33 protein-coding genes and 2 pseudogenes are annotated in these 47,195 nt (G+C 62.7%); 18 read left to right on the top strand and 17 right to left on the bottom strand.

The genetic code is table 11. The annotated features are described in order from the left end of the window. From FPT15_RS27440 to FPT15_RS27410, 7 genes are all read left to right on the top strand, one after another. On the top strand, positions 1-644 hold a 644-nt coding region (locus FPT15_RS27440; protein WP_145165920.1), incomplete at its 5' end, for a type II secretion system protein GspD. Between the two features lie 849 nt (positions 645-1,493). Beyond that, on the top strand, positions 1,494-3,887 hold the full coding sequence (locus FPT15_RS27435; protein WP_145165919.1) for a TonB-dependent siderophore receptor: 2,394 nt from the start codon (positions 1,494-1,496) through the stop codon (positions 3,885-3,887). A 25-nt stretch (positions 3,888-3,912) separates the two neighbouring features. After that, the gene (locus FPT15_RS27430) at positions 3,913-4,884 is read left to right on the top strand and encodes an amino acid ABC transporter permease (RefSeq protein WP_106578952.1); all 972 of its coding nucleotides are present in this window, start codon (positions 3,913-3,915) and stop codon (positions 4,882-4,884) included. Continuing rightward, the gene (locus tag FPT15_RS27425; protein ID WP_145165918.1) at positions 4,877-5,650 is read left to right on the top strand and encodes an amino acid ABC transporter ATP-binding protein; all 774 of its coding nucleotides are present in this window, start codon (positions 4,877-4,879) and stop codon (positions 5,648-5,650) included. The genes FPT15_RS27430 and FPT15_RS27425 overlap by 8 nt, the downstream gene beginning before the upstream one ends. Positions 5,651-5,667: 17 nt before the next feature. After that, positions 5,668-6,591, top strand: a complete 924-nt coding sequence (locus FPT15_RS27420; protein ID WP_145165917.1) for an ABC transporter substrate-binding protein — start codon at positions 5,668-5,670, stop codon at positions 6,589-6,591. Positions 6,592-6,602: 11 nt separating this feature from the next. Next, a complete protein-coding gene (locus FPT15_RS27415) occupies positions 6,603-8,186 on the top strand; it encodes an FAD-dependent oxidoreductase (protein ID WP_145165916.1) in 1,584 nt (527 codons plus the stop codon). Between the two features lie 11 nt (positions 8,187-8,197). Further along, complete coding sequence (locus tag FPT15_RS27410) at positions 8,198-8,632, top strand: RidA family protein (protein ID WP_145165915.1); 435 nt, start codon at positions 8,198-8,200, stop codon at positions 8,630-8,632. 268 nt (positions 8,633-8,900) lie between these two features. On the opposite strand, the gene FPT15_RS27405 is transcribed toward FPT15_RS27410, so the two are convergent. The 11 genes from FPT15_RS27405 to FPT15_RS27355 all read right to left on the bottom strand — a co-directional run bounded on the left by FPT15_RS27405 (position 8,901) and on the right by FPT15_RS27355 (position 25,093). Further along, positions 8,901-10,040: a hypothetical protein gene (locus FPT15_RS27405; protein WP_145165914.1), complete on the bottom strand. Its 1,140-nt coding sequence runs from the start codon at positions 10,038-10,040 to the stop codon at positions 8,901-8,903. Positions 10,041-10,200: 160 nt separating this feature from the next. After that, a complete protein-coding gene (locus tag FPT15_RS27400) occupies positions 10,201-11,037 on the bottom strand; it encodes a 5'-nucleotidase, lipoprotein e(P4) family (protein WP_145165921.1) in 837 nt (278 codons plus the stop codon). A 211-nt stretch (positions 11,038-11,248) separates the two neighbouring features. After that, entirely contained in the window at positions 11,249-13,759 is a 2,511-nt protein-coding gene (locus FPT15_RS27395; protein WP_145165913.1) for a fimbria/pilus outer membrane usher protein, read from the bottom strand. A gap of 85 nt (positions 13,760-13,844) precedes the next feature. Beyond that, positions 13,845-14,576: a molecular chaperone gene (locus tag FPT15_RS27390; protein ID WP_145165912.1), complete on the bottom strand. Its 732-nt coding sequence runs from the start codon at positions 14,574-14,576 to the stop codon at positions 13,845-13,847. Positions 14,577-14,653: 77 nt separating this feature from the next. After that, positions 14,654-15,256: a fimbrial protein gene (locus FPT15_RS27385; RefSeq protein WP_145165911.1), complete on the bottom strand. Its 603-nt coding sequence runs from the start codon at positions 15,254-15,256 to the stop codon at positions 14,654-14,656. Between the two features lie 194 nt (positions 15,257-15,450). After that, entirely contained in the window at positions 15,451-16,098 is a 648-nt protein-coding gene (locus FPT15_RS27380) for a response regulator (RefSeq protein ID WP_053257033.1), read from the bottom strand. Positions 16,099-16,121: 23 nt separating this feature from the next. Continuing rightward, positions 16,122-19,295, bottom strand: a complete 3,174-nt coding sequence (locus FPT15_RS27375) for a hybrid sensor histidine kinase/response regulator (RefSeq protein WP_145165910.1) — start codon at positions 19,293-19,295, stop codon at positions 16,122-16,124. Positions 19,296-19,378: 83 nt separating this feature from the next. Continuing rightward, on the bottom strand, positions 19,379-20,572 hold the full coding sequence (locus FPT15_RS27370) for an EAL domain-containing protein (protein ID WP_106578938.1): 1,194 nt from the start codon (positions 20,570-20,572) through the stop codon (positions 19,379-19,381). Beyond that, complete coding sequence (locus tag FPT15_RS27365; protein WP_145165909.1) at positions 20,559-23,357, bottom strand: ATP-binding protein; 2,799 nt, start codon at positions 23,355-23,357, stop codon at positions 20,559-20,561. The genes FPT15_RS27370 and FPT15_RS27365 overlap by 14 nt, the downstream gene beginning before the upstream one ends. Before the next feature lie 57 nt (positions 23,358-23,414). Further along, complete coding sequence (locus FPT15_RS27360) at positions 23,415-24,371, bottom strand: fimbrial protein (RefSeq protein WP_256676528.1); 957 nt, start codon at positions 24,369-24,371, stop codon at positions 23,415-23,417. A 50-nt stretch (positions 24,372-24,421) separates the two neighbouring features. Next, positions 24,422-25,093 carry a molecular chaperone gene (locus FPT15_RS27355; protein WP_256676527.1) on the bottom strand — a complete coding sequence of 224 codons (672 nt, stop codon included), beginning with the start codon at positions 25,091-25,093 and terminating at the stop codon, positions 24,422-24,424. Positions 25,094-25,313: 220 nt separating this feature from the next. On the opposite strand from FPT15_RS27355, the gene FPT15_RS27350 reads away from it, so the two are divergent. Next, positions 25,314-25,835, top strand: a complete 522-nt coding sequence (locus tag FPT15_RS27350) for a chemotaxis protein CheY (protein ID WP_145165906.1) — start codon at positions 25,314-25,316, stop codon at positions 25,833-25,835. On the opposite strand, the gene FPT15_RS27345 is transcribed toward FPT15_RS27350, so the two are convergent. Continuing rightward, the gene (locus FPT15_RS27345; protein ID WP_145165905.1) at positions 25,778-28,135 is read right to left on the bottom strand and encodes an FdhF/YdeP family oxidoreductase; all 2,358 of its coding nucleotides are present in this window, start codon (positions 28,133-28,135) and stop codon (positions 25,778-25,780) included. The two genes, FPT15_RS27350 and FPT15_RS27345, sit on opposite strands and share 58 nt — an antisense overlap. Positions 28,136-28,367: 232 nt before the next feature. On the opposite strand from FPT15_RS27345, the gene FPT15_RS27340 reads away from it, so the two are divergent. Continuing rightward, on the top strand, positions 28,368-29,483 hold the full coding sequence (locus tag FPT15_RS27340) for a catalase family protein (protein ID WP_372241502.1): 1,116 nt from the start codon (positions 28,368-28,370) through the stop codon (positions 29,481-29,483). Here FPT15_RS27340 and FPT15_RS27335 read toward each other — a convergent pair. Then, entirely contained in the window at positions 29,469-30,674 is a 1,206-nt protein-coding gene (locus tag FPT15_RS27335) for a DUF1835 domain-containing protein (protein ID WP_145165903.1), read from the bottom strand. The genes FPT15_RS27340 and FPT15_RS27335 overlap by 15 nt on opposite strands. A 266-nt stretch (positions 30,675-30,940) precedes the next feature. Continuing rightward, a complete protein-coding gene (locus FPT15_RS27330; RefSeq protein WP_145165902.1) occupies positions 30,941-32,017 on the bottom strand; it encodes an aldo/keto reductase in 1,077 nt (358 codons plus the stop codon). A gap of 131 nt (positions 32,018-32,148) precedes the next feature. Between FPT15_RS27330 and FPT15_RS27325 the strand changes: the two genes are divergently transcribed. Together FPT15_RS27325 and fetB are read left to right on the top strand one after the other, a co-directional pair. Then, positions 32,149-32,826, top strand: coding sequence for an ATP-binding cassette domain-containing protein (locus FPT15_RS27325; RefSeq protein WP_145165901.1), 678 nt, complete (start codon positions 32,149-32,151; stop codon positions 32,824-32,826). Beyond that, complete coding sequence (fetB, locus tag FPT15_RS27320) at positions 32,823-33,614, top strand: iron export ABC transporter permease subunit FetB (RefSeq protein ID WP_145165900.1); 792 nt, start codon at positions 32,823-32,825, stop codon at positions 33,612-33,614. The genes FPT15_RS27325 and fetB overlap by 4 nt, the downstream gene beginning before the upstream one ends. A 141-nt stretch (positions 33,615-33,755) precedes the next feature. Here fetB and FPT15_RS30195 read toward each other — a convergent pair whose 3' ends face one another. Beyond that, the gene (locus FPT15_RS30195; RefSeq protein WP_256676529.1) at positions 33,756-33,947 is read right to left on the bottom strand and encodes a hypothetical protein; all 192 of its coding nucleotides are present in this window, start codon (positions 33,945-33,947) and stop codon (positions 33,756-33,758) included. Here FPT15_RS30195 and FPT15_RS30190 point away from each other — a divergent pair. The 6 genes and pseudogenes from FPT15_RS30190 to FPT15_RS30185 all read left to right on the top strand — a co-directional run. Then, positions 33,868-34,069, top strand: a pseudogene (locus FPT15_RS30190) (LysR family transcriptional regulator); the annotation flags it as partial. The gene FPT15_RS30195 and the pseudogene FPT15_RS30190 sit on opposite strands and share 80 nt — an antisense overlap. A gap of 103 nt (positions 34,070-34,172) precedes the next feature. Beyond that, positions 34,173-34,805 carry a glutathione S-transferase family protein gene (locus tag FPT15_RS27305; protein WP_145165899.1) on the top strand — a complete coding sequence of 211 codons (633 nt, stop codon included), beginning with the start codon at positions 34,173-34,175 and terminating at the stop codon, positions 34,803-34,805. Between the two features lie 29 nt (positions 34,806-34,834). Continuing rightward, positions 34,835-35,755: a LysR family transcriptional regulator gene (locus tag FPT15_RS27300; RefSeq protein ID WP_145165898.1), complete on the top strand. Its 921-nt coding sequence runs from the start codon at positions 34,835-34,837 to the stop codon at positions 35,753-35,755. After that, positions 35,755-36,639 (top strand): LysR family transcriptional regulator, encoded by an 885-nt coding sequence (locus tag FPT15_RS27295; RefSeq protein ID WP_145165897.1) that lies wholly within the window; start codon positions 35,755-35,757, stop codon positions 36,637-36,639. Before FPT15_RS27300 ends, FPT15_RS27295 begins: the two co-directional genes overlap by 1 nt. Positions 36,640-36,719: 80 nt before the next feature. Next, positions 36,720-37,655, top strand: a complete 936-nt coding sequence (locus FPT15_RS27290) for a pyridoxamine 5'-phosphate oxidase family protein (RefSeq protein ID WP_145165896.1) — start codon at positions 36,720-36,722, stop codon at positions 37,653-37,655. A 47-nt stretch (positions 37,656-37,702) separates the two neighbouring features. Further along, a pseudogene (locus FPT15_RS30185) lies at positions 37,703-38,172 on the top strand (sorbosone dehydrogenase family protein); the annotation flags it as partial. A gap of 42 nt (positions 38,173-38,214) precedes the next feature. Here the strand turns inward: FPT15_RS30185 and adeC are convergent. Next, positions 38,215-39,639, bottom strand: a complete 1,425-nt coding sequence (gene adeC / locus FPT15_RS27280; protein WP_145165895.1) for an AdeC/AdeK/OprM family multidrug efflux complex outer membrane factor — start codon at positions 39,637-39,639, stop codon at positions 38,215-38,217. After that, positions 39,639-40,433 carry a helix-turn-helix transcriptional regulator gene (locus tag FPT15_RS27275; protein WP_106578919.1) on the bottom strand — a complete coding sequence of 265 codons (795 nt, stop codon included), beginning with the start codon at positions 40,431-40,433 and terminating at the stop codon, positions 39,639-39,641. Before FPT15_RS27275 ends, adeC begins: the two co-directional genes overlap by 1 nt. A gap of 490 nt (positions 40,434-40,923) precedes the next feature. Between FPT15_RS27275 and FPT15_RS27270 the strand changes: the two genes are divergently transcribed. Then, positions 40,924-47,195: non-ribosomal peptide synthetase (locus FPT15_RS27270; protein ID WP_145165894.1), on the top strand; the 6,272-nt coding region annotated here is incomplete at its 3' end.

Here is a 47,195-nt window from a genome sequence, read left to right as displayed (position 1 = left end):
GGGCAGGGCTGGGGGCGTCGGATTCGTTGTTTTATTCGTTTGTCAGCACCAATTTGCAGGTGGCGTTGCATGCGTTGGAGACCAATGGGCGCACTCAGGTGCTGTCGGCGCCGTCGTTGGTGGTGATGAATAACCAGCCGGCGCAGATTCAGGTGGGGGATAACATTCCTATCAGTCAGACCACGGTGAATACCGGCAACGCCGATTCCACCTTGAGCAGCGTCGAGTACGTGCAGACCGGGGTGATTCTGGATGTGGTGCCGCGCATTAATCCGGGCGGGTTGGTGTACATGGATATTCAGCAGCAGGTCAGTGATGCCGAAACTCAGAGTGGTACCAGTGATACGCCGGTGAATCCGCGGATATCGACGCGGTCGGTGTCGACGCAGGTCGCGGTGCAAAGTGGGCAGACGGTGTTGCTGGGCGGGTTGATCAAGCAGGACAACGCGCAGAGTGTCAGTGCTGTGCCGTATCTGGGCAAAATTCCCGGGTTGCGGTGGTTGTTTGGTAACACCAGCAAGTCCAAGGATCGCACGGAGTTGATTGTGTTGATTACGCCTCGGGTGATTACCAGCAGCAGCCAGGCGCGGCAGGTGACGGATGATTATCGCCAGCAGATGCAGTTGCTGCGGCCGGCGAGATGAAGTGAAGCAATGGGGTGGAAAATGTGGGGGCTGGGTTGCCTGGGATGGTGGTAGCTCGTGTAGATATCCGTTGCTGCGGTAACGGCCGCTATGGGTTCCGCTCTTACAGCGGGTCACTTTTGGAAGGACCTGTACGGACCCAAAAGTAACCAAAAGGTCCTCGCCCCACCACTCGGCACCTCGCCTGGGCTCTGTGTGCCCTCACGCAGGCTTTGGAAAAGCAGAGCACGGCGGCCTGGTAGCCGACCTGAGTGGTAGAGGCAAAAGCACAGCAACACATCTATCTGATGCACAGAGATCCAAATGTGGGAGCGGGCTTGCCCGCAATGGCATCAACCGGGTATGCCTGATACACCGAGTTGTCTGCATCGCAGGCAAGCCAGCTCCCACATTTGATTGAGTGCAGCCTCCAGGATCAGGTCGGCTGTCAGCCTGCCGAGCTGTAGATTTTGATCCTGGGTGCTCAGTTACACCACGCTGGCAACCCGCGCCTGATCTCAATAAAACATTACCAATGCGAATAAAATTATTAATAAATAATGAAATTGGAGAATATTAGCTTATGCCCAAATAGCATTATATTTTTAAAATCCATTCCGTTATGTTTGATCGCAACAGCCTACCCCTGACCTCGGATGGTACCCAGCGTGATTCAGATTCTGCGCGCCATAACCGGGTAAAGACCCTGCGGCAGAATCGTTGGAACGGAGTTCAACGTATGTTGCCCATTCAAACCCCTCGCTCGCCCCACACCTAGTTTCCAATCGCCGAAACACCCTCGAAAAATCCGAGCACCGCGCACGACCGCGCGAGCGCCCGACTTCGCGATCTGGAAAGTCTGGAGTGGCCATGAAGCACGTTTTACACCCCACCACCGCCCTGGCGCTGGCCCTGCTGGCGAGTGCAGCTCAGGCCCAGGACGACAGCACCCTGTCCACCGTGGTGGTCACCGGCAACCGTGGCGCCGAGCAGCGCACCGTCACCAGCAGCCCGGTGCCAATCGATGTCGTCAGCGCCAAGCAACTGCAAAGCACCGGCAAGCCCGGTTTGATGGAAGCCTTGAGCGCGGTGATCCCGTCGCTGACCCTGCCGGAAAAAACCGGTTGGGACGCCAGCGGTATTGCCCGCGCCCCGAACCTGCGCGGCCTGAGTGCCGCCGAAGTGCTGGTGCTGGTCAACGGCAAGCGCCGTCACACCAGCGCCACCCTGAACATCAACGGCATCAACACCGGCGCGGCACCGGCCGACCTCGACCTGATCCCGATCAGCGCCATCGACCACGTTGAAGTGCTGCGCGACGGCGCTGCCGCCCAATACGGCTCGGACGCCATTGCCGGGGTGATCAACGTGATCCTCAAGGCCGACACCAGCGGCACCGCTGTGACCAATATCGGCCAGGGCTACGACGGCAAGAAACAGACCGTGCAGCAAAGCCTCAACAAGGGTTTCGAAATCGGCAACGGCGGCATCGTGCAGTTGGCCCTGGACGCACGCAGCCAGAATGACGACAACAAGGCCAGCGCCAACGGTTATACCTACGAGCAAGCCTATGGCCTGGCGGGCAAGTCCACTTATGGCGGTTACGGCACGCCCAAGACCAACCTGCTGACCCTGGGCTACAACGCCGAACTGCCGATTGATGACAGTTTGAGCCTGTATTCCTTCACCACCTACTCGCGGCGCAAGGCCGAGCAAGGCCAGAACTTCCGCCTGCCGACCATCACCAACACCATCACCACCGGGCCCAATGGTTACCCGGCCGGCTACACGCCGACCTGGTACATCGACGAGGATGATTTCCAGGCCGCGTTCGGCGGCAAGGGCACGGTCGGCGCGTGGGACTGGGATCTGTCCACCACCTACGGGCGCAACGAAGCGGAGCAGGGCACCACCCACAACCAGAACCCGTCGCTGGGCGAGTACACGCCCAACAGCTTCACCTCCGGCACCTGGATTTCCACCGAGCTGACCACCAACCTCGACTTCAAGCGCGGCTTCGACATTGGCCTGCAAAAGCCGCTGGACCTGTCTTACGGCTTCGAGCATCGGCGCGACACCTATGAGGTGCAGGCCGGTGACTACGCGTCCTATGCCAATGGCGGTTACTGCGTGGCGCCGGGCAATTGCGCGTCGTCCGGGGCGCAGGTCACCAACGGCATTTCACCGGCGGAAGAGAGCAGCGCCTCGCGCAACAGCCTCGCCAGCTATGTCGATGTGGGCTTCAACCCGCTGCCGGACTGGTACGTGGGCACCGCGTTGCGCTATGAGCATTACAACGAAGGCGTCGGCGCGACCCGCAGCGGCAAACTGACCACGCGCTACGATTTCACCCCGCAGTTCGCCGTGCGCGCCACGGTCAGCAATGGTTTTCGCGCGCCGTCCCTGGCCAACAGCCTGTTCAGCGCGCGCTCCACGACCTATGGCGTGGTCGACGGCGTGTATCAATCGATCAACTACGGCGTGTTGCCCGTGGGGTCGGCGGCGGCCAAGGCCTTGGGCGCCGAGGGCTTGAAACCCGAGCGTTCGACCAACTTCAGCCTCGGTTTCACCCTCACGCCCACCGACCGCTTGAACTTCACCGCCGACGCCTACGTGATCAACCTGCGTGACCGCATCACCCTGACCGGCACCCTGCTCGGCCCGGAAGTCACCCAGGTCTTGCAGAACAACGGCATCAACTCCACTTCCGGCGGCCAGTACTTCATCAACGGCGCCGACACCCGCACCAAAGGCCTGGACCTGGTCAGCAACTACAACCAGGACATCGGCCCGTACGGCTCGCTGAAGTGGACGGCGGCGTTCAACTGGAACCAGACCAAGATCCTCAACTACAAGGCGTCCACCGACATCCTTGGCACCTCCTATGACCTGATGGACCGCCAGGCCCGCGGCCTGATCACCGATGTGCAGCCCAAGACCAAGCTGATCCTGGGCGGTGACTGGAGCATCGACCGCTTCAACCTCAACCTGGCCTTGACCCGTTACGGCGCTTACAAAGAGGTCAACGTTTCCGCCGACCGCAGCCTCGACCGGGTCTACAGCGCCAAGTGGATTACCGACCTCGACCTTGGCTACAACCTCACCAAAGACCTGAACGTCGCCGTCGGCGCCAAGAACCTGTTCGACCAATACCCCAAAAAACAAGGCGTGCCGAGCAGCACCATGCTCGCCAGCTACGGCACGTATTCGCCCTACGGTTTTACCGGCGGGTACTACTACACCCGGCTGACTTACGCCTTCTAAGGCCGCAACTCGCGAGGAATAGACCATGCCCATTGTCGCCAAAACCTATGACCTGATCGATGAGGTCACCGACTACCCGGTTCGCCAGGCGCGTGTCGCAACGCCGATCAAAGCCTTGCACGTGGTGCCGGCCCGGCACCCGTGGCGCTGGGCCGGGTCGATTTTCGCCGCGCTGGTGCTGCTGGCCATCGTGCATTCGCTGGCCACCAACCCGCGCTGGGAGTGGGGCGTGTTCGGCCAGTGGTTCTTCTCGCCGTCGGTGCTGCGTGGCCTGGGCCAGACGCTGTTGCTGACATTGCTCAGCACCGTGTTCAGCATCATCCTCGGCACTGCATTGGCCCTGGCGCGGCTGTCGGGCTCGCCGCTGCTGGCGGCGTTGGCCTGGGGCTACATCTGGTTTTTCCGCTCGATGCCGGCGCTGCTGGTGCTGATCATCCTCTACAACTTTGCCTACCTGTATGACCACATCGTACTCGGCGTGCCGTTCACCGGCGTGGTGTTCGCTGAATGGTCGACGGTGGATGTGCTCAGTCAATTCACCGTGGCGGTGTTGGGCCTGAGCCTGATGCAAGCGGCCTACGCGGCAGAGATCATTCGCGGCGGCCTGATCGGCGTGGACGCCGGCCAGCATGAAGCGGCGGCGGCCTTGGGCTTGCCGGCCTCGCGGCGTATCTTCCGCATCATTCTGCCCCAGGCCTTACGCTCGATTCTGCCCTCGGGTTTCAACGAAATCATCGGCCTGGTCAAGGGCACGTCCATCGTCTACGTGCTGGCCTTGCCGGAGCTGTTCTACACCGTGCAGGTCATCTACAACCGCACCCAGGCAGTGATCCCGCTGCTGATCGTGGCCACCGTGTGGTACCTGATCATCACCACCGTGCTGACCAGCGCCCAGTATTACGTCGAGCGCCACTTTGCGCGTGGCACCGCACGCGTGCTGCCGCCGACGCCGCTGCAACGCATCCGCCGCTGGCTCAAGGAGAAAACCCATGAGTGAAGCACGCGCCGGGCGCATCCAGATCCAGGGCGTGGGCAAGCGCTTTGGCAACCAGCAGGTGCTCAAAGACATCGACCTGACCATTGACCCGGGCAAGGTCACGGTGATTCTCGGGCCGTCCGGCTCGGGCAAATCCACCTTGCTGCGCACCATCAACCACCTGGAGAAGATCGACAGCGGGCACATCACCATCGACGGTGAATACGTCGGCTACCGGCGCAAGGGTGACCTGCTTTACGAATTAAAAGAGCGCGAGATTCTCAAGCGGCGCATCGACGTGGGTTTCGTGTTCCAGAACTTCAACCTGTTCCCGCACCTCACCGCCTGGGAAAACATCGCCGAAGCGCCGCTGGCCCACAAACGCTGGCGTAAGACCGAAGCCCACTTCAAGGCCGCCGAGTTGCTGGCCAAGGTTGGCCTGGCGGACAAGGTCGATGCCTACCCGCGCCAGCTCTCCGGTGGTCAGCAACAGCGCGTGGCCATCGCCCGTGCCCTGGCGCTGGACCCCAAGGTGCTGCTGTTTGACGAACCTACTTCAGCCCTCGACCCGGAACTGGTGGGCGAGGTGCTCGATGTGATCAAGGGTCTGACCCAACTGGGCGTGACCCTGGTGATCGTCACCCACGAGATCGGGTTCGCCCGTGAGGTGGCCGACCACGTGGTGTTCCTATGCGACGGCCAACTGATCGAAGAGGGCCCGCCCGAGCAGATTTTCCGCCAACCCCGACATCCCCGCACCGTGGCCTTTCTCGGCAAGGTGCTTTAGTTCAAGGAGTGACTGCCATGTTCATCCATACCGCCCGCGTGGCTTTGCTGGCGCTTGCCGTCAGCACCGCGCAAAGCGCTTTTGCCGTGCAACAGGTCGACCTCAGCCCCAACCGCGTGCGCATTCATGTGCCGCGCAACGAAGCAGCCATTGCGCAGATTCCGCCGGGCTTCAAGTTTGCCCAGCCGGGCAAGTTCACCGTGGCTGTGTCCGGCGTGGCCGGGCCACCGCTGGCGCTGCTGGCCAATGACGACAAGACCACCATCGGCAGCGAGGCCGACACCGCGCAGCTGATCGCCGACAGCCTTGGCCTGCAACTCAACGTGGTGCAGACCAGTTGGGAGGATTGGCCGCTGGGCGTCAGCTCAGGCAAATACGACGCGGTGATCAGCAACGTCACCGTGACCGAAGCGCGCAAGAAGCGTTTTGACTTCGCCACGTATCGCCAGGATGTGCTGGGGTTTTACGTCAAGAGCACCAGCAAGATCACCGCGATCAAGCAGGCCGCGGACATTGCCGGGCTGAAGATCATTGTCGGCTCTGGCACCAACCAGGAAAAAGTCCTGCTGGCGTGGAACGAGGCGAATGAAAAGGCCGGCATCAAGCCTGCGCTGTTGCAGTACTTCGACGACCAGGCCGCCGCGCAGCTGGCGGTGCAATCGGGGCGCAGCGATGCGCTGTTCGGGCCTAACTCGGTGTACGCCTATTCGGCGGCCATCACCGGTGGCATCAAGCTTGTCGGCACGGTCAATGGTGGCTGGCCGCTGAAAGCGGATATCGCCGTGACCACGCGCAAGGACAACGGCCTGGTCCAGCCGATTCACACGGCGCTTGAAGGCGCGATTGCCGGCGGCCAATACGAACAGGTGCTGCAGCGTTGGGGCCTGGACATCGAGCGCGTCGATAAGTCGCTGATCAACCCACCGGGCCTGCCGGACTAGGAGCATCGATAATGGGACTGACACGACGTGAAGCGCTGTCGAGCATTGCCGCGGTAGGCGGTGAGCAGGCAGTCAAGGATGCACTGGCGGTATTGGGCCTGGGGCCGTCGTCGCACCGGCGCCCACAGCCGCTGGAACTCAAGCCCGGCCTGGGGCAGGGCACCCGCGTGCTGGTGCTGGGCGCGGGGATTGCCGGGCTGGTCACTGCGTTGGAACTGACCCGCGCCGGGTTCAGTGTGCAAGTGCTGGAAGCGCGCGATCGCGTCGGCGGGCGCACCTGGACCCTGCGCCATGGCGACCGCGTGGACTACAAGGACGGCCGCACGCAAACCGTGGCATTTGATCAGGGCCTGTATTTCAACGCCGGCCCGGCCAGGATTCCCAGCCAGCACCGTACGATTCTGGATTACTGCAGCGAGCTGGGCGTGCCGCTGGAAGTGCTGGTCAACAGCAGCCATGGCGCGCAGGTGCGCCCGGACCTGCAACAGCCGGCATTCACCGTTGGACAGGCGATCAATGATGCGCGTGGGCACTTGTCCGGCTTGCTGGCCAAGGCCGTGCAGCGTGATGCACTCGATGATGTGTTGAGCAGCGAAGAGCGCACGCGCTTGCTGGCCTTCTTGCAGGTCTACGGCGATCTGTCGCAAGAACTGGCCTATGAGGGCAGCCTGCGCGCCGGTCACCTGGAATCGCCCGCGCATCCCGGCGCATTGCCCGCCAGCCGCAGCCCGCTGGCGCTGGACCGCTTGCTGCACCCCGAACTGTGGGGCGCGTTATTGCACACCGAGTTCCCTGAGTTCTCGGCAACCATGTTCCAGCCGGTCGGCGGCATGGACCGCATCACCGACGCTTTCTACCAACGCGTCAGCGAACACGTGCAGTTGGGCGCGCAGGTCAGGCAGGTCCGTCAGCTGGAAGACGGCGTGGCGGTGACCTACCACGATAAACACAGTGGCCGCGAACAGGTGGTGCGCGCTGATTACCTGGTCTCGACCTTACCGCTGCCGCTGCTGGCCAAACTCGACACCGATTTCAGCGACCCGATCAAAGCCGCGTTGCTCAGCACCCGCAGCGACCAGGCCACCAAAGTGGCGTGGCAATCGCCGCGCTTCTGGGAAACCGACTACCGCACCTACGGCGGCCTGTCCTGGATCGAACACCCGGCGCGCCTGCTCTGGTACCCGAGCAACGACCTCAACACCCGCGAAGGCTTGCTGGTGGCCGGATACGTGACCGGGGAGGGCGCCGACGTGTTTGGCGCGCAGCCGTTCGATAAGCAGTACGCCACCTCCAGGGAGGCCGTGGAGCTGTTGCATCCGGGTTACGCCAAACACCTGCGCAACCCGCTGGCCGTGTCCTGGGAACAGATTCCCTACAGCGAAGGCCCGTGGCTGCAACGCGAACACTTCCCCGCCGACGCCAGTGCCTTGCTCGAACAGGCCCATGGCCGCGTGTATTTCGCCGGGGATGGTCTGGTGCAAAGCGGCGTGGGCATCTGGCAGGAATCGGCGGCCAACTCGGCGCGCCATGTGGTTGCGCAACTGGCTGACCGCGTGACGCAACAAACACAGCGTGCGGCATTGGCCGCGTCTTAAGGAGCATCCTCATGAGCGACAGCATTCAACGTACCAGCGTCGGTGATTTTCCGATCTCGCAAACCGTGACTGTGCCGGCGTCTGCCAGCCTGATTTTCGTCAGCGGCACCTTACCGGATCTTGCCGACGCGCAGGCACCGGCAGGCACGCCAGCCGCGTACGGCAGCACCGAAGTGCAGACGGTGTCGGTGTTCAACAAGCTGCGCAAGATCCTTCAACAACAAGACCTGGACCTGGGCGATATCGTGCAGTTGCGGGTGTTTCTGGTCGGTGCTGAAGAAACCGGTGGCAAGCTGGACTTTGCCGGGTTGCAGCGTGGTTATACGCAGTTCTTCGGCACGCCTGAACAGCCGAACAAACCGGCGCGTACGGCGTTGCAAGTGGTGGCGTTGCCCTTGCCGGGGGCGTTGGTGGAAGTTGAAGCTATCGCGGCCCGTACCCTTTGATTTGAAGTGAGCTGGCTTGTTGTGGCGCGCGGGGCTGTTGTGGCAAGCGGGCTTACTGTGGCGAGCGGGCTCGCCCCGCGTTGGAGTGCGAAGCGCTCCCAATCCAACCGCCGCGGTATAACGGGTAAACCGCGTCGTCAGGTTCTGGGGCTGCTGCGCAGCCCAACGCGGGGCAAGCCCGCTCGCCACAACAGCCCCGCTCGCCACAACACGTCCGGCAGACACAACAAGTCCGTTTGCTACAGGAGCATCATTTGTTGGCAGGTACCTAGGCACCCTTGCCGGGCAGTGGCCAGATCTGTTCGCGCACCGACTCGCCCATCCACACCATGCCATGCATGAAGGTGTCGCGCTCCTGGGGCGTAGTCAGGGGGAAACTCGCGTAGTGCGTGTGCGCCATGACCCGCAGTTCTTCAGCCCAGGCTTGCTTTTGCTGCTCGGTGTCGAGGTTGCAGCCCTCAAGGACGTCGGCCGGCATGAAGGTGTTCAATGCCATGGGCAGCGCGTCGCTGGTGCCCAGTCGGGCATTGAGCGTGGCGCTGCAGATCTCTACGGTCAGCCCGGTGATGCCCTTGGCGAGCAGTTTTTTCAGCGGTTTGATCTTGTTGCTGGCGGCGAAATTCGTGGCCTTGAGCAACGTGTTGTAATGCGGCTTGAAGTGATTGATCAGCGCCGCTTCCGCCAGCGTGATGACCTCATCGCGATTCAAACGCACGCTGCGCAGGCGGTCGAAATGCGCCGAGTCCTGTTGTTCGCTGGCCGTCGGTTCAGCGTTGAAGTCACCGCCGTTGCTGATCATCGTCCGGCCGTGCTCGAACCGGTAGAGCAGAATGGAAACCTCCAGCTCCGGGCTGTTGGTCGAAGTTTCTGCCAGGATGCGTTGCAAGGTGGTGTGGTTCAACAACCGGTCCACCGCCGTACGCGCGTGAATCTTGCCGATGCCCTGGCCGACATAGAGCACGTTCATGTCCCGATGGTCTGCTTGCAGGGCACTGGTGGCGTTGGCCACCACGATATGCGCGGCGGTGGTCATTTGCCGTGAGGTCGACAGGATGGTCAGGTGCGTGCCGTTGGGCGCGACGAACACCTGTTCAATCTCATCCTGATCCTCAGGCCCGATCCGTGGGATGTCATAACGGAAGGGGATGGACTGCACGCCCTGTTCATCCATCACGATAAAACTGCCGTGCGCCGATCGCCCGAGCAGGTAGATGTCATGAGGGTTGATCAGCACCCGCCGCCGCGCGGTGATCAGGTAAATATTGCTGCCGGCGATGGCCTCTCGGAAAGGCCCATCGCTCTTGGCACGGTACAGGTCGGCGGGTGTCAACACCGAGGGCGGGCTGGAGTAGAGATGGGTGGCGCCTTCGGCAGAAAATTGTCGAATGATCGAGTCCATGCCAGTCATTGTTCCATCCTTGTTGGGCTGCACGCAGCGGCAGCGTCGCGCCGTAGTTTGCCAAAGTTGCGCGGCCATGGGCACTGACTGAACGGACAGGTAGGTGCACATGCATGCGGCAGGCGCTTACTGCCTTTTTTCCTGCGCGAGCGGCCAGCGTTCCAGCGTCTTACTCCTGCAGCTGCAACGCCTGCTGCTTGAGTTTGCGTTTCTGCTCGAACGGCAATTGCTCATCATCCCCGTACGGCGCGCTGTACCAGTTACCGTAACTCGGGTTGGGCAGCAGGAACCAACGCTGCCCCAGCCATTTCACATAGGGCGCGACGGCCTTGCGCTGGTCCGCGAGGGTGTTGTGCTCGGCCTGCACGAAGTCCCCTAGCGAATCACCCGCCATCAGCAGCACGCGGGCATTGTTTGCGACCCATTGGCGGCGGCAGTTCTTGCCATAGCCCGCGCTTTCGCAGTGGCCGGTCGGCGTACTGGCGGCCAGCACTTGCTCGTCGCTGTCCACCGGGAAGCCGCGCAGGCGCAGGTTGGCGACCGTGGCTGCGACCTGGCTGTGTTCGCGGTTGGTGAGGTAGTAAACCTTGATGCCTTTTTGCTCGGCCGCTTGCAGAAACGCCACTGCGCCCGGCAACGCCTGGGCCTTGGCCTGGTCGACCCAGGTGTTCCAGCGTGCGTATGAATAGACTTGGTTGTTGATGATGTCGCGGGCATTGAGCGGCACGTTGTCGAGCAGGGTTTCGTCGATATCGACCACCACGGCCGGGGGCAGGCCGTTGAGGTTGCGTGGCGGCAAGGGCAGGGCGTCCCAGGTCGGTTCGGCCAGGGCCGCGCCGAGCTGGCGGGTAGCGTTGGCGAACAGTTGGCGGTAGATCAACTCGTGCTCGATGGAGGTCTGGGTCCAGAGCACGGCGTCGAGTTGATCGTTGGCGGGTGGGGTTTGCTGGCAGCCTGCGAGGGCTGTGGCCAGCAGGCAGGCACCGGCGAAAATCAGGTTACGCATGGGCAAGTCTCGAAGAGGAGGGCGCATCGGCAGCACCTTAGCCTAAACGCTGACCTTAAGCTGTACCTCAACCTAAATGTGGGAGCGGGCTTGCTCGCGAAGGTGGAGTGTCAGTTGATGTATCTGGTGACTGACACACTGCGTTCGCGAGCAAGCCCGCTCCCACATTTGGATCTTCGAGAATCAGACAGCAAGGATGTGGATTGCCCCTTCAAGGCCCACACACCAACGCCTGGCGCTCATAGTTCAGCGCCTTGTTCTGCGGCGCCAACGCATAGCTTGCGCTGCACTGCTGATCACCCCACTTGATGATCAATGTGCCCTGATCCTCTTCCACCAACGCCAGCGCATTGCCATTCGGGTCTGCAATCGCCAGTTGCTTGCCGGTCGAGTCTTCCAGCGAAGCCCCGAACGACAGAGGCTTGTGCTGCGCATCAAACAACTCGAACAACACCCGGCGCCCGGTGGTGCCGCTGTAGTGCGCCACCACGATCGCGCCACGGCGCGGCACCACTTGTTGGGTGGCGTTGCTGATTTCCACATTGCCGCCCAGGTCGCGGGTGTCCAGGCTGACCCAGTTCACCCGGTAAGGCTGGGCATTGGGGATCACTGCATAGCCGTTATAGCCGGTCTCTACGCCGCTGTAGCTGCTGATCTTCGCGCCGGAAATGCCTGGCACTTCGGCCAGTGCGAAGGTCTCACTGACCGTCTGCCCCAGGTTGATACCGCCTGCGTGAGCGACCACCGAGCCGGCGAGGTTGAGGTTCTGCGAGTTGTAACCCTGGCCCTGGCTGTAGCCCAGGCTCACATCCGCCACGGACGTCCGGCTGTTGATGTTCACCGAACCGGAATCCCCGCTGGTGTCGCTGTGGCCGGCCTGCACCGAATAAAACGTGTCGCTGGTATCGGCGACGTAGCCATTGATGCCCGCCTGCGTGGTGGTGTCGCCGTGCTGCCGGCTGGTGGTGACAAACGCGCGCGGCGCGCGGGCCTGGCTGCCCAGCGGGAACGAAATCGACAGGTTCAATTGCGTGTCGCTGCTCGGCTGGCCCCAGGTGACGATCTGCTTGGTGCGCGTTACGCCGAGGTTGTAGCTTAGGTCGCCCCAGTTGCTGGTGTAGCCGGCCGAAAAGCTCTGCGAGCCGCCGCGGTTCCAGTAGCGCTGGTCGCTGGCATTCACGTACACGCTGCCAAATTCGTTGTTGCGCCCGATGCTCTGGTTGATGGTCAGGTCGGTGCGGGTTTTAGAGTGGCCGGTGCGCACACGCACGTCCTGGCTGTTGTCTTCGACATGGTCGCTGAGGGTGCGGTAGCCCTCGGTGGAGTAGCGGTAGGCGGCCAGGGTGAAGTTGGTGTCGGTACCGGTGAAGGTTTTTGCATACAGCGCCCGCACGCTGCTGCCCTGGGTGGTTTTGCCCTGCGCCTTGCTGGAGGAGTGCGTCGTGTCCAGCGAGAAGGCGCCGAACGAGGTGTTCTTGCCGGCGCCAATGGACAGTGCGTTGTAGTCCTCGCTGGCCTGCAACCCGACAATTCCGCTGAGGTTGCTGGTCAGGCCGTACGCCAGGGTGCCGCTGAGAAAACGCGGGCTCGCCAGGCCGTCGGCGTTGCTCTTGAAGGTACCCGCCGAGAGGCTGTACTTGACCTGGCCTTCACGCACCATGATCGGCAAGCTGGAAAACGCCTGCATCGTCACGCGGCGCGTGCCGTCGGCTTCGATCACGGTGATTTGCAGGTCGCCGTTGGAGCCGCTGGGGTAGATATCGTTGATCTCGAACGGCCCCGGCGCGACGTTGGCGGTGTAGAGGATGTAGTCGTTCTGGCGGATTTCCACCGTCGCGTTGGTCTGCGCCACGCCACGGATCACCGGCGCATAACCGCGTTCGCTGTCGGCGCGCATGCCGTCATCGGAGGCCAGTTTGAGGCCGCGATAACGCACGCTGTCGAACAGGTCGGTGTCGGAGAAAATCTCACCGGCGCTGAACTGGCCCTTGATCGCCGTCACGTCGTGCTGCAGGTAAGTACGGTTGCTGGTGTAAGTGTTCGAGCGCCCGGTGCCGCCGCTCAAGTTCGATTCATTGCGCAGGCGCCACGCGCCCAGGTTGATGCCGTTGCGCAGGCCGAGGTTATTGGAGAGGCGCGTTTTGTAGTCGCCGGCGGTGCGGCTGCTGTTGAGCTGGTAGTTGATAAACGCTGCGGGCACGCCGTCATCCCATAGTTGCGGGTCGACGTAACCGCGCATGCCGCGCTGCATGGCCACCTGCGGAATGCTCGCCATCAGGCGCAGGCGGCTGCTGTCGTAACGCACGCTGGCCTCCTCGATCATCTCGGCGAGGGCATAGCATTCCTGCGGCTGCTGCGGGTCGATTTTGCCTTCGGCCTGGAGGCGGTGCATGTCGATGCCCAGCTGCTTGAGCAGATCGAGGGTCAGGCAGGCTTCGACCCGGTCGTTTTTCGGGTTGCGCTTGAAGTCGATATCGCGCCGGCCCACCAGCACTTCGTTGCTGTACAGGTCGACGCGGTAATTGCCCGGCAGCACGCTGTTGGCCGAGAGCAATTGCTGCAGGTCGACCGTTGACTGCGAGCCTTGCAGGAACGTGGTGTTGAAGGTTTGCGCAGTGTCCTCGGCCATCGCCCAGGCCGGCAGGCCGGCGGCAATCGCGAAAGACAGCGTCTTCAACTTCAGTGCGCCACGCGCGGGCCTGTTACTGGAAAGAAAAGACATGCGAAGACCTGTGACATCCCTGATTGGCGAACAGGCGGGCACGCGAACACGCACGCAACGTGAGCCTGTGGGTTAGAGAAAGTGCTTAGGGGTTGAGGCGTGCTTCGGTGGCGTGTGCAGCGATGCCCGAAAGTGGCGCGGTGTAATGGTTCTGTGCGCCGTAGTCATTGATGCTGGAAAACGACAGTTGCACCGGGCCGGGCGCTGGCGCCGTCTTGAGCGCAAACTGTCTTTGCTCGCAGGGCGCGATCATGGTCGAGTCGCTCGCCAGTTGTGCCTGCACCTTAACGTCGGCCATGGACACGTGGTACAGCGTCGGGTTTTTCACCTGCAACAGCGTTTGCGCGCCGTGCTTGACCAATGCCCACTCCAGCTGTGCAGGCGCCTGCAACGCACTGCCGGTCAGGCCGGCAGGGCGGAAAAAAATCTTGATGCGTTGGCGAATGGCCAACTGCAAGGTGTTCTCGGTCTCGCTGGCCTTGGGGATTTCCTGCACGTTCAACCACACCACCGACTCGCGGTCCGTGGGCATGCCCGTGCCTTCATACAAGATGCGCAGCAGTTGCTGTTCCTTGGCGAACACCCGGGCCAGTGGCGGGGTGACGGCAAACGGAGCACGGCTGCCGCTGGAGTCATTCATGTCGACCCAGGACTGAATCAACACATCCTGGTTACCGTTGCGCACGGTGATATTGGCTTCTTTGTGGTCGCCATCGAACACGATGCGGGTGGCATTCAATGAAATGCTTGCGGCGGCCTGGGTAGCCAGAAGCATGCCCAGCAGCCCCAGGCATGCGGCAATAGAACGAGGCAGCATGAGGGTTATCCGGTGTAATCAAAAAAAGAATGGCGAGGCCGTGTGGCCTCGCGCGTTCGGTGCACGGGGCGCCGGGGTTACTCGTATTGCAGGATGAACGGCAGGGTGGCATCACCGCGACCGGCGGTGGATGCACCGGCAGCGCCGGTGGTGACGTAGGCAGCCGCAAAGCTCAGGGTGGCGTCGCCGCCGGCAGTGCCGGTGCCGTGCATGGTGCTTTCGATGCGCGCAGTGGCCTGCGAGCTGAGGTCGATCAAGCTGCCATTGCTGTCGAGCAGGGCGATACCGACGTTTTTAGCCGAAGCGGAACCGGCGTTCAGCGCCAGTACGTTCTTGCCGGTCACCAGGCCCGAACCGCCGTTGTTGGCGTCAAAGATCATCGCGACTTTGGTGCCCTGGTTGCAGTTGACGTTCAGGTTGAAGTCTTTGGCAGTTACACGGCCGGCGGTTGGGTTTTCCGCGGTGCCCATGTCTTTGATCGAAACGTTGCCCATGTCCACCGAAATACTGCGATCGGAGTTGGCGCCGTCTACCGAGCAGGCGTCGTTGTTGATCACGCCGGTGAAGGTAATTTTACCGCTGCCGCCCAGGGTAGGCGTCGGTGCCGGATCATCGGCAAATGCACTGCCGGAGGCGGCGATAATGGCCGAGGCGATAACAGCCAGGGAAAACTTCTTCATGATGATGTCCGTAAGTGTTAGTTGGAAAATGCGGTTGTTGAACTGCGAGGAAAGAATAAGAGGGCAGGCGCTGCGAGCGAATAAGACGATTCTTATAAGCCGCGCAATAGACGGGTTAGTTGCACCGCAAGGCAGTTTTGGAGCCCGCAAACAGGGGGCCAAGCCATTGCCCGGGAATGGCTTGCACGGTGTGCTTAGTTGAAGATATTGCGCGCCAGGCAATAGGCGAGAAGGTCCTGGTCGCTGCTCACTTCAAGTTTGCGCATGGCCGATATTTTTTGTGCGCTGATGGTCTTTGAACTGCGGTTCTGGCTGCGCGCAATATCACTCACGCTCATGCCGGAAATAAACAAACGCAAGATCTCGAACTCTTTGGGCGACAAGCTGGTAAAGCGCTCGTCGATGGCCGTGAGGGTCTCGATCACCGAGGTCTTGGGCGGCTCCAGGCTGCGGTAGGCGCTCTGTTGCGCAATCGCCTTGAGCGCCAGTTGAATCTCGGTGTGCAACTGGCTTTTCTGGATGATGCCGACCACGCCCAACTCTTGCAGACGCGTGAGGATCAGGTGGTTGGAAATCATGGTCAGGATCAAAATCTGCACCTGCGGAAAATGCCGTTTCAGGTACTCCACCAGCTTCAGCCCATCGCCGTAGGGTGAGTCGCCGGGCATGTTGTAATCGGTGATCACGATGTCGGCGCCCTGGCGCTGCAACAGCTCGATCAGGCCCGCCGAACACACCGCTTCGCCCACGACTTGAAAGCGCGTGTCGCGCTCCACCAGTTCGCGTACCCCGAGCAGCACGATCGGGTGATCGTCCGCGATAACCACGTTGAATTTTTTCATAAAGGGCCGTCCGTAGTGCCAGTTCAAGTGAGGGAAGTGTGCCCGGGCTGGAGAGTGTCCAGGACGGCCGACAGTCGTTGCATCACCGCCTTCACCTTGAGCTCAAGCGTGGTGTCGAGGCTGCCGCGGTTCAGTGCGTTTTCCAGCTCGATGCAGGCCTGGGCCAGAGGGAGCGCCTGCACGGCGCCCAGTGCGCCGGCGGCCGAATGCAGCAGTTGGGCGAGCGCGCGCGCATCACGCTGCGCCAGTGCCGCGCCGAGTCGCTGCAAATCTTGCTGCACGCTGCTGATGAACAGCGGGCGCATCTTGTCCGACAGCTGCACGTGGTCGTCGAATGGCGCGGGCGGCGGTTCGACCGGCGCCTTGACCTGGCACAGCTTGACCAACTGCGCGCGCAGGGTTTGCAGGCTCAGGGGTTTGACGATCCAGGCGTTCATGCCGACCGCCAGGCAACGCACACCTTCCTCGCGCATGGCGTTGGCGGTCACGCCGATGATCGGCAATTGCGGGTCATGCGCCCTGAGCGTGCGGGCCAGCTCATAACCATTCATCAAGGGCATGTTCACATCGGTCAACACCAGGTCGAAGGCTTGCGGTTGCCACAACTGCAGCGCCTGCTCGCCGTTGGCGGCCAGGGTCACCGAGCAGCCGAGCGCCTCCAGTTGTTCCTTGATGATCGCCTGATTGATCGGGTTGTCCTCGGCCACCAGGATGCGCAACCCAAGCTGCCCGGCGCTTTGTGGCAGGGCCGCCGGCGGTTGCTCATGCTTGCCGTGCTGGGCCAGCGACACGGTGGTGGCGATAGCCCGTACGTCGTGCACGTCCACGACCCAGCCCTGTGCCGTGTGCAGCGGCGGGCTGTGCGCGCCGGGCAGGCACAGCACGCGTCGCCCGGCCCAGTAGCGGGCGGGCTCGCTGGGCAGCAGATCGACCAGCACCGCCTGGCGGCTGTCCTGTTCCGGCGTGGGCGCCGCCAGGGCCGCGGCAATGCCCAGGCGATTGAGCCAGTCACACAGCGACTGCGCCAGCTCGCGCACCGGCGCCTGCACATACACAGGCGTCGCGCTGGGTTCGATCAGCGGCGGGTTGGTCAGCGCACCGCTGCTCAGCGGCAGGCGTATTTTCAGGGTGAAGCTGCTACCCAGGCCGGGCTCGCTGACCACTTTGATCTCGCCGTCCATCATTTGCGCCAGCCAGCGGCAAATCGGCAGCCCCAGCCCGGCGCCGCCTTCGCCGGCGGTGTCGGGAGCCTGGTAAAACACATCGAACAGCTTGGCCTGCTGCGCCTCGGGGATGCCCACGCCAGAGTCGGTGACCTGCCATTCCAGATTGACGTACTCGGCGTCGCACGCCGTGACCCGGGCGCGGATCACCACGCGTCCGATGTCGGTGAACTTGAGCGCGTTGCTCACCAGGTTGTTGAGAATCTGGCGAATGCGCATCGGGTCGCCCAGTACGCTGTCGGGCAGCTGCGGGTCGATGCAACTGTAAAGCTGCAACCCCTTGCGCTGGGCGAAGGCGGCGTAGGTGTGCAGGGTGTCCTCGAGCATGTCCAGCGGGCAGAACTCCACGGCTTCAATCGCCATTTGCCCGGACTCGATTTTCGACACGTCGAGCACGTCGCTGATCAGCTGGAACAGCGTCGCGGACGAACGCTGTATGGTCTGCAGGTAGGTTTTCTGGTGCGGGTCCAGGTCGGTCAGGCCGAGCAGTTCCAGAGTGCCGAGCACGCCATACAACGGCGTGCGAATTTCATGGCTCATGGTCGCCAGGAACAGCGTCTTGGCCTCGTTGGCGGCATCGGCGGCGTGGCGGGCGTCCTCTAACGACTGGGCATCTTCGATATGCCGGGTGATGTCGTTGAATGCATACAGGCGCACGTCTTCGGCCTGGTAACGGGTGGAGACGAAGCCAATCTGCAGGTGGCGGCCTTCGATCTCCAGGTGCGTCTCGCCGCTGTCGGCGCTGTCATGCACACCGGTCAATGCGGAGACCAGCCGCGCGGTGCCTGGCCATTGCTGGGCCCGCTGGTTCTCGATCAACACCTTGCCGTCACTGCGCCGCACCACGCACAGGCCCGTGGGCGCGGTGTCGATGATCACGCGGCTGAACGCCACGCTTTCGGCGATGCGTTCGTGCGCCAGGCGTGCGGGGTTGATCACCTGGCGCCGGTACCAGCGGCTACCGCCCCAGCACAGCGTAATCAGGATGCCCAGCAACAGGGCCAGGCTGCTCAGCGGCCACAAGGCCGAATGGAAAAAGTGCGAGTAGTTCAGCCCATAGATTGCGCTCCAGGGCTGGTCGCCGCGTTGGGTAATCTTGAATTCGAAGCCGTCGGCCCTGAAGTGCACGCCATCGCTGAGCGGCACACCGACGTCTGGCCCGACCAGCCGGCTGCCGTCGGGGGCAATCAGGGTGAAGCGGTCAAAGGCCGAGTGGTCCAGGGCGCGCTGCACATCGTCAACCTGAGCCACGTCGAGCAAGGTGCCGACCACCGCCTGGCCCTGGCCGTCGAGGGGCAGGCCGATATAGGCCAGCAGGTGCGCAGGTGCGGGACCGGCCTGCCAGTACACGCGGTTCTGTTCCAGCGGCTGCGGCGTCTGCTCGAGGGTCTGTTGCACCGCGTTGACCAGCGCCACCAGGTTGCCGGTTTCTTCGGCGCTTTCTCGACGCTGGTAGCCCACCGACGGAACGGTGATGGCGTAAGGCGTCTGGCGATTGAGCAGAAAGGTTTGTGGCGCTTCATAGGGCGATGACGACCAGAAGGCGCTGTAATAGCTGGTGAGGTGCGCGCCCAGGGCAAAAATCTGCGACCGGGCGGCAGCGCTGATCTGCTGCTCGTCAAACTTGACGCTGAACGGTACCGAAAACGAATATTTCTGGCCTTCGTACAGCGTGCGGTGGTTGTCGACCATGCGGCTTTTGAGGCTGACCTGAACGTTGGTGGCGCGCAACAGTTCGGCCTGGATGCCCGGGTGCGTCAGACTCTTGAGGTACGACTCCTGCTCCGCCAGGTTCTCCATCAGGCGCGCAAAATGAAAACGCGTGGCGCCGTAACGGGTTTCGACCCCGCGTTGCAGTGACCAGTAGTTGGTCAGCACCAACAGCAACGCGATCCCGAGCAGCACCATCAGGCCTTTGTTCAGGCGCGACGAGCTGCGGGTGAAGGCTTCGAGGACCGCGTTGTTGTGCTTCATCAGGGGTTTCCGCAGGCGCAGGATAAATCGGCACAGGATGGAGCTGACTCCTTACTATCGAACAGATAATCCGCGGCCGCCAGCTAGTGAGATGTCGCGGGGCCATCATTGTTCAGAAGTTGTTGAAATTGTTCTGAAGAGACCGCGTGTGAAATCAGGAAACCCTGCACCTGATTGCAGTCAACCTTGCGCAGCAGAGCCAGTTGCTGCGGGGTTTCCACCCCTTCGGCCACCACCGTGAGGCCAAGTTTGCGGCCCAGCGCGATGATGCTTGCCAGGGCCTGCGCCATGCCCTCGTTGTCGTGGCAGCCCTGCACCAGTGCCTGGTCGATCTTCAATTCCGTAAACGGCGTGGAGACCAGGTTCAAGTACGAGCTGTAGCCCTTGCCGAAATCATCCTGGGACAGGCCGAAGCCCTTGATGCGCAGGCGGCAGGCGCCGGCGTAGAAGTTGCTGATGTCCTGGGGCACCGAGCATTCCATCAGTTCGAAGCAGATCATTCCCGGAATGCCGTCGTGGTGCAGCACGAATTCCAGCAAGCGGTCGGCCAGGTCATGGCTGTTGAGCAGGTGCGTGGGCAAGTTGATCGACACCGGTATTTCGTAGCCACGCTGGCGCCAGCGTTCCTGGGCGTGGATCGCCTGTTTGAGCACCACCCACAACAATCGCTCCTCCAGCTCGAATGCCTTGATCGCCGGCAGGAACGCGGCGGGCAGCATCACGCCTTGCTCGGGATGCATCCAGCGCACCAGGGCTTCGGCGGCGACGATACGGCCGTTGGCGAGGGACTTTTTCGGTTGGAACCAGGCCTGCAGTTGGCCGCTGCTCATGGCGTGCACCAGGGTGTGGCGGTCGATGTCCAGGTGCTCGGGCAATTCGGGAGAGGGTTTGCGCACTGTGTTCCTGAGTTGGTCGACGAGGCTGCGCAGGGCGTCGGCGGCGACCGGTTTGGAGATCAGCCCGATCACTTCCACATCGAGGTTTTTCGCCACCAGGCTGGCCGCCATCAGCATGCGCCGCGACGCCGCGCTCATGATCGCCAGCGCCGGCTTGCAGCGCAGGCTGGCCAGGCACTGGATAAACTGCACGCCGTCCATGCCGGGCATCAGCAGGTCGGTCAGTACCAGGTCAAAATCGCGCTGGCGCAGACGCTCCAGCGCTTCTTTACCGTCCTCGGCGGTTTCGAGCATGAAATCCCCCAACTCACTGAGCAGGTGCTGCAGGTAGATGTGCTGCAGGGGATGGTCCTCAACAATCAAAATACTAAGGGGCTTCATGGGTGATCCGTGCATAAGGCGCCAGGGAGTTGAATAGAGCCCGCAACGCAAAGGGTTTGACCAGGCAATGGTTCATGCCGGCGGCCAGGCACAGGTCGGCCTCGCCGCGCATGGCGTTGGCGGTGGCCCCGATAATCGGCAACGGGCAGCCCTGACGACGCAGTTCGCGCGCCAGTTCATAGCCGTTGATGTGGGGCATGTTCACGTCCGTCAGCACCACGTCGAAGTTGCCGGCGGTGTACAGCTGCAACGCTTCCTGACCATCGGCCGCCAGCTCCACGGTGCAGCCGAGTTCTTCGAGTTGGTCACGCAAAATCAGCTGGTTGATGATGTTGTCCTCGGCCACCAGCAGGTGCAGGTTGAGTTTGTTCAAGTCACGCTGACGCGTCTGCTCACCGGCGCGGGCCACCCACAGCCCCTGGGCCTGGCTCACGGCCTGATGAACAGCGCCCAAGTGGTTGAGGTTGACGTGCCAGGCGCCGGCCTCGGCCTCCAGCGCGGTGCAGGCATGGCTGCTGACGTGAATCACCGGGCCCGGCCACTCGGGCGCCAGCGATGGATCGACGCTGCCGGGATGCACTTGCAGCAGCAGATGGCTTTCCGGCAGCGTCGGCAGTCCGGTCTGAGCGCGTGCACCCCAGCGGCGCAGCCAGCCGCTGATCGAATGCGCCAGTTCCGGGATGGGCGACACCACGTAGATCGTCTCGGCCAGCAGCGGTGTCATCGGTGGCGTCGGCGCTTCTTCCAGCGGCAGGATCAGGCTGAAGCTGCTGCCCAGTCCCAGTTCGCTGACCATGCGGATATTGCCGTTCATCAATTCGGTGAGGCGCTGGCAGATCGGCAGGCCCAGGCCGGTGCCGGCAACTACGTTAGTGTTGCCTTCGCTCTGGTAGAAGGGCTCGAAAATCATCGCCTGGTCTTCCTGGGCGATGCCTTTGCCGGTGTCCGAGACTTGCCACAACACACTGGAGCGCTCGCCATCGCGGCCAAGCACTTTGACGCGCAGCACCACGCGCCCGTAGTCGGTGAACTTCACGGCGTTGTTGAGCAGGTTGTTGAGGATCTGGCGGATGCGTGTCACGTCGCCGATCAGCCGTTCCGGCAGCTTCGGGTCGAAGCAGGCATACAGCTGCAAACCTTTGCCCTGGGCGGCCGCGGCGTAGCCCTGAATGATTTCGTGGACGAGGTCCAGCGGCGAAAACTCGCTCATTTCAAGAGCCAGCTGCCCGGCTTCGATCTTCGACACATCGAGCACGTCGCAGATCAGTTGCAGCAAGGTCGAGGAAGACCCTTCGATGGCCTGCAGATAGTCTTTCTGCTGGGCGTCCAGTTGTGTGCGCGCCAGCAATTCCAGAGTGCCGAGCACGCCGTACAGCGGCGTGCGGATTTCATGGCTCATGGTCGCCAGGAACAAGGTCTTGGCGGCGTTGGCGGCGTCTGCCGACTGCCGCGCTTCTTCCAGCGCCGCTTCCACTTGTTTGCGTGCGCTGATATCGCTGAAGGCGCAAAACAGCACGTCTTCGCCTCTGTAACGGGTCGGCGCGCTGCTCAGGTACAGGTGACGGCCGTCGATGGTTTCAAAGTAATCGCTGCGTTCGGACGGCTCGCCGGCGTAGGCCTGCGCGATCCAACCGGCGCGCAACGCCTCGCGCTCCGGGCCGTGGCCCAGCCATTGCTGGGCGAGGGTGTTTTCCAGCACCACCTGGCCGTCGGTACGGCGCAGTACGCACAGGGCGACAGGCGCGGTCTGGATCACATCGCGGCCGAACGCCTCGCTTTCGATCAGCGCCTGGATGCGATGGATCGAGGGAATGATGAAGCGCTGATCGACGCGGCGCATCACCAGCCAGATCAGCGTCAGGCTGAACAGGCAGAACAGCAGCGAACCCAGTAGCTGTTTCCACAAGCCGGTGACCACCGCGCGCAGGTCGATGGAATACATCAACTGCCAGTCCGAGGATTTCAGGTGCTTGCGGATCACCAGGTGATCGGGCAGCAAGCCGTTGCCGACAAAGCCGAAGAAGCTTTCTTCCTTGGGCCTGAGGTGTTGCTGGCGCATCTGCGTGTCGTCGCTGTTGGTAAATACCAGCATGCCCTGGGAGTTGAGCATCATGAACTCGCCGGCGCTCTGGTCGCTGAGGGTCGAGGACACTTCACGGCTTTCCATTTCCAGACCCAGCCAGCCGGAAGTGGGGTCTTGGCGATCCAGACGGATGAATATGTACAGGTGCGAATGGTGTTCGGTGCGGTCGCTCAGCCACAACTCGTTGAGGGTGGACGGATCGCTGTGCTGCAAGGCCTTGAGGCGGTTGAGCATGCACTTGGAAATCGGCAGGACTTGCGCGGTCGCGTCATACACCCGTGTCACCTGCGGGGTAGGGCCGGCGTTCACGTACAGCAGGTTGAGTTGCCTGGCCTTGAGGTAGTCGCGCAGGCGTGCCGTCAGCCAGATGCTCCACTGGTTACCCGGCGTGTCGCCCAGCTGCACATGCTCTTCTTCGGGAGAGGAGGGGTAAATCCTCGACTGCTTGCGCACCGCCGAGAGGCTGAGGCTTTCAAGCAGCGCCTCGCGGTTGGTGAAAAACGTATGGGCTTCGGCGATGGCGCTGCTCATGTAGCCACGGCGTTGGGAAATATCGTTGTTGAAGGTGGACAGCAGAAAGGTGTAAACGCCGCTGAGGATGCCGATGAGCAGCACGGTCGCGAAAATACGAAGCAGCCTTCTGGCTGCTTCGGGTCGGGAGAGGACGGGGTTGATCTGGAGCAGATAACTTTTCAATCGCATCGGCGGACTTTAAGCGTCGGCCGTGTCGCGTGGCATAAGACGATCCTTAAAAATCAGCTATTTGTAATACATATCCACCACCACCGCGGCCTCGAATGCGCCGGGAATCGGCAGGGTGCGCCATTTCAAATCGGCGCGGAATTCGTCGTGGCTCTGGCCCAGGCCCATGAGGTTCTGCAGCGTGAACCAATTGTCGAACGGCAATTGCTGTTGGCTCTCGGCGCGGGACAGGGCGATGCCCACCGATTTATTGTTGTCCGGTACCAGCAATCCATTGATCACACTGCCGCCACCTGGCGTGGTGGCGAAGCGCGCGCTGACGGTATAAGGCGTGTCGCAGCCTTTGCGCAGGTTCAAGCTGAAGTTTGCGGTGCTGGCGACTTCGCCGATTGCAAACTTGCGCGAGGGCATCGGGAAGCTGACCACGCTGGGGCTGATCGTCAGCTCGGGGGTACAGGGCACGAAGCGGATGCCGTTCATGCCGGTGACCACGTAGTTGAAGTTGCTGTTGGGCCTTGAGTTCAGCCCGCGCACGCCGTCCAGCTGGAACACCCGATACTCGGTCAGGGTACTGGCCTGGCCACTGGGAGGCGTCGGGTCGTATTTCTCGATGAATACGCTGAAGTTGAGGGTGAAGCGCGCCTTTTCCCAGCCTTTGCAGTTGGTCAGGTTGCAGCCGCGGTCGGAAAAGAACCCGGTGCCGACCTTGCCGGTACTTTGGGTGATCGGCTGGTTGTTATAGCGAATACCCACGCGGATACCCGTGCCGATGCTGACGTTGGCCGGGTTGACGTAGAAGTAGATTTCCTCGCGGCCGTAGTAGTAGTCATCTTTGCAAATCACATTGGTGGAGCGTGGGCCGGACTCCCAGATAATGCTGCCGTTTGGCGCATCGGCCGCCACCGCCAGGGCGGTGCCCAGGGCTTCCTTGGTAATGATCGAGTCGCTGCCGTCCTCACGGCAGGCCAGCGCATGGCTGGTGGCGGGCAGGACTGCGCAGGCCCACAGCAGCATGGGTAGCATTCGTTTGGTGAGTGACATTGGTGCAAATACCCCGCGAACCATCAGTTGAGCGCCGCGCTGTGGCGGGCTTGCAAACCGATATCGGTGATTTCGGTGAAGTGGAGGGTGGTGCCTTTGGGCAACGGGCCTGGCGCGGTCAGGGTTTTGCGCTCGAAAGGCTTGAGCAGCAGGTAATCACTGAGCACCTGGCCGTCGGTTTGCAGGTTCACCAGCGACAGGTGAAAGGCGCTGGGATTGCTGACCGTGACGGTGCGCCCATCGTTGCTGCGCCATTGCAGCTGCTGCACCGCGTCGGCCGAACCGCCTTTGAGCGCGGGTGGCCGATAGAACAGCTTGAGCCGCTGGCGTATCGCAAACTGCACGCTGTTGGGGTCTTCCGGCTTGAGCGGGATCTCCATGATGTTCAGCCAGAACAGCGATTCACGGTCGCTGGGCAACCCTTCACCGGCATACAGGATGCGTAACTGATGATGCTCGCCGGCGCCCAGTTGCACCAACGGCTCGGTGGCGGCAAACGGCACGCTGTGGCTGCTGGCTTCGTCCTCGCCGCTGATCCAGGTTTGCACCACCACCTCCCGTGCAGCCTGGTTGACCACGCCGATGTTGGCTTCGCGGTCATGGCCGAAATAGATCAGGCGTGTGCCTTCGACCTTCAGCGCGGCGCTGGCAGGCGGCGGTGCAAGGGCCAGCAATCCGCAGGTTAAAATCATCATTCTGAGTAAAAACATGAGCACAGATGAATCCATGGGAGCGTGGGGGAACGCGGCCCATGGTAGGGGCAGGGCGCAGCGGGGGCTTTCAGGCGATTCTTAAAAGTGCGCGGCTGTACCCGGTTACCGTTTCAGAATCGCCTTAAAGTCAGGTTTCACCCCTGACAGGTAACGTGGTCAGCGTTGAATGATCGACGCGGATGCCCAACTGTCAGGTTTACCTATGTCCAATAAAGCGTTACGCCTTCTGATTGCCGATGCAGACATTCTGCAACGGATCAAGATCGAGAAAATGCTCAACCAGCTGGGCTATCACCGTATCGTCCCCTTGAGCTCGTTCGACGAACTGCAGGTACTGACTCGTTCGGGCGTCGTGGCGTTCGACCTGTTGATCATCAACACCGCGCTGGTGCACTCGCGGCAGGTCAACCTGTTGAAGTATTGCCATGACAACCCGCTGATTCGCCACACGCTGATCTACGACGGGCAATGTGCGCAAAGCTCGGTGGTGTCGGTATCGGTCAGCCAGACCCTGCACTTGTCGCTGTCGCAATCGCCGGATTTCAACTCGCTGCGTCGCTGCATGGAAGTGGTCGATCCTGACCATAGCCTGCCAACCGTCGAACGCCCGGTGCTGCGCGCCGTTGACAGCCGGACCAGCGTGCCGTCAGCGGTGCCACGCGCGATCTACCAGGGCGATCCGGCGGTGGTGGCCTGCGCCGTCGGGCTCTCGCCCAAGCGTTGATCAACCGGCAGACTCAAGCGTATCGGCACCGATTTGGCCGCCGGCACCTTGCTGCGTTCGGCGTGGTGCCAGAGCGGCACCAGTGGGTTGCATTCGGGGTAATACGCCGCGGCGCAGCCTTCGGGGATGTCATACGCAACGATTTCCAGCGGGCCGACCTGGCGCTTGACCTCAGGCTCTATGGCGGTGGTCAACATCACCCCCTGACCGTTCTCGAAACCCAGCCGCGCGATATCGTTGCGGTGCATGAAGATCACCTCGCGCGTGCCACTGATGCCGCGAAAGCGATCCTCGTAGCCATAGATCGTGGTGTTGAACTGGTCGTTGCTGCGCAGCGTCATCAGTTGCAGCACGTCACGCGCCAGCACATCGGTGTTGACGTCATCGTCTTCATTGAGCGTGGCGGGCAGCACGAACTGTGCCTTGCCGCTTTCAGTCAGCCATTCGCGCTGCGCAACGGCGATGGGGCGGTGAAAACCTCCCGGTTCGGCCATGCGAGTTTCCATGTCGTGGAAGATTTGCGGGTAGATGAGGCTGATGGCGCTGCGCACTTTTGAGTAGTCCGCGCTCCAGCGCTGCCAGTCAATCGAGCCGCCCGCTGGCAACGTGGCCTGGGCCAGGCCGGCGACGATGCTGGCCTCGGCGCGCACGTGGGCGCTGACCGGTTCGGCGCTGCCATGCCAGCCGTGGATGCAGCCGGTGCTGTCCTCGGTGGCCCAGGTTTGCTCGACACCCTGCTGCCGGTCGATTTCTATACGCCCCAGGCACGGCAGCAGCCACTGGTGTTGCGCGGGCAGCAAGTGCGTGCGATTGAGTTTGGTCGCGATCTGCACATTGAGTTGCAAGGTTTGCCAGGCCGGCTCCATGCGCGACGTGTCGGGAATCGCGCGCAGGAAGTTGCCGCCCAGGCCGATGAAGCCGCGCACACGCCCGGCCAGAATGCCTTCGCAGGCGTCCACCGTGCACAGGCCCATTTGCTCCGGCACCTTGAAGCCGAACTGCTGCTCGATCAGCTCGACCGGGACTTTTTTCGGGTCTTCGGTAATGCCCACCGTGCGCTGGCCCTGCACATTGGAGTGGCCGCGCACCGGGCAGATGCCTGCGCCCGGCTTGCCGAAATTGCCGCGCATCAGCAACAGGTTCACCAGCATCTGCACGTTTTGCACCCCGTGCCGATGCTGGGTCAGGCCCATGCCGTAGATCATCATGACCCGGTTACTGCGCGCGTACACCTGCGCGGCCGCTTCCAGGGCGCCGCGGCTCAGGCCGGAGCGGCGCTCGATGGTCGGCCACTGCGCGGCGCGAACCATCGCCGCAAACGCCTCGAAGCCTTCGGTGTGTTCGGCGATAAAGGCGTAGTCGAGTACCGGCGCACGCCCGTCGCGCTGCGCCTGGTCGTCCAGCTCCAGCAGCACTTTAGCCAGGCCGAGCAGGGCGGCCGTGTCGCCACCGATCGCCACCTGGTGATACTGGGTACTGATCACGGTGGATTCGGGGGTGAGCATTTCTACCGGTGATTGCGGATTGACGAAGCGTTCCAGTCCGCGTTCGCGCAAGGGGTTGAAGGTGATGATCGGCACGTCGCGTTTGCGCGCATCCTGCAACTGGTGAAGCATGCGCGGGGCATTGCTGCCGACATTCTGGCCGAAGAAAAACAGGCAGTCGGTGTGCTCGAAATCTTCCAGCGTCACGCTGCCGACGGGGATGCCGATACTTTCCTGCAGGCCGACCGAGGTGCTTTCGTGGCACATGTTCGAACTGTCGGGCAGGTTGTTGGTGCCATAGGCCCGGGCGAACAGCTGGTACATGAACGAGGTTTCCAGCGAGGCGCGGCCCGAGGCGTAAAACACCACGCTGTCGGGTTGCAGCGTTTGCAATTGCGCGCCGATCTCGCGGTAAGCCTCCTCCCATGACGTTTCGCGGTAGCGGTCGGTGGCCGCGTCGTAGCGCATCGGATGGGTCAGTCGACCGTGTTGCTCCAGTGCGTAGTCAGACCATTGGCGCAGTTCACTGAGCGAGTGTTCGGCGAAGAACGCAGGTGAGGTCTTGAGCGAGGTCAGTTCCCAGGCCGTGGCCTTGGCGCCGTTTTCGCAGAACTCCAGGGCATGCGGCTTGCCGGGTTTGGCCCAGGCGCAACTGACGCAGGCGAAGCCATCGGGCTTGTTCTGTTTGAGCAGCGCTTTGGTGGCCTTGGCAAAGGCTTGCTCGCGCCAGAGGATTTTCATCACCGACTGTGCCGAGCCCCAGCCGCCGCTCGCGTGGGTGTAGGGGTGAAAGTGGGCTTTTGGATAGATGAGCATGGGCTGCACCTGAGGGCTTTATCGGTGAGGGATAACGTTACGACGAGTACGCTTGGCAAAAGGTTCGAGTGGGCTTCCCGGCGGCAGGCTAACCGCTCGTCCGACGCCGTGCGGATTTGTTGAACATCCGTTTCTCTGCCTCGGCCCTATCAATCAAGACGGCCGCATTTATTCAGTCGTCGCTGCCTATTAAAAAAGCCTGCCGTGAATACCTTGCCGAGCGGAGAGACGCCTGATGAACGACCTACCTGCAGTCAACCCAGCAATTCAGCCTTTGGCTTTTGAGCCGTCATTCGAACAGATTCCCGATGATGAAGCGCAGACCAGCAAGGAGCTGGCCGAAGCGCTGCACGGCATCATGGAAACGACCTTTCGCGACAGTGGCCACGCCACTCGCAGTGTCCACGCCAAGGCCCATGGCCTGCTGCGCGGGCACATCAGCGTGCTGGAGAACCTGCCCGCCACACTGGCCCAGGGCGCGTTTGCCAAACCGGTGAGGTTGCCGGTGTACCTGCGCTTTTCGACCAACCCTGGCGATATTCTCGATGACAAGGTGTCCACGCCCCGCGGGCTGGCAATCAAGATCGTCGGCGTGGACGGCCCGCGATTGCCGGGCAGTGATGGCGAGGTCACCCAGGATTTCGTCATGCAAAACGCCAAGGCCTTCACGGCCGCAACGCCCAAGGCTTTTTTGAAAACCCTGAAATTGTTGGCCAAGACCACTGACAAAGCGCCGGGCATGAAAAAAGCCTTCTCGGCGCTGCTGCGAGGCGTGGAAGCCACCCTTGAATCCATGGGCGGCGAAAGCGGCACGCTGAAAAGCCTTGGTGGCCATCCGCAGACCCATATTCTTGGCGAGAGCTTTTCCAGCGTGGTGCCGATGCTCTATGGCCCTTACTACGCCAAAATCGCTGTGGTGCCGGTGTCGTCCAACCTGACGGCATTGACCGACTTGCACGTGGACTTTGGCGACAACCCCGACGGCCTGCGCGCAGCCGTTGAGGCTTATTTTGCCCAGAGCGGCGGCACCTGGGAGGTGCGCGTGCAATTGGCCACTGACCTGGAAAAAATGCCCATCGAGGATGCTTCCGTGCAATGGCCCGAGGACCTCAGCCCATACGTGACCGTGGCGCGCATCGACCTCGAACCCCAGGCGGCCTGGAGCCCTGAAAACGTCCAGAAAATCGACGACGGCATGGCCTTCAGCCCGTGGCACGGGCTGGCGGCGCATCGCCCGTTGGGCGGAGTAATGCGCGTGCGTAAACCGGCTTACGAGATGTCGTCCGGGTTCAGGGCCGAGCACAACGGGTGCCCGATCCACGAACCGCGGCCGTCAATCACGCCATAAAGGTTGGTGGTCGTCATCCAGCGTCCAGTGGGGTTGGCGGGGTTCCAGACACACCCCGCCAACCCAACGCGTATGGCTGGCATGGTCCAGCCAATAGGCGTCGGCGTTCACCACCGCTTGCCCCAGTGGGGTCAGTGCGAGTGGGCGACGCGGCCAATCGTGCTCGGTCGCAGTTTCGACCAGTAACGGCGCGTCACCATCGATCAACGGGCGCAACAACGCATGGAACATCATGTCGCCCAGAAACGGCAGCGGCTCACGCTTGCCCATCAGTTCTGCGAACACCCGGCCAAAGGGCACGGGCCCGGCTTCGGCGATGTACTGCAGGGACAAGCGTTCGGTGAGTGACAAACCATCGCGTGTGCCTGGCAGCTCCTGCAATTGGCGCGTCAGCGCGGGCGCGAGCAAGGGCAGGGCGCGGTGGTTGCCGTGAGCCAGCTGCGCCCAGTCGACCGGCGAGGGATTGCAATAAGCCGACCAGGCTTGCTTGGCCAGTTGCACGGCCTCATCGTCGATCAACCGGCGCTGTGGCCATAACCACGCGAGGACGTCGGGTGCCAGTTGGCCAATGCCGATAAACCGCTCGACGCCGGGAATGCGGTGCACTTCGATCAGCTCAAGCTTGCGCGGTGCCTGCTCAAGCCCGGCCAACGCACGGATCAGGAACAGCTGGTCATAGGCATCTGCCTCGCACCACAGCACGCTGTGATCGGCGTCGGCCAAGGCCTCAAGCTGGTGGTATTCATCACTGATGCGCCGCGCGACTTCGGTGGGGTCCAGGGCGAAGGCCTGGCTGATAAACGCGCTGCGCATCGCACGGAACGCGTCGCCGGGGAGGTCACGCACCGGCCCCATGCACAGCGGATCGGTGAGCATCTGGAACTGGCCTTTGAACCCCGCCACCTGCAGGGTGTGGGCAATGTCGCTGCCGCAACGCCAGTGGGTGGTGCGGGCTTCATCACTGGCCTCAAACGCGGGGTGGCGGGCGGCGAAGTCGAGGGCGTCGACGTGCGCCTTGAGCTTGGGCCAACTGCTGAACCCCAGTTGCCGGGCGACGTGCCATTGGGCCTGGGACAACGTGGCTGTGGGGTCCTGGCTTTTCAGGCGCGGCAACAGTTCCTTGGCGCGCTTGCGCTGCTGCTCAAGGTTAAGACGGCCATCGGTGTTGGAGGATACAGGGCGTTGCGACATACGATCTCCTTGCACATACCTTTTCCGCTTTAAGGTTGGGAGTCGTAGAAATGAAATGCAGCGTGAGTGTCTTGGGCGCAGCCCTTTCCGCGGAAGGTGGCGTAGAGAGCGCCAGGCGGGAAATATAGGCAGCATTGGCGCTCAGTGCAACCCTGCACGTGTGGGAACGGGCCTGCCCGCGAAAGCGCGATGTCAGTCAGCCAATGTGCTGACGGAACCACCGCTTTCGCGGGCAAGCCCGCTCCCACCTTTTTGTTGTGTTGCTCTTACTTGTCCTTGCGCGCATCCATGGTCTTTTGATGCTCGGCCAGGAACGGCTGCTCCGCCGGGTCAAAACGGTCGATCCCGGCGGTGAAGCGATGCCAGTACGGATACAACGGCTGTCGCCGCGTCACCGCCTCGATGCGTGAAGACTGTTCTTCGGTGAGTTTCAGTTCGGTCGCCGCCAGGTTGTCGCGCAAGTGTGCTTCGGTGCGGGCGCCGACGATCAGCGAGGTAATGCCCGGGCGATCCTTGAGCCACGCAAGGCAAGTGCGCGCCACCGATACACCGTGCTCGTCGCCTACGGCGGCGAGGGTTTCGATGATATCCAGCGCGCGTTCCAGGTCATGCACATAGGGTTCCGGCCAGTCACTGCCTTGGCGGGTAGTGGCCGGTGGTTTGTGCCCGCGCCGCGTCGAACCGGTCAGCAGGCCTTCGCCCATCGGGCCCCATACCAGCGTGCCAACGGACTGGTCGAGCGCCAGCGGCAGCAGTTCATATTCGGCTTCGCGCGATTCCGGTGTGTAGTAAATCTGCTGGGTGATGGGCTTGAGCATGCCGTGCAGCTCGGCCTTGCCCAGGGTTTTCATCATTTGCCAGGCCGTGAAGTTGCTGGTGCCGAAGTAGCGGATCTTCCCCGAACCGACCAACAGGCGCAGCGCTTCGAGGGTTTCCTCGATGGGCGTCATGCCGTCCCAATTGTGCAATTGGTACAGGTCGATGTGGTCGGTGCCCAGGCGCTTCAAGCTGGCTTCGCAGGCGCGGATCAAGTGGTAGCGCGAGGAACCGGAGTTGTTCGGGTTCTTGTCCACCGGGCTGCGGCCCTTGGTGGCCAACAGGATGTCGTGGCGCTTGTCGCCCAAGGCCTTGCCCACCACTTCTTCGGCCAGGCCGTGGGAGTAGAGGTCGGCGGTGTCGACCATATTCACGCCGGCGTCGAACGCGATGTCGAACATGCGCTTGGCCTGCGGCACGTCCACCGCGCCGCACTTTTCAAACTCGGCGCGGCCGCCGAAGGGCACGGTGCCCAGGATGATTTCGGACACCAGCAGGCCTGAATGGCCCAGTTGTCGGTATTGCATGTCGCCTCCTGTTTACATTGCACGTGAAGGTGTGAACGACATGAACGGCGATAGTTTGAATTTTTTCATGAAATCTTCGTGCACCTGCCGCACCATTGCGCCCAACAGGATTTAAGAGGAACACCGCGTCCATGAGCGCACTGATAGAAACCCGCGCCCTCACGCGCGTGGACGAGCGTCGCCAAGTGGCCTTGCTTGAGCCGACAGACTTCACCCTGAACAGCGCCGACCGCGTGTCGATCACCGGTTCTTCCGGCTCCGGCAAAAGTGTGTTCCTGCGTGCGCTGGCGCTGCTGGATGCGCCCACCTCAGGGCAGATTCTGTGGAATGGCCAGCCCGTTGCCAACGCCGAAATTCCCCATTACCGCAGCCACATCAGCTACCTGTCGCAACGTCCTGCGCTGCTTGAGGGCACGGTGCAAGACAATCTGCGTTTTCCGTTCAGCCTCAAGACGTTGCGCAAGCGCCGCTTCGACCTGCAGGCGGTCACCACGCTGCTCGGGCATGCCGGGAAAACGGCCGACTTTCTGCACAAAAATGCCGGTGACCTGTCGGGCGGTGAAGCCCAGGTGGTCGCGCTGATCCGCACGCTGCAACTCAACCCCGAGGTGCTGTTACTCGACGAACCCACAGCGGCCCTCGATCCCACGTCTTCCCGTGATGTGGAAGCGCTGATCGACGCCTGGTTTGCCGGCGACACCTCGCGTGCTTTCATCTGGGTGTCCCACGACCTCGACCAGGCCCAACGCATGAGCGCCATCCACCTGCAGATGAGCGCCGGCGTGCTGAGCGCAGTGGCCCAACCATGAATTATCAAAACCTCACCGCGCTGGACATGGGCATCGCCGCCTCGCTGATCCTGATCAACGGCGCGCTGTCTTTGCTGTTGCGCCTGGGCCTGGGTCGCCAGTTGCTGTGGGCGGCGGTGCGCACGGTGGTGCAGTTGTTGGCCATCGGTTATCTGCTGGGCTGGGTGTTCGAGTTTGCCTACTGGTACGTGGTGCTGCCGCTGATGTGCGCGATGACCTTGATCGCCGGCCTGTCGGCGGCCGGGCGTGGGCGCAGAACCTATCGCGGGCAACGGGTCGACAGCATCCTGTCGGTGTGGGGCAGCTCCTGGCTGGTCACGGCGGTGGGTTTGTTTGCGGTGATCCGCATCCACCCGTGGTACGAGCCGCAGTATGCGATCCCGATTCTGGGGATGATCCTTGGCAATACCCTGACCGGCGTGTCGCTGGGCATCGAGCGCATGACCCAGGAACTGACCTCGGGGCGCAACACCATCGAGATGATCCTGGCGTTGGGCGGTTCGCGCTGGGAAGCCGCGCAGGAAGCCATCCGCCAGGCAGTACGCGCCGGGATGATCCCGACGCTGAACCAGATGACGGTGGTTGGCATCGTCAGCCTGCCCGGCATGATGACCGGCCAGGTACTGGCGGGAGAGAGCCCGGTGGACGCGGTGCGGTATCAGATCGTGATCATGTTTCTGATCGCCGCGTCGTCGGCGCTGGGCACGGTAGGTGCGGTGTTGCTCACCTATAGGCGGCTGTTTTCCACCCACCACCGGTTTTTGCGCGACCGGCTGCAAGAGCGCTGACACAGCAGCCAGCACCGCCCAAATGTGGGCGCTGGCTTGCCTGCGATAACGGTGTATCAGTCGCCGAATAAGCTGACTGAACCACCGCTATCACAGCCTCGCTGAAGCCCGACAGCTCCTCCAGGGTTTGGCGGGAAGGCCTCAATCCAGATCCGCCACACCAAAGTCCAGCACCACCTTCATCGCCTGGGTCTTGTCCGCCGCCAGCTCAAATGCTTGCACCGCATCACCGAACGGCACGGTGTGGGAGAACATCGCCTCGGAGCTGGGCGAGTTCACCACCATGCTCGCGCTGGTGTCTGCCGGGTTGCGCGTCGGGGTGTTGCCGGCCAATTGCGTGTCGCGTCACCTCGAGCTGGGGGTATGAGGCCAGCACCGGACTGGCCTGGACCGAGCTGGACAGCGCGGTGAAGATCACGCTGTCCAGCCTGAACATGGAATTATTCGCGCAGTGATTGTTTCGTCCGGTGAAATGCTGGATTGTAAATCCTGATGATTCCCGGGATCAGCGCAGCGGTGGAACATGGCGGCGTCGATACCTCATCCTTGGAGCCTTTCATGTCCCAGCCTGCAATCAAACTGTATGGTTTCCCACTGTCCGGCCACTCCCACCGAGTGGAGCTGATGTTGTCGCTGCTGGGGCTGCCCCGCGAGTTTATTCTGGTAGACCTCAAGCAGGGCGCGCAGAAAGCCCCGGACTTTATGGCCCGCCTCAACCACTTCGGCCAGGTGCCGGTGATTGATGACAACGGCACGGTGTTGGCCGATTCCAATGCGATTCTGGTCTACCTCGCGAACACCTACGGCGACGGCCAATGGCTGCCGAGTGATCCTGCCGGCCAGGCGCGCGTGCAGCGCTGGCTGTCGGCCGCCGCCGGTCAACTTCACGCCGGGCCGGCGGCCGCGCGACTGGCCGTGGTGTTTGGCGCCGAGGTCGACACCGTCAGCGCCATCAGTCGCTCGCACGCCCTGCTGAGGCTGGTGGAGCAACAACTGGGCCAGAGCCGCTTCCTGGCCAGCGAGCAGCCGAGTATTGCCGATATTGCCTTCTACACCTACGTCGCCCACGCGCCGGAAGGCAATGTGTCGCTGGCCGACTACCCTCAGGTACGCGCCTGGCTCGCCAGCATCGAGGCCTTGCCAGGCTTTGTCGGCATGCCGCGCACGGCAGTGGGGCTGCAAGCGCCGTAAATGATCTGTGGCCAGAAGAGTGAGCGCCGATGGACCGATTTCATGAAATGCAGGTATTTCTCGCGGTCGCCGAGGAGGCGGGCTTCGCCGCTGCCGCACGCCGCCTGAAAACCTCGCCGCCCAGCGTGACCCGGGCCATTGCCGCCATGGAACAACGCATCGGCACGCAACTGCTGGCGCGCACCACGCGCAGCCTGCACCTGACCGAAGCCGGCCAGCGCTACCTGGAAGATTGCCGACGCATCCTCGCCGAACTGAACGAGGCCGAGGACGCGGCGGCAGGCAGTTATTCCATCCCGCGCGGTCACCTGACGCTGACCGCGCCCGTGCTGTTTGGCGAATTGTATGTGGCGCCGGTGCTGGGCGATTACCTGGACCGTTTTCCGCAGGTGAGCATCAACGCCTTGCTGGTCGATCGCGTGGTGAACATGGTCGATGAAGGCGTGGAGGTGGCCGTGCGCATCGGCCATCTGCACGAGCCGGGGCAGCAGGCAATCAAGGTGGGAGAAGTGCGCCGCGTAGTGTGTGCTGCGCCAGGGTATCTCGACCAGCACGGCAGGCCGGCGCGGCCGGAGCAACTGCGTGAAGCGAAGATTGTCACGTCGTCCTCCAGCCAGTTGGTGAGTGAGTGGCGGTTTATCGAGGGCGGCCAACCGCTGACCGTGCCTATCGAGCCGCGTCTGGTGGTCACGGCCAATAACGCGGCGATCAACCTGGCGCGGTTGGGTTGGGGCATGACGCGAGTGCTGTCCTATCAAGTCGCAGCGGCGGTGGCGGCGGGGGAGCTGGAAATTGTGCTGGAGGATTTTGAGCCGGCGCCGCTGCCGATCCAGGTGGTGTTCCAGAAGAGCGCGCGGGTACCGGCCAAAATTCATACCTTTGTCGACTTTCTCACTCAGCGCCTCGGGCAGGACGCGGCCCTGAACCCGGCGCTGAGGCGGCGCAGCTGATGGAGCGTTATCGCGACATGCGGCTGTTTGCGGCGCTGGCCGGGCAACCGAGCCTGGCCTCGGCGGCCCGTCACGCACACGTCTCCAGCCCGACGCTGATGCGTGCGATTGCGCGTGTGGAGGCGCGCCTGCACGCGCAGTTGCTGCAACGCAGTACGCGAGGTGTGAGCCTGACCGACGCGGGCAGCGCCTACCTGGCCGACTGCGTGCGCCTGCTGGCCGCGGTGGACGCCGCCGAAGCCTCGGCCCAGGGTTTGCACGCGCAGCCTCAGGGCAACCTGCAAGTTTTTCTGCCGTTTCTGTTCAGCCGCTACGTCATGGCGCCGGTGTTGGCTGGCTATATGGAGCGTTACCCCGACGTGCGTCTCGTTGCCCGCTATCACGACTATTACCCCAACCTGCATGAAGAGGGGCTGGACGTGGCAATCCTGGTCGGTGAACTGCCCAGTTCGTCACTTATCGCCCGCAGGGTAGGGCAGGTGCGCCCGATTCTCTGCGCCAGCCCCGACTACCTGGCCGCTCACGGCGAGCCGGCGCATCCCGACGACCTCAAGCAGCATCGCCTGATCGCCAGTGCCGATCAGGTTGACTGGGGCTTCAAAGGCGGCTCATTGAAGGCGCGCGCATGCTTGAGTTGCACCACGGTGCAAGGCGCGATCAATGCCGCCGTGCACGGTGCGGGGCTGATTCGCTGCCTCAGCTACCCGGTGCATGACCAGTTGGCGAGCGGCCAGTTGCGTCGCCTGCTACCGGCCTTTGAACCGCCGGCGCTGGCGGTGCACGTGGTGTACCGCGAAGGCCGCAACGCGCCGATGCGCGTGCGCAGTTTTGTCGATCACTGCGTGGCAGCGCTGCGTGACCATCCGGCGTTTCAGTTGGCGTAATGCTGGATTGCCAAGCGTGGGCATTCTCTCGATGGGCGACAGAGCGCAGCATTCACCCATCCAACACTGAGGTGTGCGCCATGAACCTGATCGAACCCTCCCCCTGGCATGCCGGCGAACGGCAGATGCAGCAAAGCGCCGGCGTTGCCGAGCGCATGGCAGTCGTGGGGCCCAAGGTGATCCGCGACCATTTGCCGGAGCAGCATCGGGATTTTTATCCGCTGTTGCCCTACTTGATGCTCGCGGTGGTGGATGCGCAAGGCATCCCTTGGGCGACGCTGCTCGAAGGCGCGCCGGGGTTTGCCCATTCACCCGACCCGCACACCTTGCAGATCGACAGCTTGCCGTCCAAGGGCGACCCGGCGCTGGCTGCGTTACACCGCGGTGCGTCCGTGGGCCTGCTGGGCATCGACCTCACAACCCGCCGCCGCAACCGCATGAACGGGCGCGTGGGCAGCCTTGGTCACGCTGGCTTTTCGGTCGAGGTGGTGCACACGTTCGGCAACTGCCCCAAGTACATTCAACGACGCCCGGTCGAGGGCATCGCGCGCCAACCCGGCACCTTGGTCGAGCCCTTGAACGGCCTGGATGACGCCGCGCAACACCTGATCCGCAACGCTGACACCTTCTTTGTCGCAAGCTACGTTGACGAGGAGGGCGCACGCTCGGTGGACGTCTCCCATCGCGGCGGCAACACCGGCTTCGTGCGCGTCGACGGCAATGTGCTGACCATTCCCGACTTCGCCGGCAATCTGTTCTTCAACACCTTGGGCAACCTGTCGGCCAACCCTGTGGCGGGGCTGTTGTTTATCGATTTCGAATCGGGCGACGTGCTGCAGATTGCCGGGCGCACCGCGCTGATCCTCAGCGGCCCCGAAGTGGCCATGTTCGACGGTGCGCAGCGGTTATGGACGCTGACCGTGGAGCATGCGGTACGGCGCCCGGCAGCGCTGGCGTTGCGCTGGCAGTTTGCCGAGTTCTCGCCGTTCAGCCTGGCGATGGGCCGTTGGCCGTGATTTGCAGCGCGGCCGGATTATCTGTCGCAAGCCGGCCAAGCGCATGCTTCGGCATGGCGCTGGTGGGTGATGAGCTGTACATCGGCAACGCTGACGCGGTGGTCAAGGTGGCGTTACCTCGGGCCAGACCCACATAGACGCCACGCCGGTAAAGGTCACCGGGCTGCCGGCCGGGATCAACCATTACTGGACCAAAAACCTGCTGGCCAACCCGGACGGCACGCGGCTCTATGTGACGGTGGGCTCCAACAGCAATGTCGGTGAAAACGGCCTCGACGCCGAAGAAGGCCGCGCGGCATCTGGAAGCCTGGCTCCACCCAACTGTGGACAGTGGTCAACGAGCGTGACGAAATCGGCAGCCACCAGGTGCCCGATTACCAACGGCGTTCGCCGATGGCGTGTTTGTCGGTGAACAGGGTTCGTGGAACCGCAACCCGCAGGCCGGTTACAAGGCGCGTTGCTGGTGGCAGACGATGTGGGCAACAAGGTGTGGCGGGTGGCACAGCGCACCCCTTGAACGCTGCACAAAGGATGTGGCTAGCCCACATCCAAACCCGCTTTATTTTGCCGTCGCCAGCACCGGCGTATCCCCCCACGCGCCACCCAGCGCCGTATACAGGTTTACCTCCGCCACCAACTGTGCCAGCCGGTCGACAATCAGCGCTTGTTGCGAACTGAACAACGAGCGCTGTGCATCGAGAAACGTCAGGTTGCTGTCCACGCCGCTGCGGTAGCGGTGTTGGGCCAGGTCGTAATAGGCCTGGTTGGACGCGACGAAATCGCGTTGTGCATCCAGCTGGTCATTAAAGGTCTGGCGGGCGGCGAGGCCGTCGGCGACTTCCTGAAAAGCCGTCTGGATCGACTTTTCGTACTGGGCCACAGTGATGTCCTTTTGCAGTTTTGCGTAGTCGAGACTGGCGCGCAGGCTGCCGGCGTTGAAGATCGGCAGGTTGATCTGCGGCTGGAAGGTCCAGGTGCCCGAGCCGCCCTTGAACAACCCCGACAGTTGCGTGCTGGTGCTGCCGGCGTTGGCCGTGAGGGTCACCGATGGAAAGAACGCCGCGCGCGCCGCGCCGATATTGGCGTTGGCGGCCTGCAACTGATATTCGGCCTGGAGGATATCCGGGCGCCGTTGCAGCAAGTCGGACGGTAACCCTGCGGGCACTCGCGCCACCAGCTCATCGGCGAGTGGGCGCGCCGGCAAATGCTCATCCACCGGCGCGCCCACCAGCAGGGCGAGGTTGTTCAGGTCCTGGGCGAGCTGGCGTTCATAACGGGCCACGCTCGCACGTGTGCTTTCCACCGCGGTGCGCGCTTGCACCACGTCCAGCGCCGAGGCCTTGCCCGCACTTTTGCTGCGGCTGGTGAGCTGCCAGCTGTGGTCGTCGGCATCCAGGGTTTGCTGGGCCAGGGCCAGCAGTTCCTGGTCGGCGCGCCAGGTCAGGTACGCATTGGCGACGTTGGCCACCAGGCTCAACTGCGCGCTGCGTCGCGCCTCTTCGGTGCCCAGGTACGTGAGCATCGCCTGCTCGCTGAGGCTGCGCACACGGCCGAACAAATCCAGTTCATAAGCGCTGAGCCCCAACGTGGCGGAATAATTGGAAGTAATCGCAGACTTGCCGGTGCCGGTCACATCGCCCGGCAACTTCTGGCGTTTGCCGGCGCCTGTGGCGGATAGGGCCGGGAACAGGTCCGCACGCTGGATGCGGTACTGCGCCTGGAACGCCTCCACATTCAGCGCCGCAACGCGCAGGTCGCGGTTGTTGAGCAGCGCATTGGCGATCAACTGCTGCAAGGCAGGGTCGTGGAACACCTGCTGCCAGTCCTGGGTTATCGCCACGGTGCCCGATTGCGCCAGACGGTAGACCCCGCTTTGCGGGTACTGCGCCGGCACAGGCGCCGCCGGCCGCTGGTACTCGGGGATCAGCGAGCAACCGCCGAGCATCCAGGCCACGCCTAGCGTTGTGAGCATCCCTTTGTTCATCAGGCGCCAACCATCCATTTGGCCAGGCCATGTCGGCCACTGACGCCCAACTTGGCTGCGGCGCGTTTGAGGTAGGTTTCGATCGAGCTGTTTTTCACGCTGAGTTTTTCCGCCATTTGCGGCACGGTGCCGCCGGTCAACAGGCCCAGGCACACTTCCTGCTCGCGCGCCGAGAGGGTGATATCGCTTAAGGACAAACGCTTGTAGAACTCGCGCTGCAGCTGCGACTGCTCCAGCGGGTTGTGCGCCGGCTCGATCTCGGTGTGCGGTGCCTGGCGCAGGATCTGCGCGTGCCGTTCCATCAACGGCAGCAGGGTGTCCGACAGGCACTTGAGGAACGACAACTGCGCCAGGGAAAACCCCGGCTGCGTCGGCGGGCGATAGAACGAAATCACGCAGCGTCGATTGCCCTGGCGCGACACCAGGTTGCACTGGTGTGAGCTGCCGCGCGGGTGCGCGCTGTTGGCCTTGGCCTTCATTTGAATCAACAGCGGGTCCTGCATGCGCAGCATTTGCCGCAGCAGCGGGTGGTCTTTGATGGGGTGCAGGGTCTGCGGCGCAGACAGGTCATTTTTAACGCCGGCGCTGCCCAGGAGCTTGATCTCGCGCACGCTGTCGCGCAGCTCGTCGAGGGTCCATTCACTGAGGTCCACCAGATGAATCGGCACCCACTTGTCCACGAGGTGCAACATGTTGGCGGCGAAGTGCTGGTGGCCGCTGCTTGAAATCAACTCACCCATTTCGGCGTAGAAATGCGGGCTCTGTGTGTCGCCAATACTGCGGGTCAGACTCATAGCCATCTCATCCTTGATGTCGAAAACCGTCGACGGGGCGCCCTGGGTTTGTGAGGCGCGGTCCGTGCTCCTTGAACGTAGTTCGGCGTTCGAGATTTTATTTAGCCATAGGGATTTGTCCTACGTATGCAGCGGAAACGAGGGACACAACCTGCCATAAAAACCACGTCATTAATTCGACGTTTCTGACAGCTCATTCCGCCCACGAAAAACCGCCTATGCTTTTTAGATTTAATTAACGTGCTGATTTATATGAAAAATATGTTTATTTAAAAAATTTTTTTAAGCATTGGTAGCGGCCACAAATAGCCAATTTCCTACAAGCGTTTAATCGATTCAGCAATGAACCCTCAGCCAAGGTCGTTTTGCGCCTTTGTGGTGTCCGGGTTTCGGGTGACAGACAGGCCCGAACCCCCATGCTCAAATCCGGCAATTTCGGCGAAATGGGCCCTCGCGCGGCCAGTGCCTGAACTCCCATGAGAAGGATCTTATGACGCATCTCACCCGCCAGCCGGCCAGCTTCCCCCTCACCGCTGCCCAACAGGACATCTGGCTCGACCAACTGCGTGTGGGCGACTCACCGCTGTACAACATCGGCGGCTATGTCGATTTCGCCGGGCCGGTGGTCCCCGATTTGATCCAGCGCGCCGTCGAGCGGCTGGTGGCCAAACACGATGCATTGCGCACCCAGCTGCATAGCGACGACCAGGGTCTGCCTCGGCAAACCTTCGTCCCTGCGATGGCCGTGGAAGTGGGCCAGTACGATTACTCTGCGCTGCCCGACCCGCAGGCCGCGACCCAGGCATTGATGCAGGCGCAAATGGCCCGCCCGTATGCCATGAGCGGTGAACCGTTGTTTCGGTTCTTCCTGGTCAAACTCGATGATGATCACTACCGCCTGGGTACCCAGGCTCACCACCTGATCCTCGACGGCTGGGGCTTTGGCCAGATGCTGCAGTCCCTGGCTCGGCTGTACAGCGACCTGGAGCAAGGTCGGCAACCGGAGCCACTGGCGCCGTCCTATATCGACTTCATCGACACCGACCAGCGCTACTTGCAATCGGCGCGTTATGCCCGTGACCGTGCCTATTGGCTGGACAAATACCAGGTGCTGCCCGCGCCGCTGTTGACGCCTCGGCATAACGCGCAGGCGCCGAGCAATACGCTGGTGCAAGCGTTTCCGGTGGCGCTGCTCAACCGCATGGAACAAGTGGCCAACCGTTATCAGGCCTCGGCCTTTCATGTGTTGCTGGCGGCGATGTACGTGTATTTCACCCGCACCAGCCAACGCGATGAGTGGGTAGTGGGGTTGCCGATTCTCAACCGCTCCAACGCGCGTTTTCGGTCTACCGTGGGTTTGTTCACCCAGGTGAGTGCGGTGCGTTTTCAGTTCAGCGAGCAGTTGTCATTCAGCGCCTTGGTGCGTGGCATACGTGACCAGCTCAAACAGGATTTCCGTCATCAACGCTTCCCGTTGAGCGAGATGAACCGTGAGCTGGGCCTGCGGCGTACAGATCGTGGCCAGTTGTTCGACCTGTCGGTGTCCTTCGAGCAGGACGACCACGACCTGCGTTACGGTCAGGTCCAGGCCCGCGCGGTCAAGGTTTCCAACCATCATGAGCCGCTGCCGATTGCCATCCACCTGCGCAGCAACCGTTATCAGGACACCGCGTGCCTGCACTGCGTGTACAACGAGGCGTATTTCCAGCACGACGACGTGAAAGCGATGGCGCAGCGCTTTACCTGGCTGCTGGAACAGGGCCTGGAAGACACCGTGCTGAGCGTGGCTGAGTTGTCGCTGGTCACGCCGGCCGAACAGGCCCAATTGCTGCGTTGGAATGCCACCGCACAACCCGCCACCGAACCGCAAACCCTGCACGCGCGCATAGAGGCGCAGGCCGCACGCACGCCGCAGGCCATCGCGGCGGTGCACCAGGGCCAGCAGTTGACTTACGCCCAGCTCGATCAACAGGCCAATGCGCTGGCCTGGCAGTTGCTCGAACACGGCGTGCAGTTGGACGATCGCGTGGCGATTGTGGCCCGGCGTGGCCTGGACACCTTGGTGGGGTTGTTGGCGATCCTCAAATCCGGCGCCTGTTATGTCCCCGTGGACCCGGCCCATCCTGCCGAACGCCTGAACTACCTGTTGCACGACAGTGCGCCCGTGGCGGTGCTGACTCAGCAGGATTTGCTGCATCGCCTGCCTTTGCTGGACGTGCCGGTCATCCGCCTGGAGCACCCGGCCGTGCACCTGGGCGACAGTCCGCGAGTCGCCGTCACGCCGTCGAACCTGGCCTACGTGATTTACACCTCCGGCTCCACCGGGCAGCCCAAGGGTGTGATGGTCGAGCACCATACGGTGGCGAACCTGGTGGATTGGCATTGCCGGGCGTTCGACCTGCGCGCCGGCAGCCACACGGCCAGCGTGGCCGGCTTCGGGTTTGATGCGATGGCCTGGGAAGTCTGGCCGGCGCTGTGTGTGGGCGCGACGCTGCACTTGCCGCCGGCACAGGATGACGCACAGGACATCGATGCGTTGCTCAACTGGTGGCGCGCGCAGCCGTTGCAGGTGTGCTTTTTGCCGACGCCGGTGGCCGAGTACGCCTTCAGTCAGCGCCTGGAACACCCTACATTGCGTACATTGCTGATCGGCGGCGACCGGCTTCGCTCGTTCAGCCGAACGCAGACGTTCGAGGTGATCAACAACTACGGGCCCACCGAAGCCACGGTGGTCGCCACCTCCGGGCGTGTCGAAGTGGGCCGGCCGCTGCATATCGGCGCACCGGTCGCCAACGCCTGCGTCTACTTGCTTGATGAGCAGCAACGCCCGGTGCCCATCGGTGTGGCGGGGGAGTTGTACGTCGGCGGCAAGGGCGTGGCGCGCGGGTATCTCAACCGTCCGGAACTGACCGGCGAACGTTTTCTCGATGACCCCTTCAGCAACGGCCGGATGTACCGCACCGGCGACCTGGCCCGTTGGCTGCCCGACGGCAATCTCGAGTACCTGGGCCGCAATGACGATCAGGTGAAAATCCGCGGCGTGCGTATCGAGCTGGGGGAAATCGAATCTGCGCTGGCCACGCACCCGGCCGTCATGGAAGCCGCCGTGCTGTTTCGTGAGGGGCAATTGCTGGCGTGGTATGTCGAACGCGCCAGCGTCACTGTCGAATCGCTGCGTGCCCATCTACAAGCCTCGTTGCCTGACTACATGCTGCCGGCGGCCTACGTGAAGCTGGCGGCTTTCCCGCTCACCGCCAACGGCAAGCTCGACCGCAAGGCTTTGCCGGCGCCCACACAGGCGGCTTTTGTGACGCGGTTGTTTGAGGCGCCACGCGAAGGCGTGGAAACCACTCTGGCGCAGATCTGGACGCAGTTGCTGCATGTGCAGCAGGTAGGGCGCCATGACCATTTCTTCGAGTTGGGCGGGCACTCGCTGCTGGCGGTGCAACTGGTGCAACGCATGCGCGATGCCGGGTTGCGCGCCGACGTGCAGGTGTTGTTCGGCCAGCCCACCCTGGCAGCGTTGGCGGCGGCCAGTGCCGGCAGCGACAGACAGGTGCCGGCTAACCGCATCCCGTCGGGTTGCACGCACATCACGCCAGACATGCTCGCGCTGGCCGAACTGGATCAGCCCGGCATTGATCGCATCGTCGCCGGCATTCCGGGAGGGGCGGCCAATGTGCAGGAAATCTACCCGCTGGCGCCGTTGCAGGAAGGCTTGCTTTACCACCACCTCACCGACGAACGCGATCCCTATCAGCAACATGCGCTGTTCAGTTTCGCCAGTCGCGCGCAGCTCGACGCGTTTGCCCAGGCGTTGCAACAGGTGATCAACCGTCACGATATCCTGCGTACCAGCCTGGCTTGGGATGCCCTGGAACAGCCCATGCAAGTGGTGTGGCGCGACGCACAATTGCGGGTTCAACCCCTGCGCGAACAGCATCAGCCGCTGGACTTGCGCCAGGCGCCGCTGATGGCCCTGGATTACGCCGAAGAGCCGCATAACCGGCGCTGGGTTGCCAAGCTGCGTTTCCATCACTTGGTCAACGACGCCACCTCGACCACCGTGCTGGTGGACGAAATCCGCGCGCACCTGCTTGGGGAGCAGGCGCAACTGCCGGTGCCGGTGCCGTATCGCAATGTGGTCGCACAGACCCGGGCGCCGGAACGACAGGCCGCCCACGAGGCGTTCTTCGGCGAGCGCCTGGCGGATGTCGACGAGCCGACCCTGGCGTTCGGCTTGCAGGAGCGGCAGGCAGACCGCGCTGAAATCGAGGAGTCCGAACAGCCTCTCGGCGACGCGCTCAACCAACGCCTGCGGGCCCAGGCGCGTGCCCTTGGCGTCAGCGCTGCCAGCCTGTTTCATCTGGCTTGGGCGCATGTGCTCAGCCGTGTCGCGGGCCGCGATGACGTGGTGTTTGGCACCGTGCTGCTCGGCCGTTTGCAAGCCGGCGAGGGCGCCGATCGCGCGCTGGGCATGTTCATCAATACCTTGCCGTTGCGCGTGCGCCTGGCCGGGCAAACCGTGCTCGATGCGCTCAATGACACCCACACCCAGCTCAGCGCCTTGTTGGCCCATGAACAGGCCTCGCTCGCCTTGGCCCAGCGTTGCAGCAGTGCGTCGCCGCTGTTCAACAGCCTGCTCAACTACCGTCACACCGACGCTGACCCACGCCTGAACCTGGTGCCGGGCATTGCGTTGCTCAGCAGTGAAGACATCCTCAGTTACCCGTTGATGCTCACCGTTGACGACGTTGCCAGCGGCTTTCGGCTCAAGGCCAAGGCGCCGCGCAAGGTCGGCGCCCAGCGGCTGTTGGCATACCTCGACACGACCCTGCACGGCTTGGCCGACGCACTCGAACACGCACCGGCCACGCCATTGCGCACGGTGCCGGTGCTGCCTGCCAGCGAGCTGCACCGGCTGTTGGTGGACCTCAACGCCACCGAAACCGGCTACCCCGAAACCCTTACCGTGCAGGCGCTGTTTGAAGCCCACGCGCGGCACATTCCCCATGCCATCGCGGTACAGGCCGGCGAGCGGCAACTGACCTACCGCGAGCTCAATGAGCGCGCGAATCAGCTGGCCTTCCACCTGCGTGAACGCGGGGTCGAGCCGGATTCGCGGGTGGCGCTGTGTGTCGAGCGCGGGCTGGACCTGGTGGTGGGTTTGCTGGCGATTCTCAAGGCGGGCGGCGCCTATGTGCCGCTCGACCCGGGCTATCCGCGCGAGCGCCTGGCCTACATGCTCAACGACAGCCAACCGGTGGCCCTGCTGGTGCACGCCGCCACCCGCGACTTGCCGGGCGCGGTGTCTGTCCCGGTGATCGACGTTGACCAGAACGCCTGGAGCCAGGCGCCCAGCGGCAATCCGTCGGTGCCCGGCTTGAGCGTCGCCAACCTGGCCTACGTGATGTACACCTCGGGTTCCACCGGCACGCCCAAAGGCGTGATGATCGAACATCGCGGCCTGGGCAACCTGATGCACTGGGGCTCCCGGCTGTGCCCGAATACCGAAGGCGGCGCGTTGCTGCAACGTGCGCCGTTCAGCTTCGACGGCTCGGTGTGGGAGTTGTTCTGGCCACTGGCCAACGGCATGCGCCTGGTACTTGCGCGGCCCGACGGCCACCGTGAACCGGCTTATTTGGCGCAAGTGATTCGCGAGCAGCAGATCACGGTGATCAAGTTCGTGCCGGCGATGTTGCAGCAGTTTCTCGAGCTGGAAGAGTCGGCATTGTGCACCAGCCTCACCGACGTGCTTTGCGGCGGTGGCGAACTCACCGAAGCCCTGGCCCGTGGCGTGCAGGCGCGCCTGCCCAAGGTGCGTTTGCATAACGTCTACGGGCCCACCGAAGCCACGGTGGACAGCAGCGCGTGGACGTTGGAACCCGGCGATCCGGTGCCGGCCTTGCAGCTGCCGATTGGCCGTGCGATCAACAACACGCGCCTGTATGTGCTGGACGAACACGATGCGCCGGTGCCGATGGGCGTCAGCGGCCAGCTGCATATCGGCGGCGTTGGCGTAGCCCGGGGTTATCTGGGGCTGGAGCAGATGACGGCCGAGCGCTTTATCGACAGCCCGTTCGTGGCGGGTGACCGGCTGTACCGCACGGGCGATCTGGTGCGTTACTTGCCGGACGGTAATCTGGAATTTCTGGGGCGCAATGACTTTCAGGTCAAGCTGCGCGGTGTGCGCCTGGAGCTGGGGGAGATCGAGTCACGCCTGGCGGCGCATCCGGCGCTGCGCGAGGTGGCGGTACTGATTCGCGATGAGCGGCTGGTGGCCTACTTCACCCTGCGCGCTCAGGCGCCGAGCCTGGAGGCTTTGCGTGCCCATGTGCTGGAGCAATTGCCGGAGTACATGGTGCCGGCGGCTTTTGTGCAGCTTGAGGTATTGCCGCTTAATCCCGCCGGTAAGCTTGACCGCAAGGCGCTGCCTGAGCCGGGGCTGGAGGCGGTGGTCAGCCGTGCGTATGAGGCGCCGGTGGGTGAGGTGGAAACCTTGATGGCGGGGATTTGGGCGCAGGTCTTGAAGCTGGAGCGGGTAGGGCGGCATGACCATTTCTTCGAGCTGGGCGGGCATTCGTTGCTGGCGGTGAGTTTGGTGGCGCGTATGCGCAAGGCGGGGTTGGATGTGGATGCGCGGACGTTGTTCAGTCAGCCGACTTTGGCGCAGCTTGCAGCGTGCACTGCGACACGGGTGGAGTGTGTGGATGTTGTGCAGACGGCTATTCCGCAGCTTGGGCCTGTCGCTTATACACATCT

This window comes from Pseudomonas sp. RGB, from assembly GCF_007713445.1.
In the GTDB taxonomy this organism is placed as follows: domain Bacteria; phylum Pseudomonadota; class Gammaproteobacteria; order Pseudomonadales; family Pseudomonadaceae; genus Aquipseudomonas.
This window is presented reverse-complemented; position numbering and strand designations above follow the sequence as displayed.

Bases quoted from the DNA above. Each gene is read 5' to 3' on its own strand.
- FPT15_RS27405 (WP_145165914.1), bottom strand. From the start codon at position 10,040: ATGACTGGCATGGACTCGATCATTCGACAATTTTCTGCCGAAGGCGCC.
- FPT15_RS27415 (WP_145165916.1), top strand. From the start codon at position 6,603: ATGGGACTGACACGACGTGAAGCGCTGTCGAGCATTGCCGCGGTAGGC.
- FPT15_RS27395 (WP_145165913.1), bottom strand. From the start codon at position 13,759: ATGTCTTTTCTTTCCAGTAACAGGCCCGCGCGTGGCGCACTGAAGTTG.
- FPT15_RS27425 (WP_145165918.1), top strand. From the start codon at position 4,877: ATGAGTGAAGCACGCGCCGGGCGCATCCAGATCCAGGGCGTGGGCAAG.
- FPT15_RS27370 (WP_106578938.1), bottom strand. From the start codon at position 20,572: ATGAAGCCCCTTAGTATTTTGATTGTTGAGGACCATCCCCTGCAGCAC.
- FPT15_RS27350 (WP_145165906.1), top strand. From the start codon at position 25,314: ATGTCCAATAAAGCGTTACGCCTTCTGATTGCCGATGCAGACATTCTG.
- FPT15_RS27380 (WP_053257033.1), bottom strand. From the start codon at position 16,098: ATGAAAAAATTCAACGTGGTTATCGCGGACGATCACCCGATCGTGCTG.
- FPT15_RS27335 (WP_145165903.1), bottom strand. From the start codon at position 30,674: ATGTCGCAACGCCCTGTATCCTCCAACACCGATGGCCGTCTTAACCTT.
- FPT15_RS27355 (WP_256676527.1), bottom strand. From the start codon at position 25,093: ATGATGATTTTAACCTGCGGATTGCTGGCCCTTGCACCGCCGCCTGCC.
- FPT15_RS27345 (WP_145165905.1), bottom strand. From the start codon at position 28,135: ATGCTCATCTATCCAAAAGCCCACTTTCACCCCTACACCCACGCGAGC.
- FPT15_RS27305 (WP_145165899.1), top strand. From the start codon at position 34,173: ATGTCCCAGCCTGCAATCAAACTGTATGGTTTCCCACTGTCCGGCCAC.
- adeC (WP_145165895.1), bottom strand. From the start codon at position 39,639: ATGAACAAAGGGATGCTCACAACGCTAGGCGTGGCCTGGATGCTCGGC.
- FPT15_RS27410 (WP_145165915.1), top strand. From the start codon at position 8,198: ATGAGCGACAGCATTCAACGTACCAGCGTCGGTGATTTTCCGATCTCG.
- FPT15_RS27330 (WP_145165902.1), bottom strand. From the start codon at position 32,017: ATGCAATACCGACAACTGGGCCATTCAGGCCTGCTGGTGTCCGAAATC.
- fetB (WP_145165900.1), top strand. From the start codon at position 32,823: ATGAATTATCAAAACCTCACCGCGCTGGACATGGGCATCGCCGCCTCG.
- FPT15_RS27435 (WP_145165919.1), top strand. From the start codon at position 1,494: ATGAAGCACGTTTTACACCCCACCACCGCCCTGGCGCTGGCCCTGCTG.
- FPT15_RS27275 (WP_106578919.1), bottom strand. From the start codon at position 40,433: ATGAGTCTGACCCGCAGTATTGGCGACACACAGAGCCCGCATTTCTAC.
- FPT15_RS27390 (WP_145165912.1), bottom strand. From the start codon at position 14,576: ATGCTGCCTCGTTCTATTGCCGCATGCCTGGGGCTGCTGGGCATGCTT.
- FPT15_RS27400 (WP_145165921.1), bottom strand. From the start codon at position 11,037: ATGCGTAACCTGATTTTCGCCGGTGCCTGCCTGCTGGCCACAGCCCTC.
- FPT15_RS27300 (WP_145165898.1), top strand. From the start codon at position 34,835: ATGGACCGATTTCATGAAATGCAGGTATTTCTCGCGGTCGCCGAGGAG.
- FPT15_RS27360 (WP_256676528.1), bottom strand. From the start codon at position 24,371: ATGCTGCTGTGGGCCTGCGCAGTCCTGCCCGCCACCAGCCATGCGCTG.
- FPT15_RS27385 (WP_145165911.1), bottom strand. From the start codon at position 15,256: ATGAAGAAGTTTTCCCTGGCTGTTATCGCCTCGGCCATTATCGCCGCC.
- FPT15_RS27295 (WP_145165897.1), top strand. From the start codon at position 35,755: ATGGAGCGTTATCGCGACATGCGGCTGTTTGCGGCGCTGGCCGGGCAA.
- FPT15_RS27290 (WP_145165896.1), top strand. From the start codon at position 36,720: ATGAACCTGATCGAACCCTCCCCCTGGCATGCCGGCGAACGGCAGATG.
- FPT15_RS27420 (WP_145165917.1), top strand. From the start codon at position 5,668: ATGTTCATCCATACCGCCCGCGTGGCTTTGCTGGCGCTTGCCGTCAGC.
- FPT15_RS27375 (WP_145165910.1), bottom strand. From the start codon at position 19,295: ATGAAGCACAACAACGCGGTCCTCGAAGCCTTCACCCGCAGCTCGTCG.
- FPT15_RS27430 (WP_106578952.1), top strand. From the start codon at position 3,913: ATGCCCATTGTCGCCAAAACCTATGACCTGATCGATGAGGTCACCGAC.
- FPT15_RS27325 (WP_145165901.1), top strand. From the start codon at position 32,149: ATGAGCGCACTGATAGAAACCCGCGCCCTCACGCGCGTGGACGAGCGT.
- FPT15_RS27365 (WP_145165909.1), bottom strand. From the start codon at position 23,357: ATGCGATTGAAAAGTTATCTGCTCCAGATCAACCCCGTCCTCTCCCGA.